General features: G+C 67.7%; 54 protein-coding genes. 47 read left to right on the top strand and 7 right to left on the bottom strand.

The window, feature by feature from the left end:
* The 6 genes from AB2385_RS09555 to AB2385_RS09530 all read left to right on the top strand — a co-directional run.
* On the top strand, nt 1–676 hold a 676-nt coding region (locus AB2385_RS09555), incomplete at its 5' end, for an SPFH domain-containing protein (RefSeq protein WP_367654746.1).
* Nucleotides 677–793: 117 nt separating this feature from the next.
* Nucleotides 794–1,144 carry a hypothetical protein gene (locus AB2385_RS09550; RefSeq protein ID WP_367654745.1) on the top strand — a complete coding sequence of 117 codons (351 nt, stop codon included), beginning with the start codon at nt 794–796 and terminating at the stop codon, nt 1,142–1,144.
* 81 nt (nt 1,145–1,225) lie between these two features.
* Nucleotides 1,226–1,501, top strand: a complete 276-nt coding sequence (locus AB2385_RS09545) for a hypothetical protein (protein WP_367654744.1) — start codon at nt 1,226–1,228, stop codon at nt 1,499–1,501.
* A gap of 111 nt (nt 1,502–1,612) precedes the next feature.
* Nucleotides 1,613–1,882 carry a hypothetical protein gene (locus tag AB2385_RS09540; RefSeq protein WP_367654743.1) on the top strand — a complete coding sequence of 90 codons (270 nt, stop codon included), beginning with the start codon at nt 1,613–1,615 and terminating at the stop codon, nt 1,880–1,882.
* A gap of 12 nt (nt 1,883–1,894) precedes the next feature.
* Nucleotides 1,895–2,320 carry a spore coat protein gene (locus AB2385_RS09535; RefSeq protein ID WP_367654742.1) on the top strand — a complete coding sequence of 142 codons (426 nt, stop codon included), beginning with the start codon at nt 1,895–1,897 and terminating at the stop codon, nt 2,318–2,320.
* A 72-nt stretch (nt 2,321–2,392) separates the two neighbouring features.
* The gene (locus tag AB2385_RS09530) at nt 2,393–3,319 is read left to right on the top strand and encodes a Gfo/Idh/MocA family protein (RefSeq protein WP_367654741.1); all 927 of its coding nucleotides are present in this window, start codon (nt 2,393–2,395) and stop codon (nt 3,317–3,319) included.
* Between the two features lie 31 nt (nt 3,320–3,350).
* On the opposite strand, the gene AB2385_RS09525 is transcribed toward AB2385_RS09530, so the two are convergent.
* Nucleotides 3,351–4,559, bottom strand: a complete 1,209-nt coding sequence (locus tag AB2385_RS09525) for an MFS transporter (protein WP_367654740.1) — start codon at nt 4,557–4,559, stop codon at nt 3,351–3,353.
* 128 nt (nt 4,560–4,687) lie between these two features.
* Between AB2385_RS09525 and AB2385_RS09520 the strand changes: the two genes are divergently transcribed.
* The 4 genes from AB2385_RS09520 to AB2385_RS09505 all read left to right on the top strand — a co-directional run bounded on the left by AB2385_RS09520 (nt 4,688) and on the right by AB2385_RS09505 (nt 7,742).
* A complete protein-coding gene (locus AB2385_RS09520; protein ID WP_367654739.1) occupies nt 4,688–5,533 on the top strand; it encodes a lysophospholipase in 846 nt (281 codons plus the stop codon).
* 43 nt (nt 5,534–5,576) lie between these two features.
* A complete protein-coding gene (locus tag AB2385_RS09515) occupies nt 5,577–5,954 on the top strand; it encodes a MazG nucleotide pyrophosphohydrolase domain-containing protein (RefSeq protein ID WP_367654738.1) in 378 nt (125 codons plus the stop codon).
* Between the two features lie 167 nt (nt 5,955–6,121).
* On the top strand, nt 6,122–7,042 hold the full coding sequence (gene sppA, locus AB2385_RS09510; protein ID WP_367654737.1) for a signal peptide peptidase SppA: 921 nt from the start codon (nt 6,122–6,124) through the stop codon (nt 7,040–7,042).
* Between the two features lie 16 nt (nt 7,043–7,058).
* On the top strand, nt 7,059–7,742 hold the full coding sequence (locus AB2385_RS09505) for a Yip1 family protein (RefSeq protein WP_367654736.1): 684 nt from the start codon (nt 7,059–7,061) through the stop codon (nt 7,740–7,742).
* Here the strand turns inward: AB2385_RS09505 and AB2385_RS09500 are convergent.
* On the bottom strand, nt 7,739–9,067 hold the full coding sequence (locus AB2385_RS09500; RefSeq protein WP_367654735.1) for a glutamate-1-semialdehyde 2,1-aminomutase: 1,329 nt from the start codon (nt 9,065–9,067) through the stop codon (nt 7,739–7,741). The two genes, AB2385_RS09505 and AB2385_RS09500, sit on opposite strands and share 4 nt — an antisense overlap.
* 75 nt (nt 9,068–9,142) lie before the next feature.
* Nucleotides 9,143–9,868, bottom strand: a complete 726-nt coding sequence (locus tag AB2385_RS09495) for a HEAT repeat domain-containing protein (RefSeq protein WP_367654734.1) — start codon at nt 9,866–9,868, stop codon at nt 9,143–9,145.
* Between the two features lie 95 nt (nt 9,869–9,963).
* Here AB2385_RS09495 and nth point away from each other — a divergent pair, with 95 nt between their 5' ends.
* From nth to AB2385_RS09460, 7 genes are all read left to right on the top strand, one after another.
* Nucleotides 9,964–10,710, top strand: coding sequence for an endonuclease III (nth, locus tag AB2385_RS09490; RefSeq protein WP_367654733.1), 747 nt, complete (start codon nt 9,964–9,966; stop codon nt 10,708–10,710).
* 129 nt (nt 10,711–10,839) lie between these two features.
* Entirely contained in the window at nt 10,840–11,892 is a 1,053-nt protein-coding gene (locus AB2385_RS09485) for an alpha/beta fold hydrolase (protein ID WP_367654732.1), read from the top strand.
* Between the two features lie 72 nt (nt 11,893–11,964).
* Entirely contained in the window at nt 11,965–12,402 is a 438-nt protein-coding gene (locus AB2385_RS09480) for a peroxiredoxin family protein (protein WP_367654730.1), read from the top strand.
* 13 nt (nt 12,403–12,415) lie between these two features.
* Nucleotides 12,416–12,865: a YaaR family protein gene (locus AB2385_RS09475; RefSeq protein ID WP_367654729.1), complete on the top strand. Its 450-nt coding sequence runs from the start codon at nt 12,416–12,418 to the stop codon at nt 12,863–12,865.
* Between the two features lie 140 nt (nt 12,866–13,005).
* Nucleotides 13,006–14,286: a homocysteine synthase gene (locus AB2385_RS09470; RefSeq protein ID WP_367654728.1), complete on the top strand. Its 1,281-nt coding sequence runs from the start codon at nt 13,006–13,008 to the stop codon at nt 14,284–14,286.
* A 185-nt stretch (nt 14,287–14,471) separates the two neighbouring features.
* On the top strand, nt 14,472–15,530 hold the full coding sequence (locus AB2385_RS09465) for a 6-phosphofructokinase (protein WP_367654727.1): 1,059 nt from the start codon (nt 14,472–14,474) through the stop codon (nt 15,528–15,530).
* A 212-nt stretch (nt 15,531–15,742) separates the two neighbouring features.
* The gene (locus tag AB2385_RS09460) at nt 15,743–16,423 is read left to right on the top strand and encodes a helix-turn-helix domain-containing protein (protein WP_367654726.1); all 681 of its coding nucleotides are present in this window, start codon (nt 15,743–15,745) and stop codon (nt 16,421–16,423) included.
* Between the two features lie 314 nt (nt 16,424–16,737).
* Here the strand turns inward: AB2385_RS09460 and AB2385_RS09455 are convergent, their stop codons facing one another.
* Nucleotides 16,738–17,625 carry a hypothetical protein gene (locus AB2385_RS09455; protein ID WP_367654725.1) on the bottom strand — a complete coding sequence of 296 codons (888 nt, stop codon included), beginning with the start codon at nt 17,623–17,625 and terminating at the stop codon, nt 16,738–16,740.
* 212 nt (nt 17,626–17,837) lie between these two features.
* Between AB2385_RS09455 and AB2385_RS09450 the strand changes: the two genes are divergently transcribed.
* The 12 genes from AB2385_RS09450 to AB2385_RS09395 all read left to right on the top strand — a co-directional run bounded on the left by AB2385_RS09450 (nt 17,838) and on the right by AB2385_RS09395 (nt 29,623).
* Complete coding sequence (locus AB2385_RS09450) at nt 17,838–18,548, top strand: HAD family hydrolase (protein ID WP_367654724.1); 711 nt, start codon at nt 17,838–17,840, stop codon at nt 18,546–18,548.
* A 308-nt stretch (nt 18,549–18,856) separates the two neighbouring features.
* The gene (locus tag AB2385_RS09445) at nt 18,857–19,408 is read left to right on the top strand and encodes an NADH-quinone oxidoreductase subunit B (RefSeq protein WP_367654723.1); all 552 of its coding nucleotides are present in this window, start codon (nt 18,857–18,859) and stop codon (nt 19,406–19,408) included.
* A gap of 65 nt (nt 19,409–19,473) precedes the next feature.
* Nucleotides 19,474–19,833, top strand: coding sequence for an NADH-quinone oxidoreductase subunit A (locus AB2385_RS09440; RefSeq protein WP_367654722.1), 360 nt, complete (start codon nt 19,474–19,476; stop codon nt 19,831–19,833).
* A 65-nt stretch (nt 19,834–19,898) separates the two neighbouring features.
* Complete coding sequence (locus AB2385_RS09435) at nt 19,899–20,369, top strand: NADH-quinone oxidoreductase subunit C (RefSeq protein WP_367654721.1); 471 nt, start codon at nt 19,899–19,901, stop codon at nt 20,367–20,369.
* Between the two features lie 14 nt (nt 20,370–20,383).
* Nucleotides 20,384–21,535, top strand: a complete 1,152-nt coding sequence (locus tag AB2385_RS09430; RefSeq protein WP_367654720.1) for an NADH-quinone oxidoreductase subunit D — start codon at nt 20,384–20,386, stop codon at nt 21,533–21,535.
* Between the two features lies 1 nt (nt 21,536).
* Nucleotides 21,537–22,718, top strand: coding sequence for an NADH-quinone oxidoreductase subunit NuoH (gene nuoH / locus AB2385_RS09425; protein ID WP_367654719.1), 1,182 nt, complete (start codon nt 21,537–21,539; stop codon nt 22,716–22,718).
* A 17-nt stretch (nt 22,719–22,735) separates the two neighbouring features.
* Nucleotides 22,736–23,638 carry an NADH-quinone oxidoreductase subunit I gene (locus tag AB2385_RS09420; RefSeq protein WP_367654718.1) on the top strand — a complete coding sequence of 301 codons (903 nt, stop codon included), beginning with the start codon at nt 22,736–22,738 and terminating at the stop codon, nt 23,636–23,638.
* Nucleotides 23,635–24,171: an NADH-quinone oxidoreductase subunit J gene (locus tag AB2385_RS09415; RefSeq protein WP_367654717.1), complete on the top strand. Its 537-nt coding sequence runs from the start codon at nt 23,635–23,637 to the stop codon at nt 24,169–24,171. Before AB2385_RS09420 ends, AB2385_RS09415 begins: the two co-directional genes overlap by 4 nt.
* The gene (nuoK, locus tag AB2385_RS09410) at nt 24,171–24,494 is read left to right on the top strand and encodes an NADH-quinone oxidoreductase subunit NuoK (RefSeq protein ID WP_367654716.1); all 324 of its coding nucleotides are present in this window, start codon (nt 24,171–24,173) and stop codon (nt 24,492–24,494) included. Before AB2385_RS09415 ends, nuoK begins: the two co-directional genes overlap by 1 nt.
* A 12-nt stretch (nt 24,495–24,506) precedes the next feature.
* Nucleotides 24,507–26,558: an NADH-quinone oxidoreductase subunit L gene (gene nuoL, locus AB2385_RS09405; RefSeq protein WP_367654715.1), complete on the top strand. Its 2,052-nt coding sequence runs from the start codon at nt 24,507–24,509 to the stop codon at nt 26,556–26,558.
* A gap of 13 nt (nt 26,559–26,571) precedes the next feature.
* Complete coding sequence (locus tag AB2385_RS09400) at nt 26,572–28,095, top strand: NuoM family protein (protein ID WP_367654714.1); 1,524 nt, start codon at nt 26,572–26,574, stop codon at nt 28,093–28,095.
* Nucleotide 28,096: 1 nt separating this feature from the next.
* Nucleotides 28,097–29,623, top strand: a complete 1,527-nt coding sequence (locus AB2385_RS09395; protein ID WP_367654713.1) for an NADH-quinone oxidoreductase subunit N — start codon at nt 28,097–28,099, stop codon at nt 29,621–29,623.
* Nucleotides 29,624–29,710: 87 nt separating this feature from the next.
* On the opposite strand, the gene AB2385_RS09390 is transcribed toward AB2385_RS09395, so the two are convergent.
* Nucleotides 29,711–30,913 carry a DHHA1 domain-containing protein gene (locus AB2385_RS09390; RefSeq protein WP_367654712.1) on the bottom strand — a complete coding sequence of 401 codons (1,203 nt, stop codon included), beginning with the start codon at nt 30,911–30,913 and terminating at the stop codon, nt 29,711–29,713.
* Nucleotides 30,914–31,073: 160 nt separating this feature from the next.
* On the opposite strand from AB2385_RS09390, the gene AB2385_RS09385 reads away from it, so the two are divergent.
* Both AB2385_RS09385 and AB2385_RS09380 read left to right on the top strand, forming a co-directional pair.
* Entirely contained in the window at nt 31,074–32,309 is a 1,236-nt protein-coding gene (locus tag AB2385_RS09385) for a methyl-accepting chemotaxis protein (protein WP_367654711.1), read from the top strand.
* Between the two features lie 58 nt (nt 32,310–32,367).
* Complete coding sequence (locus tag AB2385_RS09380) at nt 32,368–32,661, top strand: hypothetical protein (RefSeq protein WP_367654710.1); 294 nt, start codon at nt 32,368–32,370, stop codon at nt 32,659–32,661.
* 45 nt (nt 32,662–32,706) lie between these two features.
* Here the strand turns inward: AB2385_RS09380 and AB2385_RS09375 are convergent, their stop codons facing one another.
* A complete protein-coding gene (locus tag AB2385_RS09375; RefSeq protein ID WP_367654709.1) occupies nt 32,707–32,994 on the bottom strand; it encodes a hypothetical protein in 288 nt (95 codons plus the stop codon).
* 283 nt (nt 32,995–33,277) lie between these two features.
* Here AB2385_RS09375 and AB2385_RS09370 point away from each other — a divergent pair, with 283 nt between their 5' ends.
* From AB2385_RS09370 to AB2385_RS09350, 5 genes are all read left to right on the top strand, one after another.
* Nucleotides 33,278–34,303, top strand: a complete 1,026-nt coding sequence (locus tag AB2385_RS09370) for a type IV pilus twitching motility protein PilT (RefSeq protein WP_367654708.1) — start codon at nt 33,278–33,280, stop codon at nt 34,301–34,303.
* A gap of 104 nt (nt 34,304–34,407) precedes the next feature.
* Nucleotides 34,408–34,860: a hypothetical protein gene (locus tag AB2385_RS09365; RefSeq protein ID WP_367654707.1), complete on the top strand. Its 453-nt coding sequence runs from the start codon at nt 34,408–34,410 to the stop codon at nt 34,858–34,860.
* 87 nt (nt 34,861–34,947) lie between these two features.
* Nucleotides 34,948–35,754 carry an NAD-dependent deacetylase gene (locus AB2385_RS09360; protein WP_367654706.1) on the top strand — a complete coding sequence of 269 codons (807 nt, stop codon included), beginning with the start codon at nt 34,948–34,950 and terminating at the stop codon, nt 35,752–35,754.
* Nucleotides 35,755–35,843: 89 nt separating this feature from the next.
* Entirely contained in the window at nt 35,844–36,296 is a 453-nt protein-coding gene (gene nrdR / locus AB2385_RS09355) for a transcriptional regulator NrdR (protein ID WP_367654705.1), read from the top strand.
* Between the two features lie 58 nt (nt 36,297–36,354).
* Complete coding sequence (locus AB2385_RS09350) at nt 36,355–38,691, top strand: vitamin B12-dependent ribonucleotide reductase (protein WP_367654704.1); 2,337 nt, start codon at nt 36,355–36,357, stop codon at nt 38,689–38,691.
* Nucleotides 38,692–38,831: 140 nt separating this feature from the next.
* Here the strand turns inward: AB2385_RS09350 and AB2385_RS09345 are convergent, their stop codons facing one another.
* Nucleotides 38,832–39,254, bottom strand: a complete 423-nt coding sequence (locus AB2385_RS09345) for a GNAT family N-acetyltransferase (RefSeq protein ID WP_367654703.1) — start codon at nt 39,252–39,254, stop codon at nt 38,832–38,834.
* Between the two features lie 319 nt (nt 39,255–39,573).
* On the opposite strand from AB2385_RS09345, the gene AB2385_RS09340 reads away from it, so the two are divergent.
* The 11 genes from AB2385_RS09340 (at nt 39,574) to AB2385_RS09290 (ending at nt 52,237) form a co-directional block, all read left to right on the top strand.
* Nucleotides 39,574–39,849, top strand: a complete 276-nt coding sequence (locus tag AB2385_RS09340; protein WP_367654702.1) for a hypothetical protein — start codon at nt 39,574–39,576, stop codon at nt 39,847–39,849.
* A 114-nt stretch (nt 39,850–39,963) separates the two neighbouring features.
* Nucleotides 39,964–40,245, top strand: a complete 282-nt coding sequence (locus tag AB2385_RS09335) for a hypothetical protein (RefSeq protein ID WP_367654701.1) — start codon at nt 39,964–39,966, stop codon at nt 40,243–40,245.
* A gap of 258 nt (nt 40,246–40,503) precedes the next feature.
* The gene (locus AB2385_RS09330; RefSeq protein WP_367654700.1) at nt 40,504–41,292 is read left to right on the top strand and encodes a DUF2797 domain-containing protein; all 789 of its coding nucleotides are present in this window, start codon (nt 40,504–40,506) and stop codon (nt 41,290–41,292) included.
* A gap of 274 nt (nt 41,293–41,566) precedes the next feature.
* Nucleotides 41,567–42,268, top strand: coding sequence for a 2Fe-2S iron-sulfur cluster-binding protein (locus AB2385_RS09325; RefSeq protein WP_367654699.1), 702 nt, complete (start codon nt 41,567–41,569; stop codon nt 42,266–42,268).
* Nucleotides 42,269–42,468: 200 nt separating this feature from the next.
* Entirely contained in the window at nt 42,469–43,941 is a 1,473-nt protein-coding gene (locus AB2385_RS09320) for a PLP-dependent aminotransferase family protein (protein ID WP_367654698.1), read from the top strand.
* Nucleotides 43,942–44,347: 406 nt separating this feature from the next.
* Complete coding sequence (locus tag AB2385_RS09315) at nt 44,348–45,562, top strand: ROK family transcriptional regulator (RefSeq protein ID WP_367654697.1); 1,215 nt, start codon at nt 44,348–44,350, stop codon at nt 45,560–45,562.
* Nucleotides 45,544–46,659, top strand: a complete 1,116-nt coding sequence (locus AB2385_RS09310) for an ABC transporter ATP-binding protein (RefSeq protein ID WP_367654696.1) — start codon at nt 45,544–45,546, stop codon at nt 46,657–46,659. The genes AB2385_RS09315 and AB2385_RS09310 overlap by 19 nt, the downstream gene beginning before the upstream one ends.
* A 2-nt stretch (nt 46,660–46,661) precedes the next feature.
* The gene (locus tag AB2385_RS09305) at nt 46,662–48,368 is read left to right on the top strand and encodes an ABC transporter permease (protein WP_367654695.1); all 1,707 of its coding nucleotides are present in this window, start codon (nt 46,662–46,664) and stop codon (nt 48,366–48,368) included.
* Between the two features lie 13 nt (nt 48,369–48,381).
* Nucleotides 48,382–49,965 (top strand): argininosuccinate lyase, encoded by a 1,584-nt coding sequence (gene argH / locus AB2385_RS09300; protein WP_367654694.1) that lies wholly within the window; start codon nt 48,382–48,384, stop codon nt 49,963–49,965.
* Nucleotides 49,962–50,948 (top strand): BadF/BadG/BcrA/BcrD ATPase family protein, encoded by a 987-nt coding sequence (locus tag AB2385_RS09295; protein WP_367654693.1) that lies wholly within the window; start codon nt 49,962–49,964, stop codon nt 50,946–50,948. The genes argH and AB2385_RS09295 overlap by 4 nt, the downstream gene beginning before the upstream one ends.
* A gap of 155 nt (nt 50,949–51,103) precedes the next feature.
* A complete protein-coding gene (locus tag AB2385_RS09290) occupies nt 51,104–52,237 on the top strand; it encodes an extracellular solute-binding protein (RefSeq protein WP_367654692.1) in 1,134 nt (377 codons plus the stop codon).
* Nucleotides 52,238–52,316 lie beyond the last annotated feature (79 nt).

Raw genomic sequence — 52,316 nt, 5'->3', positions numbered from 1 at the left:
GCCCAACCAGGCCGAGGTACTGATCCTCTTCGGCCGGTACATGGGCTCGGTGAAGTCTGACGGGTGGTACTTCGTCAACCCGCTGGTGAGCAAGCGGAAGGTCAGCCTGCGGGTGCGCAACTTCACCTCGCCGCAGCTCAAGGTGAACGACGCCGACGGCAACCCCATCGAGATTGCCGCAGTGGTGGTCTGGCGGGTGGTGGACACGGCCCGGGCGCTCTTCAGTGTGGAGGACTACAACGCCTTCGTGGAGGTGCAGTCCGAGACGGCCATCCGGCATCTCGCCAGCCAGTACCCCTACGACGACGGCTACAATGAGGGCAGGCCGTCGCTCCGGGGTTCCGCGGAGGAGGTGGCCCTGGCCCTCCAGCAAGAGCTGCAGGAGCGGCTCGAGATGGCGGGCATCGCGGTGATCGAGGCGCGCATCTCGCACCTGGCGTACAGCCCCGAGATTGCGGGAGCCATGCTGCAGCGGCAGCAGGCCGCGGCCATCATCGCGGCGCGGCAGAAGATCGTGGAGGGCGCCGTCTCCATGGTGGAGATGGCTCTCGACATGCTGGACGAACAGCGCAAGGTGGAGCTCTCGCCCGAGCGCAAGGCCGACCTGGTCACCAACCTGCTGGTGGTGCTCACCGGCGACCGGGCCGCGCAGCCCACGGTTCCGGTGGGCCGCTAGCCGAGCAACGGGCGAGGCACGCCGGGCACGGCCGGCGTGCCGGCCCAGGCCGGGGCGGGGGCGAGCGCCTGCAGGGAACGCCCCAACCGGGTCACACTAGGGGCGAGGTGAGCTTGCGTGAACGACCGGCCCCTGGTCGAACTGTGCTACGACCACCTGGGCGGGCGGCTGGCCGAGCGGCTGGCGGACCGTCTGGTGGAACTGGGCTGGGTGACGGCCGATCCGCCCGGCGTGACGCCGCTGGGCTGGTCCGGCCTTGCGGCGCTCGGTCTGGACCTCGCCCCGCTGACGGCCAGCCGCCGCGCTCCCGTGGCCATGTGCGGCCGGCACATCGGGGCCCACCTGGGCTTCCTGCTGCAGCGTCACCTGCTGACCGCCGGATGGCTGGCGCGCACGCCTGACGGACTGGCTGTGACCCCCGCCGGTGCGGAAGGCCTGCGCCGCCTCGGCGTGCTTCTGGAGGACTGACCGCCCCCGCCGTCCGGGGCGGGCGCGGGTTCGGGCGTCAGGCGCCCCGCACAGGCCGAATGTGGACGTGGAGGACTGAGGATGAACCCGATCCTGCAGGAAACCGTGGTGATCGTATTCTGGAGCTTCGTGGGCTCTGTCAGCATCGGTGCCCTGGGGAAGCTGCTCTTCGGCTGGCCGGTTTCGGTGACGTACATGCTGAGCGTGCTCACGTTCGGGCCCACGCTGGCGATCCTGCGGGGGCGCGACCGCAGCAAGGACCGGCTGGAGATCGGCGAGCGGGCCGGCGTGGAGCTGCTGGCGCTCATCATCCTGCTGGGCCTGGGCTGGCTGGGTGCGCACTACCTGAAGCTGTAGCGGCCGCCGCACGGCCCTCTGTTCACAAAGATTGGCAGGCCGCGTGCAGCATGCCGCCCCTTCCAACCGGGAAAGCTTACGCGGGCGTTTTTCGAAGGGAGGAAGGCGGAAGTGCAGTTTCAGATTGGCGGGATGACCCCGCTGACGGACAAGGACCTGGCCTACCTGCGCGACGCGATGTCGTGGGAACTGCTGGCGTGCAAGAAGGCGTTCCACTACGCCAACGAGACCCAGGATCCCGAGTGCAAGCAGGCGATGTTTCAGATCGCCCAGCAGCACCAGCAGAACCTGGAGCGGCTTCTGACGCACCTGAGCCAGCACGTGGACCAGGCGACGCAGATCACCGTGTCGGGCGCCGACGCCCCGACCACCGTGATGTGAGGAGGGCGAGCCGTGCAGCAAGAGCAGGGGGTTCAGCCGCAGTTCACCATGCAGGGCGGGCACCTCACCATGGAGCACAAGGAGCAGACCAATCTGCCCCGGGTAAAGGACCCGTCCATGAACGACCGCGACCGCATGCAGGACCTGCTGGCGCAGGAGAAGTACGTCTCCAGCGGCTATGACATGGCCATGATCGAGGCGAGCCACGATGCCCTGTTTAACGTGTTCAAGCAGAACTTCGACTCCTGCATGCAGATGCAGCGCCAGGTCTATCACCTCATGTTCAAGAAAGGCTGGTACAAGCTGCCCGTGGCGGAGGCCCAGAGCGTGGCCCACACGTTCCAGCAGTTCCTGCAGTACAAAACCCAGTTCCCCTTCCCGCCCAGCCAGCAGATCGAGCAGATGGCGAGCCGCACCGGCGGGCAGCAGGGAAACTGACGGTGAGTCAGCGAATACGACGGCGGCGGAGGCAGGCTCCGCCGCCGTCGCTCGCTTGAGGAGGTGTTTGACATGAACGCTCCCGTGACCCTGGGCGTGGTCGGCCTCGGCAACATCGCCCGCAAGGCGCATCTGCCCGTGCTCACCCAGCACCCCGGCGTGCGCATCGTGGCCCTTTGCAGCCGCACCGGCCGGGGCGTGGACGAGTTGGCTGCCCGGTACCGGCTCGACCTGCAGGCCCGCACTTTCGAGCAGCTCCTCGCTCTGCGCCCCCGCGCCGCCTACCTGCTCAGCCCCACGGAGGTCCACGCCGAGCAGGCCGTTGCCCTGATGGAAGCCGGAATCGACGTGTTCATGGAGAAGCCCCTGGCCGAGACGCTGGACGAGGCGGAGGCGATCGCGACGGCAGCCGGCCGCACGGGCCGGCTGCTCATGGTCGGTTTCAACCGCCGCTATGCCCCTGCCTACCGCCGGGCCAGGGCCCTCTTTGCAGAGGCGGGAAAGCCGGTGGAGTACGTCCTGGTCCAGAAGCACCGGGCCGGCGGCGGCGACCGCAGGTCGCTACGCTTTTACGTCACCGACGACACCATTCACATCATCGACCTGGCCCGCTTCTTCGCCGGCGACCTGAGGGTCCGGGCGGCCCTGGCCCGGGCGGGCCTCGTCACCGCCCAGATGGAGGGCGCGACGGGAACCGTGGTGCAGCTGGCCCAGAGCTGGGGCGCCGGCGCCGTTACCGAGCGGGTCGAACTGCAGGGCGGCGGGCTGACGGTGATCGTGGAGGAACTGGAGCGGGTCGTGGTACGGGAGGGGGGCGCCGAGCGCGTGGAGCCGCTCTTCGGCTCGTGGACGCCCACCCTGGAAAAGCGGGGCATCGCCGCCGAACTGGACCACTTCCTCACCTGCCTGCGGGAGGGACGCACCCCGGAGACCTCTGCGGCCGAGGCTCTGGCCACCCAGCGCCTGGCGGAGGAGATCCTGCGCGCGGGAGCGGAGTGACGGGCCCGGGGCGGCCGATGGGGCCGGTTGCTCAGGAGGCGGACACAGGTGCGGACTCCTTCTCACCCTTCTGGACCATCAGCATGCACAGGATGGCCAGGGCCATGAAGATGATGCCCATCGGGAAGAACCAGACGTAGCCGTAGTGGTCAAAGACCCAGCCGAAGAGGGGCGGCCCGGCGATGTTGGCCAGCGAGGAGAAGAGGTAGTACATGCCGGTGTAGGCGCCGATCCGCCCTTCGGGGGCCATCTGGGTGATCATCGGGTAGGAGTTGATGTTGACCCACGCCCAGGCGAAGCCGACGAAGGCGAAGAGATACCAGACCTTCGTGAGGTCAGACTGCAGATTGAGCAGGAAGAAGGCCAGGATCATCATCAGGAGGCCGCCGATGATGGTCCGCTTACGGCCCAGCCCCTTGAACCGGCCGATGCCGTCGGCCAGGAAGCCGGAGGGGATGGCGAACAGGAGGAAGGCACCGCCGGAGAAGGTGAGCTGCTTGGCCACGTCCGCCTCGTGCAGGCCGAGATAGTCCCGGCCGTAGGTGGTCACCCAGGTCTCCAGCGAGTTGTAGGCCACGAACCAGCAGAAGATGGCCAGCAGCATGAAGATGGCGCTGCGGTCCTTGATGAAGCCGATCTGGAACCGCTCGGACTTCTCGGTGGAGTTCTCGGGCTCACGGATGAAGAAGTAGAAGATCGCCGTGACCCCCAGGAGCAGTACCGCCGAGCCCACGAAGGGCAGGCCGGGGTACATCCGGTAGAGGATCGCACCGCCGTACATCGCCACGATGTAGGCCAGGCCGCCCATGAAGTTGATGATGCCGTTGGCCTTGGAGCGGAGCGGAGGGGGCGTCACGTCGGGCATCAGCGCTACGATGGGCGAGCGCCAGCACGCCATGGAGAGGTTCATCAGGATAGCCGCCCCGAGCAGGAGCCACAGGCTGGTCTCCCAGCCCACGGGGATGAGCATGAGGAAGAGGGCGGAGAGGGGGGCGAAGACCAGCAGGTACGGGATGCGCCGGCCGAAGCGCGTGCGCGTTCTGTCGCTGAGGAAGCCGATGAGCGGGGTGAGGGTGAGGGCGAGCCAGTTGTCGATGGTCATCAGGTAGCCGATCGTCGTCTTGGATTCGATGAACTTGGAATAGAAAATAGGCATGTAAGCATTATACAGAGGCCATACAAGCCCCACGCCGAAGAACCCGAAGCCAATGATGAAGGTGTACTTCCAGTTGAGCCTCATCGCGCGCACTCGCCTCCGTTTGCGAGATGCTTAAAAGATTCGTGCTGCTGCCAGACAATCCCTCCCGACAGGAATTGCCCGACAGATACCGAAGTTGCATCCAGTATCCGCTGAACGGAGGAGGAGCCATGAAAGAGAGAAGCGGCAGCCTGACCGGTCGCGGCGGCCTGAGCCTCTACTACCGGGTCTGGGAGCCCGAGCAGGCAACGGGGAGCCTGGTGCTGGTGCACGGGGCCGGTGAGCACGTCGGGCGGTACGAGCACGTGGCCGCCTGGTTCGCGGCGCGGGGCTTCGCCGTCTGGGCCATGGACCACCGGGGCCATGGCCGCTCCGAGGGCGTCCGGATGCACGTGGACCGGTTCGACGACTACCTGGCCGACCTGCGGGGCTTCGTCAGCCTGGTGACCGAGGCCAGCGGCCGGCCGGTGATGATCGGCCACTCCATGGGCGGGCTCATCGCCTACCGCTACGCGGCCTCTTACCCCGAGACCATCTCTGCCCTCGTGCTCTCCTCGCCGTGGTTCCTGAGCCGGGCCAAGGTGAGCCGAGCGGAGCAGGCGCTGGCGCCCCTCCTGGCCGTCATCGCCCCCCGGCTGCAGGTGAAGTCCGGCATCCCCCCCGAGGCCTGCACCCGCAACGCCGAGCGCATCGCCCTCGACCAGAAGGATCCGCTGCGCTGCCAGACGGCCACGCCGCGCTGGTTCGTGGAGTGTACCCGGGCGGCGGCGGAGTGCCGCACCGCCGTCATCTTCCCCGACGGCGTGCCGGCGCTCTTCCTGGTCGCCGGAGCGGACCAGCTGGTGGACCCGGAAGTGACCCGCCAGGTCTTCGACCGGATCGGCTATGCCGACAAGCAGTTCAAGCTCTACCCCGAGAAGTACCATGAGATTTTCAACGACCCCGGGTACGAGGAGGTCTTCGCCGAGATCCTCTCCTGGCTGGAAGCGCACGGACTGGCGCCCCGGATGGAGTGAACGGGGCAGCCGGCTGACAGAACCACGGCAGAGGAGGCCCAGCATGTTCCCGAATGCGATGAAGACGATTGCCGATTTCCAGGCCTTCCACCGGTGGCTGGACGAGAAGAAGGGCTGGAGCCAGGACCTGAAGCTGAACATGATCCTGCTCACCGGCGAGGTGGGCGAGGTGGCCAACGAGGTGCGCAAGCTGCTCTGGCGCGCCCAGTTGCTCGAGCCGGAGCTGGGCAGGGAGAAGGCCTGGGAGGCGGCCGTGGCCGAGTACCGGCACGACCTGGGCTTCGAACTGGCCGACTGCCTCGCCTACATTTTCAAACTCGCCAACAACGCAGGGATTGACCTGGAAGCGGCCTACCGGGCCAAGATGGCCCGGAACGTGGAGCGCGAGTGGATCGCACCACCGCCGGGGAACCAGGAGTGATGAGTGCCGCTCCCTGCCCCTGGGGCAGCCGGAGCGGCTCTTGCGCGCTGCGCGAACCATGGATGCCCGATGTCGGGTCGCTTTTAACGGGATTATCCCTCAGCGAAAAGCATACCTGTGCAGCAAAACGCGGGTGACAAAGACGGAGCGTGAACAGGAGGGATCCTATGAAGCGTTGGGTTGCAGGAATCGCACTGATCACCGTTGTCGTGCTCTCCCTGGCGGTGGCCCTGTGGCAGGGGCCGAACGCAGGCGAGCGCACGAGCCGGGCGGCCGGTGGGGAGATCGCCCTGCTGCGGGTGGAAGGCGTGATGGAGACGGGTGAGAGCAGCGGCGGCCTTCTGGGCGGTTACGCCGGGTCGGACGACATCGTGGCGCAGCTGGACGAGGTGGCAGAGGATCCCACGCTGAAGGCCGTCGTCATGCGGGTGAACAGCCCGGGTGGCAGCCTGGTGGCCGCCTGGGAGATCAGCGAGGCCATCAAGCGCGTGCAGGCTGCAGGCAAGCCCGTGGTCGTCTCGATGGGCGAGACCGCCGCCTCGGCTGCGTACTGGATCTCGGCGGCGGCTGACTGGATCATCGCCAACCCGGCCACCCAGACCGGTTCCATCGGCGTCATCCTGCAGGTGCAGAACCTCGCGGGGATCTACGAAAAGCTCGGTTACGAACTGGAAACCTTCAAGAGCGGAACCTATAAGGATATTGGTAACCCGGCCCGGGAGATGACGGACGACGAGCGGGCCCTCCTGCAGGAACTCGTGGACGAGGCGTTCGCGGACTTCGTGCAGGCGGTGGCCGAGGGGCGCGGCATGGACCCCGAGCAGGTGCGGGCGATTGCCGACGGGCGGATCCTCACCGGGCGGAAGGCGCTGGAGCTGGGCCTGGTGGATGAGCTGGGCGATCTGAAGCGCTCGGTGGAGGTGGCCGGCGAGCTCGCAGGGATCGAGGGCGAGCCGTCGGTGCGGGAGATGAACAAGGGCAACTCGCTGTTCGGGGCCCTGCTGGGGAAGGCCCTGACGGAGGTGGTTGGCCGGAGCCCGTCTGGCGGCCTCTGGGCCCTGGAGACGAAGCCGGCAATTCTGCAGTAGCGAAAGAGGGTTGCGCATGATGATGGAATCATACGAGCGGAACGAGCCGAAGAACCGGTCCTCGGTCTGGGATTTGATCCTGGACGTGATCACGGCTCCGAAGGACGCGATGGCCCGCATCGCTTCCGAACGGCCCGTGAAGGCGGCCGCCCTGCTGGTGATCGGCATCGCCCTCTTCACCGCCGTCCTCGGGTTCGCGGGAACCAGGGACGCGATGGTGGCCCAGCTCGACAGGACGCTGGCCGGTCTGCCCGGTGAAGCGCAACCGGTCATGGAGGCCTTCCTGGGCCAGATGGCGGCCTGGAGCGTGGTGTTGGGTGCGGTCGGCACCGTACTCTGGTGGTTCCTGCGGGCGGCCGTCTACGGGCTCATCGGCGAGATGATGGGCGGGGCCCGCGACGGCCGGGCCATGCTCGCCACGCTGGGCTTCGCACTGACGCCGGCCTGGCTGCAGGCCCCGCTCAACCTGATGCTGGGCAGGCTCGGCCTTACCTGGCTGGCCATTCTCCTGGGGCTGGGGTTCTGGATCTGGACGCTGGTCCTCACGGTGATGGCCATCCGGGCGGCCCTGGGCGTGGATACGGGGAAGGCCGTGGTGGTCTTCCTCATCCCGGTGGGCGTCGGAATCGCCCTGGCGACCCTGGTTATCGTGCTCTTTGTGGCGGCCATGGTCAGCGCCGCCGTCCACGTGTCGATCTAGGCGTCTGCGTCGCCCGCGGTCGGGCGCTGCGCCGCCATCTGCCTGAAGACCTCGTCGGCGATCTGCAGCGTCTCCTCGAGGTCGGCCCGGCTGTGCTGCACCGAGAGCATCCAGGCCTCGAACCGGCTCGGCGCCAGCAGGATCCCGCGGTCCAGGAGGCCGCGGAACATGGCGGCGAACTGCCGGGGATCGGAGCGCTCCGCCCCCTTGTAGTTGGTGACGGGTTCGTCGCAGAAAAAGAGGGTGAACATCGAGCCGGCGCGGCCCAGCTGCACCGTGAGGCCGTGGCGCCGGGCGCTGGCCACGAGGCCGTCGGCCAGGTAGGCGGAGTCGGCCTCCAGACGCTCGTAGACCCCGGGACGCCCCAGGATCTCCAGCGCGGCCAGGGCCACCTGCATCGAGAGCGGGTTGCCCGCCAGCGTGCCCGCCTGGTAGGCCGGACCGAGCGGTGCCACCCAGTCCATGATCTCCGCCCGGCCGCCGTAGGCGCCCAGGGGCACTCCGCCGCCGATGGCCTTGCCCAGCGCCGTGAGGTCGGGCTCCACCCCGAGCAGGGTCTGGGCGCCGCCGTAGGCCACGCGGAAGGCCGTGATCACCTCGTCGAAGATGAGCAGGGCGCCGTGCTGGTGGGCCAGCCGCTTCACTCCTTCCAGGTAGCCCGGGGCGGGGTTCACCACGCCGAAGTTTCCCACGATCGGCTCGATGATGACCGCGGCCACCTCGCGTCCCCACACGTCCAGCGCCTCGGCCAGGCTGTCCAGGTCGTTGTAGGGCACGGTGATCACGTCGCGCGCGACCCCCTCGGTGACCCCGGCGGAGTCAGGCGTGCCCAGCTGCGACGGGCCGGAGCCGGCCGCAATCAGGGCGAAGTCGGAGTGGCCGTGGTAGCAGCCTTCCATCTTGATCAGCTTCGGCCTGCCGGTGAAGGCCCGGGCCACCCGCACCGCCGACATCACGGCCTCGGTGCCGGTGGAGACGAAGCGCACCCGCTCCAGGGAGGGAATGGCGGCGTGGAGCCGTTCGGCCAGCTCCACCTCCCAGGGGGTCGGGGTGCCGTAGAGGGTGCCCCCCTCCGCCGCCCGGGCGATGGCGGCGACGATCTCGGGGTGGGCATGGCCGAGGATGCCCGGTCCGTAGGCCCCCAGGTAATCGATGTACCGGTTTCCGTCCACGTCGAAGAGGTAGGGCCCCTGGCCCCGCTGCATGAAGACCGGCGCGCCGCCGCCCACCGCCTTGAAGGAGCGGGCGGGCGAGTTGACGCCGCCGACGATGCGGGCCAGGGCCCGTTCGTAGTAAGCTTCGGAGCGCTGGTATCTGGTTGCCATCGGTTGTCCTCCTGCTGTGGCGAGTTCTGCCGGCGCACCGCTTGCGGACGCGCCGGCGACTTAAGGAATGAGGTCTTACAGCCCCCAGCGCCTGGCGACGGCGTCCGCCGCCCGGCGCACGAACTGGTCGGGGTCCTGCCGCAGGGAGACCACCTGCCGCTGCACGTCTGCCGGCACCCGGGGCAGCCGGTTCAGGGCCAGGACCGCGGCACGGCGGACGTCCCGGTCGGGGTCCGCCAGCCGCCCCGCCAGTGCCCCGGCCACGTCGGCGTACGCGCCCATGGCGCCCAGGCAGTAGGCGGCCATCTTCCGGGCGGCGGGCACGGGCGACTGCAGGGTCTCTTTCACCATCTCCACACATTCCGGGTGCGCCCGGCCGAGGGCGACCGCGAGGTCGGCGGCGGCCCAGCGGATGTCCCGGTCGGGGGCGCCCATCGCGGCGGCCAGGGCCCGGCCCACGCCTGCTGACCAGAAGCCGAGCCGGCCGGCCACGAAGGCGGCGCCCCAGGCTCGCCGTTCATCCGGGGGCGTCAGCGCCTCCCGGAGTGCCGGCAGCACGGCCCCGGAGTGGGGCGCCAGCAGCTGCAGGCAGTTGGCGCAGTGGACCTGGACCCCCTTCTCGGTGTCGCCCAGCCCCTTCACGAGTGCGGGAAGGAGGCGCTCCGCCAGCGGCGCTCCGCCGGTGGCGCCGGCCGCCAGCAGGGCGGTCAGGTGCGCTTCCAGGTCCCGGGCCGCTGCCACCCGCTCGCCCGGGTCAGCCGATGCCAGCCTCCGGGTGGCCCGTTCCAGTTCCGCCGTCATGGTACCGATCCCCCTTCCGCGACGGATGACGCCTTTTTGACGCTGCGCGGCGCCCGGGCGGGACGCCGGCAGAGGATTGGAATAGGAGTGACGGTATGGCAGCCAGCCGTTCGGAGACCCAGGCCATCCTTGAAACACTCGCACAGATGTACCCGGACGCCAGGTGCGCCCTCCACCACAGCACCCCTTTCGAGCTGCTGGTCGCCACCGTGCTTTCGGCGCAGTGCACCGACGCCCGGGTGAACATTGTCACGGCTCGCATCTTCCCGCGGTACAACCGGCCCGAGCACTTCGCGGCGCTCACCGTGGACGAGATCGGTGAGATGATCCGCGACTGCGGGCTCTGGCACAGCAAGGCCAAGAACATCCAGGCGCTCAGCCGGCTGCTGCTCGAGCGGTACGGCGGCGAGGTGCCCGCCACCCGGGAGGAGCTGATGGCGCTTCCCGGCGTGGGCCGCAAGACGGCCAACGTGGTGCTCTCCAACGCCTTCGGGGTGCCTGCCATTGCCGTGGACACCCACGTCTTCCGCGTGGCCAACCGGCTGGGTCTGGCCACGGCCAAGACGCCCGAGGAGACCGAGCAGCAGCTGATGCGGCGCATCCCCAGGGAGTACTGGTCGCAGGCGCACCACTGGCTCATCTACCACGGCCGGCAGGTCTGTCACGCCCGGAACCCGCGCTGCAGCGAGTGCCCGTTGCTTCCCTACTGCCGCTTCGGCCGCGCGGAGCAGAAGAAGGCGGGGAAGCCGGCCCGCACCGGAGAGAAGGTTGGTGCGGGGAAGGCCGCCGGCCGGACGAGGCGCCCCGCACGGGCCCGGGCGCAGGCGGCGGAAGAGGTGTGAACCGCTGGATGCCAGCAATCCCCGCCCTTCCGGCAGAGGAGAATGCCGGGCGGTTCGCCAACTCCTGAGTACTGGCGCAGAAGGACAGGACTGTGCGTCCGTCTGCGCGCTCAGGAGGCGACAATGCGCGTGAGCAGACCAGTGCACCGCTTCACCACCGACGGCCTGAAGCTCGAGGTGGGGGAGACGATTTCGGCCACCGTCAGCTACGAGACGTACGGCAGTCTCAGCCCGCAGCGGGACAACGCCGTGTTGCTGTGCCATCCCTTCCTCGGTCACCGGCATGCGGCCAGCAGCGCGGCAGACCCCCGCCCCGGCTGGTGGGAGCCGCTGGTGGGCCCCGGGCGCGCGTTTGACACCGACCGCTATTTCGTCGTGGCGGTGGACACGCTCTATAACCCGCACCGCGCCGATTCGGCCGCCGCCGGCGCGGGCGAGCCGGAAGCGGATCGGCTTCCCCAGGTGACGGTGCGGGATAACGTGCGGCTGCAGCGGCAGCTGCTGTCGTCGCTGGGCATCGAGCGGCTGGCCTGCGTGGCGGGCCCCTCCACCGGCGGCTTTCAGGCGCTGGAATGGGCCGTGACGTACCCCGACCGGGTACGGCAGGTGATCGCCGCAGCCAGCGGCCCCCAGGCGACGCCGCTCTTCTCCCTGGCGGTCTGTCAGGCGGCCATTGACGCCATCGCATCCTCCCCCCGGGACGGGCTGCTCCATGCGGTGCGGCTCTACCTCACGCTCTCCTCCTCTAACGACTGGCTGGACGCGGTCTGGGGGCGACGCACGGCGACGGCCTCGCCCCACCCCTGGGCCGGGCCCGACGGCCGCTACGCCTTCCAGGCCGAGCTGGATGCCGAGGCTGAACGCCTGGCCCGCGTGCTGGGTCCGGCCTACGTCGCCGCCACCGCCCGGATGGCGCTCCTCCACAACGTGGCCTGCGGCAACCGCGACCTGGAGGTGGCGGCGCAGAAGATCACCGCCGAGGTCCTGCTCATGCCCGTCTCCTCCGACATCCTCTTCCCCCCGGCCGTCAGCCAGGATTTCGCAGGCCTGATCCGCACCTACGGCGGGCGCGCCGAGGTCTGGACCCTTGACTCGCTGGCCGGCCACCGGGCCGCACTCCTGGAGGCCCACCGCCTGACCGAGCCCATCGCGTCTTTCCTCGGCCATCCCGTCCGGCACTGAACCCTGTCTGGCAGGAGTTGGGCGTCGCGCGGCGAATAGGCGCGGAGACGAGCAAGGGAAGGGGTGGCGCTCATGCTGCAGCCTGGCCAGGTGGCCCCCGACTTCACCCTGGAGTCCACCGAGGGCACGTTTACTCTCTCGGCGCTCCGGGGCCAAAAGCGCGTGCTCCTGATTTTCTACCCCAGGGACAACACACCCGGATGAAACCGGCAACTTGCCGCTGCGCGTGACGCAGCGTTCCTGTACGAGGCCCGCGGGGTGCAGGTGGTGGCCGTCAACCCCGGCAGCCTCGCCTCGCACAAGCGCTGGGCCGAGAAGCAGGGTTTCCGCTTCCCGCTCTGCGCGGATGAGGGGAAGGCCGTGGCCGCCGCCTACGGCGTGCTGAACGCCCTGGGCCTCATCCAGCGGACGGTTTTCCTGATCGACCGGCAGGGGGTGATCCGGTGGACGCAGCCGGGCATGCCGTCCACCACGGAGATCCTGGCCGCCATTGACGCCCTGCAGGACTGAAGGAGGAATGGCCATGGACCGGGTGCGCCTGATGACCGGCCTGACCCGGGTGGCGACCACGGGGAACGGCGAAAGGGCGACCGGTGCCGCCCGCGTGCCCTTCCGCGAGCATCTGGCGCGCACCCACGCCATGCATTTCAATGAGCGCATCGACCGGGCCTTGCAGGAGATCGACGAGCTGGGACGGCGGCTGACCGAGTCGCTGACCCAGGAAGACCTGCACCGCTACCGGGAGGCGATCGGACGCCTCTTCCGGGACATCACGCGGCACATGGCGGAGGTGCGGCAGGAGCTGGACTGGGATACCGGGGCCTGGGAGCAGCGGACCCTGATCACCATCCAGCGGGTGGACGAGCGGCTGGAGGAACTCTCCCGCCTGGTGCTGGAGCAGGAGCGGGACCGGCTGGCTATCCTGGCTGCCGTGGACGAGATCCGGGGGCTGCTCCTGGACGTGAAGATGTAGAGGAAGATGTGCGCCGTATGGCCGCGACGCCTGCCGTCGCGGCCATGACTGTTTCCACTATAGAGAACAGTCTCTTGCCGCTTCCCGCCTCCCGTGGTAGCATGCAGCCACGGTCAGTCTGAGAGTGGGGAGTGGTTGCGTTGACGGATCGGCGGTACCGGTTGGAGACGCTGGCGATTCACGCCGGCCATGAGGTGGATGCCACGGGGGCGCGGGCGGTGCCGCTCTACATGACCACCTCCTACGTGTTCCGGGACGCGGAGCATGCGGCACGGCTCTTCAGCCTGCAGGAACCCGGCAACATCTACACCCGCATCATGAACCCGACCACGGACGTGTTTGAGAAGCGCGTGGCTGCCCTGGAGGGGGGCGTGGGGGCGCTGGCCGTGGCCTCGGGGCAGAACGCGGAGCTCTACGCCATCCTCAACCTGGCCCGGGCGGGTGACGAGATCGTCGCGGCCTCCAGCCTCTACGGCGGCACGTACGCCCTGTTCGCCCACAACCTGCCCCGCCTGGGCATCACGGTGAAGTTCGTCGACCCGTCGGATCCCGAGAACTTCCGGTCGGCGATCACCGACCGCACGCGGGCGCTTTACATCGAGACCATCGGGAATCCCAAGTGCGACGTGCCGGACATCGCGGCGATTGCCGACGTCGCCCACCAGAGCGGGCTGCCCCTCATCGTCGACAACACCTTCGCGTCGCCCTACCTCTGCCGGCCCATCGAGCACGGCGCCGACATCGTCATCCACTCCGCCACCAAGTTCATCGGCGGCCACGGCACGGCCATCGGCGGGGTGATCGTCGACAGCGGTCGCTTCGACTGGGCGGCGGGCAGGCACCCGCTCTTCACCGAGCCCGACGCGGCGTACCACGGCCTCCGGTACGCCGACCTCGGTGAGCAGGCGTACATTCTGCGGGCCCGGGTGAGCCTGCTCCGGGACCTGGGCGGCGCCCTCTCGCCCTTCAACGCCTTCCTGTTCCTCCAGGGTCTGGAGACGCTCCACCTGCGGATGGAGCGCCACTCGGCCAACGCCCTGGCCGTCGCCCGGTACCTGGAGCTACACCCGCAGGTGGAGTGGGTGGCCTACCCGGGGCTGGAGTCCAGCCCGTACTACCCCCTTGCCCGCAAGTACCTGCCCCGGGGGCAGGGGGCAATTCTCGCCTTCGGCATCCGCGGTGGGCAGGCGGCCGGTCGGCGGTTCATCGAGTCCCTGCGCCTCTTCTCGCACCTGGCCAACGTGGGCGACTCGAAGTCGCTGGCCATCCACCCCGCTTCCACGACGCACGAGCAGCTCTCCCCCGAGGAGCAGCGCGCGGCGGGGGTCACGCCCGAGATGGTGCGCCTCTCGGTAGGCACGGAACACATCGACGACATCCTCGAAGACCTGGAGCAGGCGTTGCACACCGCAACGCACTAGCAGAACCGGCCCCGGCCGGGGCGAACGCCCCCGGTGCGGGGCCGGTCTCGCGCCGGGGGCCGGAACGCAGGCACGCCAGTGCGGCGATCGTTATAAGGCATGATTGAAGGAGCATTCTAGCGTGTGTTATCTTAAGTTAAAGCCCTATTATGCACTATTTGTACCATTCTTGGGAGGTGCAGCACATGCGGCGCGTCGGTGTACTCACAGGCGGAGGAGACGCCCCGGGCCTCAACGCTGTGATCCGCGCACTGGTGAAGCGGCTGCAGGCCGAGAACATCGAGGTGATCGGCTTCCGGAACGGGTACAAGGGGCTCGTGCAGGGCGAGTTCCAGGTGCTGCACAGTCAGGCGATCTCCGGCATTCTGCCGCGGGGCGGCACCATCCTCGGCACTTCCAACCGGGACAATCCCTTCAATTTCCATGGTGAAGACCGATTCGAGGACTGTGTGCGGCACGTGAAGGCACTGGGGCTGGAGTGCATCGTGGTCATCGGCGGCGAGGGCTCGCTGGCGGTGGGCGCCATCTGCTGGCAGCGCGGCCTGCCGGTGATCGGCGTGCCGAAGACCATCGACAACGACCTGTACGCCACCGACCAGACTTTCGGTTACGATACCGCCGTCAGCATCGCCACCGAGGCGCTGGACCGGCTGCATACCACCGCGGAGTCGCACCACCGGATCATGGTGCTGGAGGTGATGGGCCGCTACGCCGGCTGGATCGCCGTGGCGTCGGGCCTGGCCGGCGGCGCGGACGCGATCCTCATCCCCGAAATCCCTTTCACGTTGGAGGCGGTGGCGGCGAAGGTCAACCAGCGCCGGGAGATGGGCAAGCCGTTCTCCATCATCGTGGTGGCGGAGGGGGCCAGGACCCCCGAGGGGGAACTGCTCGTGCGGCAGACGGTGCCCGGCAGCCACGATCCCAAGCGGCTGGGCGGCATCGGCCAGTACGTGGCCGGTCGGCTCGAGGCCATGACCGGACTGGAGTCGCGCGTGACGGTGCTGGGCCACCTCCAGCGGGGCGGCAGCCCGACCGCCTTCGACCGCATCCTGGCCAGCCGGTACGGCGTCGCCGCGGCGGAGCTGGCCATCGACAAGGTCTACGGTCAGGTCGTGGTGCTCCAGAACGGCATCATCACCCACGTGCCGATCGAAGAGGTGGGCGGCAAGGTGCGGCCGGTGCCGGTGGACCACCCGATGATCCAGGCGGCCCGCGCTCTGGGCATCAGCTTCGGCGACCGGTGACCGGGGTTGCGCGGTGCAGCAGCAGGGCGCCCTGCGCGGGATGGGGCGCCCTGCGCGTTCGTGCAGGATCCGGGGCGTAATCTCATTTCGCTCAATCGAAGAAACGCAAAATAATCTGTAAATGGTTGACCGCGTTCGGCCCCCCTTGTTAGAATGAGACTGAGTCCCATCTTCAGGAGCCGGCTCACGCGGTTGGCAAGGGGGGAGTCACGGTGCACAGTACCATGGGGGAAAGGCTCGCCTGGGCCCGGAATCAGCAGGGGATGATTCTGCAGCAGGTGAGCGAGAAGAGCGGCCTGGCGGTAGGGTACATCTCGCAACTGGAGAAGGGTGCCAAGGTCAACCCGACGATCGACGCCCTCGGGCGCCTGGCCAGGGCCCTGGGGGTGAGCGTTGCGTTCCTGCTCGGGGAGGTGCACGCGCCGCCGTACGACGACCGGGCCGCGTTGCTGGTCGGTGGACAGGCGTGGACGGTGGGGCAGCGGTTCGCGCGCCACTACGAGGGGCTCTCTCCCCAGGAGCGGGAAAGGATCGCGCTGGAGACGGTGGAGCAGCGGTTCGCACGGGTGGTCGATTTCCTGTGCGAGGAGTTCCCGACGATCTTCACCCGGCCGGTGGTCGCCTACCAGCTGGGGCTGTCCGTGCGTGCGCTCAACGACATCCTTTCCGGCTACTGCGAGGTCGGCCCGATGGTGCTGGCGCAGATGGTCTCCATCACGGGCATTCCGCTTTCCTTCTTTGCCCGGGGCAAGCTGGAGAGCGCGCCGGTGGACGTGTCGCCGGCGCAGATGATTCAGTATGCCGAGGCGATCTCGATGGCGGCGGAGAAGCAGATCAGCCCGGAGAAGCTGGTCTGCATGATCCGCGAGATCGCGGCGAGCCAGAAGGAATGAGGCCCGTCCCGCATCTGCGGAGACAGGCCCCACCGTGCGTTGCCCAGTGCTACCAGATAACCGGACCGGCGGTCCGCGGCTCGGCCAGCGCCGTTGCCGCGACGGCCAGCAGGCTGGCCATAACGAACAGGGTGATCAGGACGCGACGCATGTGTACCTCCCCTTTCTGTGGAAATCCAGTGAGTTCACTCGGGCGCAGGTACATCCGTACCGGGTCTCTTTTTGTGGTTACGCCCGAACCTGTATCGCAAGTTGCGCAGCCGGCGAAGGATTGTCCCGCTGCGTGATGGCCCGGAAGCCCTCTGGCACCCGGGTTAGAGTGACACGAAGCCCAGGTCGTACAGCTTGCGCCGGAGGGCCGTGGCCCGGTTCATCAGCGCCGGCTGGCGCGCATTCAGCGCGTAGTGCTCCGCCAGGTTGGCGAAGACGCGCGCTTCCTCATATCGCTCCAGGAGCAGGGCGTTTTCGCCGGAAATGACCGTGGCCGACGCGAGCACGTGGTCGTCAACGCCGGGGCTGCCCGGGGTCAGTGCTGCCGCACAGTAGTCCATGGACCGCTTCAGGTCGCCGGTCTGCTGATGATAATACGCCCAGTCCGTCAGGAGACTGGCGGCGACCCGGTCGTTCGGGTGCTCCTGCAGGAGCCGTTCCAGGTTCTGGAGGTAGGTCAGCGCTTCCTCCGGTTCTGTGCGGGCCAGGTGGCAGTAGACGATTCCCCGCAGCCCTTCCATGAGGAGGGGCCAGTTGCCGCACTGCCGGAACAGATCCACGGAGAGGTGGTGCGAGCCGAGCGCGTCATCGTACTGGCGCCGCTGCCGGAAGATCAGCGCTAAGTTGTGGTGTGTCCGGGCCTCGAGGTCGACCAGCCACGGGGTCTGGTGCAGGTCGCGAAGGCAGGTGAACAAGTGGTCATAGGCAGTGGGATAGTCGCCCAACACCAGATAGTACTCGCCCAAATTGTAGCGGCACTTGTTGATCAGTTCGTGATCGTCCGAGCGTTCAGCGGCGGCGAGAGCATACTCGCCCAGTTTGATCGCGCGGAACACGTTTCCCTGGTAGTAGCTGGCGATGGCTGTTGCCTTGTAAGCCCTGGCCAGTTCCCCTGCGGTGAGCTGCCCCTGCCGAATCAGGCGTTCTCCTTCCGCTTGGGCTTCACGGTACTGCTGTAACTCCAGCAGGCGCCTCAGGCGCGACAGCGGCAAGCATGATCCCTCCCGCGGTATTCACAGAAAGATCAGGCCATTCGGTCCACTTCCCATGATATCCGTACGGGCCCCGCAACGCAAGTCTGGAAGTGAGAGATTCGTTCGACATATCTCGACAACCCGCTTGCCACGACGAAGCGGGTCGGCAGGGAGCGGCGTTTGCGATGCCCAATCATTCATGCTACACGTTAGACGAAGAGGTGAACCGTGTGATCCGAACCATTCTGTTCGACCTCGATGGCACCCTCCTGCCCATCGACACCGACGCTTTCGCCCGCGAGTACATGCGGGCGCTCGGCGAGTACGCCGGGCACCTGATCCCCTCCGACGTGCTGGTGCGGCAGGTCTGGGCCGCCACGATGGAGATGATTCGGAACACGGACCCGGCACTGACCAACGCCCGGGTCTTCGCCGACGCCTTCTTCCGCGCGGTCGGCCTGGCCGAGGAGGCGCTCATGCCAGTGTTCGAGGCCTTCTACCGGGAGCGGTTCCCCGCCCTGCGTTCGGCCTGCTCCGGCCTGCCCGGCATTGCCCGCTCGGTGCTGGAGACTGCCCTCGACAGGGGGTACGAGATCGTCCTGGCGACGAACCCGCTGTTTCCGCGCGTCGCCATCGAGGAGCGCATGCGCTGGATCGAGGTGGACGACCTGCCCTGGCGGCTGATCACCGTCTACGAGGAGATGCACGCCTGCAAGCCGCAGCTGCAGTACTACCAGGAGGTGCTGGAGAGGATCGGCAGGCGCCCCGAGGAGTGCCTGATGGTCGGCAACGACGTGCAGGAAGACGGGGCAGCGGCCCGCCTTGGCATCGACGTCTTCTTTGTCACCGACTACCTGATCGACCGGGAGGGAGTCGCCCTGCCGCCGGAGCGCTCCGGCACCCTGGCGGCGTTCCGGGACCGCCTGGCCGCGGGCCTGTAGGTGGCATTCGCCCCCACAAAGTGGCCAGGCCGGGCGTGTACCGACTTGCCATCAGACCGCGCCGTCAGAATAAACCCACCGGTGTGCGACCGCCGGCGCTTTCGTGCCGGCGGTCGCCGCGCGGAATATGCATGCAAAGCATGCACCGGATAACTCTTTTTCATCCTGTACGTCCGTTGCGTGACGCCCTTTGCAGGCTATCCTCGTTGACTCCTAAAGAAACTAGACCGTATAATGGGCATTGGCCTGTGACGGATGGTTCATGCGGTAGTGCGAATAGCCTATTCCTCCGGTGAGGGGGTGACGGAATGAGCCAGACCAAAGTGAGGGAGCTGGAGTGGCTGAATGATCCCGTCGTCCTTTCCGAGGTCGACGTGGTCAACCAGAACGTCATCGCGGGCAAGCTGCCCGACGTGATCAAGAAGGTGCTGGGCTGGGGTTATGGCAACTCCACCTGGCCGCTGGGCTTTGGCATCGCCTGCTGCGCAATCGAGATGATGGCGGCCTGCGCCTCGAAATATGATATCGCCCGCTTCGGCTCGGAGGCGATGCGCATGTCGCCTCGGCAGGCCGACGTGATGATCGTCGCGGGCACCGTGAACGAGAAGATGGCGGTGGTCGTCCGCCGGCTCTACGACCAGATGGCCGAGCCGAAGTTCGTCATCGCCATGGGCGCCTGCGCGTCCAACGGCGGTCCGTACTGGGATACGTACAACGTGGTCGACGGCGTGCACAAGGTGGTGCCGGTCGACGTCTATGTGCCGGGGTGCCCGCCCCGGCCGGAGGCGTTGCTGCAGGGGCTCATGGAGATCCAGGAGATGATCAAGACCGGAAAGCGCGGCCTGATCACCAAGGGCTAGCGCAGAGAGGGCAGGGCCGTTTGCCCTGCCTTTTGGCCGGAGGTCGGTGAAAGGGGAACTGCCCGGTGAGCTACTCGTATGTTGACCTGGTGACGGTCATCATCGTCGCCATCGGTTTCACCCTGATGAACTACGGGCTCGTGCGTCTTTTCGCGCCCCGGAACCCCTTCCAGGGCGAGAAGTTGGAGACCTACGAATGCGGTGAGCTGCCCTTCGACGACGCCCTCGTGAACTTCAACATCCGCTATTATGTGTTTGCTCTTACTTTCTTCGTGTTCGATATGGAAGCGATCTTCCTGTACCCCTGGGCGGTCGTCTTCGACGTCCTCGGGGCCGGCGCCCTGATCGAGATGTTCCTCTTCCTCGCCATTCTGGCGATCGGGCTGTTCTATGCCTACAAGAAGGGCGTCCTCCACTGGGTGTGACGCCCCGGGCGCCCTGGCCTATACCCGGCATCTGCTGTCATCAGTGTTCCAGGGGGTGAGTCCGCTTGGACTTTCTGAAGGAGCGGTTTCCTGACGCCCCGATGACGACCCACGTAAACGGTGATACGGAGATCCTCGTGCCGAAGGAGCGGTACGAGGAGGCTGTTCGAGCCTGCTACGACGCGGGCTATAAGTATTGCAGCGTCGTGACGGCCATCGACTGGCAGGACCGCCTGACCCTCGTGGCCAGCCTCTGCCGCATCGACCCGAACGAGGTGGGCGCCCGCAACATCCACATCAAGGTCGACCTGCCGCGCGAGGGCGCGCACATCCCGTCGATCAGCAAGCTTTACCCGGGCGCCAACTGGCACGAGCGGGAGACGTACGACATGTACGGCATCCGCTTTGACGGCCATCCCAACCACCGCCGGATCCTCCTGCCCGACAACTGGCAGGGCGGCCATCCGCTGTTGAAGGACTTCGTCGACCGGCGACCCAAGCGCCCGCGGCTCGTGCGGCACCGCTTCGCCGAGTAGCCCGGTGCGGAGGTGTGAACGTGGAACGGACGAGAGAGCTACTGGTCAACATGGGCCCGCAGCACCCCTCGACGCACGGCGTGCTTCGGCTCATGATCAAGCTCGACGGCGAGCAGGTGACGTGGTGCGAGCCCGACATCGGCTATCTCCACCGGTGCTTCGAGAAGCTCTCCGAGCAGAAGACCTACCCGCAGGTGATCCCTTACACCGACCGGACGGACTACCTGGCGGCGATGCTGAACGAGCAGTGCTACGTGGAGGCGGTGGAGAAGCTCTTCGGCGACGCGATCCAGGTGCCGGAGCGGGCGCAGTACATCCGGGTGATGATGGCGGAGCTGCAGCGCATCACCTCGCACCTGCTGGCGCTGGGCTCCATGGCCATGGACCTGGGCGCGACGACGCCCTTCCTCTATTGCTGGCGCGACCGCGAGAAGCTGTATTCCCTCTTCGAGCGCATCACCGGCGGGCGGATGCTCTACAACTACTTCCGCATCGGCGGCGTGCGCAACGACCTGCCGGAGGGCATCATCGGTACCCCGCAGGACGGCGAGGACAAGTCTGATAAGACCATCTGGGGATTCATCAATTACTTCGATTCCTATGTGTACCCGGAGTGGGACGCCCTGGTGACGGGCAACCGCATCTTCCAGTATCGCACGAAGGGCATCGGGGTGCTCACGCCGGAGCAGGCCATCGCCTACTCGGCGTCCGGCGCCGTGCTCAGGGGCTCGGGCGTGAAGTGGGACCTGCGCAAGAACCTGCCCTATGCCGTCTACGACCGGCTGGAGTTCGACATTCCCGTGGGCAGCAACGGCGACTGCTTCGACCGCTGGTGGGTGCGGCAGGAGGAGATGAAGCAGTCCTCCCGGATCGTGAAGCAGTGCCTGGAGTGGCTGGCCGAGAACCCGGGACCGGTGATGGCGAAGGTGCCGCGCGTGCTGAAGCCCCCGAAGGGCGAGGTCTACCACCGCATCGAGGGTGCCCGGGGCGAGGTGGCGTGCTACGTGGTCTCCGACGGCGGCCCGAACCCGTACAAGGTCAAGTGGCGCTCGCCGGCCTTCACCCACCTGCAGCTCATGCCGCTCCTGGTGCCCGGCCACAAGATCGCCGACATCATCGCGATCCTGGGCTCCATCGACGTCGTGCTCGGGGAGGTGGACCGGTAGCATGGAGTGGTGGTACAGCCTGCCCCCCACCGCACAGGTCTGGATCGGCGGCTTCCTGAAGGGTACCCTGATCCTGATCTGGGGGCTCCTGAACTTCTTCGTCTGCCTCATGCTGGAGCGCAAGCTCTCGGCGTGGATGCAGAACCGCGTCGGCCCCTGGCGCGTGGGTCTGTGGGGCTGGATCCAGCCCGTGGCCGACCTGCTCAAGCTGTGGGTGAAGGAGTACATCCAGCCCAACAACGTTGACCGGTGGCTCTACCTCATCGCCCCCTTCATCGGTTTCACCACCGCCAACCTCGTGTGGCTCATTGTGCCCTTCGGCGACAAGCTGATCGCAACGGATCTGGAGATCGGCATCATCTTCATCGCCGCCGTCACCGGCTACGACGTGATCGCCACGTTCATGGCCGGGTGGGGCTCCAACAACAAGTACTCGATGCTCGGCGCCATGCGCGGCGCTGCGCAGCTGATCTCCTACGAGGTCACGATGGTCATGTCGGTCATCGGCGTGGTGATGATGGCCGGCTCGCTCAGGCTGTCGGACATCGTGCTGGCCCAGCAGGAGCGGGGCCTCTTCGGCTGGTTCCTCTTCCCGCAGATCATCGGCTTCATCGTCTACCTGATCGCATCGCTGGCCGAGCTGAACCGCGCGCCGTTCGACCTGGCCGAGGCCGAACAGGAGCTCGTCGCCGGTCACCACACCGAGTATTCCGGCATGCGGTGGGCCATGTTTATGCTCGCTGAGTATATCCACCTGGCCGCCTGGTCGACCATCGCCGCCTCGCTCTTCCTGGGCGGCTGGAACGGCCCCACGCTGGGGCAGGTGGCCGCCGGCCTCGGCAACGTGCTGAACGGCTTCGGCGCCTTCGTCAACCCGGTGGGCACGGCCGTGGCCGACTGGGGCCTGTCCATCATGAACAGCACCGTCCTCAACTGGATCGCGGGCGTCTTCTGGCTGGTTCTGAAGACCTACTTCTTCGTGTTCCTGGCGATGTGGATCCGCTGGACTCTGCCGCGGGTGCGCATTGACCAGCTGATGGACCTGGGCTGGAAGTTCCTGCTCCCGGTCTCGCTGTTCAACATCTTCCTGACGGGCACGCTCCGGTACGTCGCCGTCACCTTCGACGGCCTGCCGGTTACGATCGGCTCCTTCACCCTGCGACTCCTGGGATGGTGGCTTTAGTAGGGAGGTGAGCCCGCATGCGTGTGACCAGCTTCGTCGGGGAGGCGTGGCGCACAGGGAAATCCATCGCGACGGGACTGCAGATCACGTTCCGTGAGATGATGTTCCGGCCCGCGATCACCGTGTTCTACCCCGAGCAGAAGGACAACATTCCCCCGTGGTTCCGGGGGATTCCGGTACAGAAGACCGACCTCCGGACGGGCGAGTACAAGTGCACCTCATGCGGACAGTGCGCCGACGCCTGCCCGGTGGGTGTGATCACGATCGAGTGGCACCAGGATCCGGAGACCAAGAAGAAGGTTTCCGACCGGTTCGCCATCGACATGTCCCGCTGCATGCTCTGCAACCTCTGCGTGGAGGCCTGCCCGTTCGACTCTCTGGTAATGGGCATGGACTACGAGCTCTGCAAGGTGAACCCCGAAAATCTGGTGTTCGAGTTCGAAGACCTGCTCCGGCTCGGGCTGAAGTACTCCCGGGCCGAGGACCCGGGCCCCAAGGCCAAGAAGTCGACCACGCCGCCCTGGGTGTTCCACGAGCTGACGGGTGCGACCGAGGACGACATCCAGGACGTGCATGGCTACCTGGGCCGTCCGCCCCTGCCGAAAGGTTACGAGCCCGAACTGAAGCCGCAGTTCCGCCAGCAGGTGGCAGAGCAGGGCGAAGCGCCTGCGGCGAAGGCGAAGCCCGCCGGTGAGGCGAAGCCTGCGGTTGGTGCGAAGCCTGCTGCGGAGGCCGGGCCGACTGGGGATGCTAAGCCCGGGGCGGCGGGGCAGCCTGCTGCGGAGGCCAAACCGGCGGGCGAAGCGAAGACCGCCGCGGAGGCCGGGCCGGCAGCCGGGGCGAAGCCCGCTGCGGAGGCCAGAGCCGCTGACGGGCCTGCGGCGGCGAGCAAGGAAGGGGAGGGGGCCGGACAACCGTGACCACAGACCTGCTCATGAGCGGCCAGTTCTGGACCTTCATCATCCTGGCCGTGGTGACCCTGGTCTCGACCTACCGGATGGTCACCGCACCCCTGATCACGCACGCCGCTCTGTTCATGGCGCTCTCCTTCACGGCCGTCGCGGGCATCTTCCTCCTGCTGCAGGCCGAGTTCGTGGCGGCGATTCAGGTGCTCGTCTACGCCGGCGCCATCACCACCATGGTCATCTTTGCCATCATGCTCTCGGGGCTGCGGGACATCAAGCAGCAACAGCAGCAGGGCGAGCGGGTGAAGCTCTGGCGCACGAACCCGGCCGTGCTGGTGGTCGGTGCGGTCTTCGCCGCCTTCATGCTGTACCTCTACTCCACCGCCAACCTGCCGGCCGGAGCCGTCGAGCGGTCGGTGGTTCCGGTGAAGACCATCGGCACTCAGCTGTTCACCACCTACGTGATCCCGTTTGAGATCGCCTCGATCTTGCTGCTGGTCGCCATGATCGGCGCCATCATCCTGACGGCGAAGGAGGCGGAGTCGTAGTGGAACTGCCGATCTACTATCCACTCGGTCTCGGCGCCCTCCTCTTCGGCCTCGGGCTGTGGGGCGCCCTCACCCGCAAGAACGCCGTCCGCATTCTGATGTTCATCGAGATCATGCTCAACGGCGTCAACCTGAACCTCATCACCTTCAGCCGCTATTACTGGCAGACCAGCCCCGAGACGGCGGCCCGGGCTCCGATTCTCACCCTGTTCGTGATGACGGTGGCGGCGGCTGAGGCGTCGGTGGGCCTGGCCATCATCCTCTCGATGGTGCGGAACCGTGACGTCGTCGAGGTCGACAAGGCCACACTGCTCAAGGGTTAGGAGGGGTACAGCGTGGACTTCTTCCTGAACAACGCGTGGGTCATCGCTGCGCTCCCCCTGGCCGTCTCGGTGGCGATCGCCATGTTCGCCGGGCTGCTGCGAGACCGCGTCTGGGTGCTAGGCACCGGCGGCATGCTGATCACCTTCCTCTGGTCGGTGTTCGTGCTGGTGGCGGTCATTTCCGGCCAGCCGGCGGCGGCCCACGGTCCCAACTACTTCACCGAGCCCGCCTGGCACGCCTCGTTTGACTGGGCGAGCCTGGGCCCGTACGTATGGCGCATGGGCTTCCAGGTCGACAACCTGACGGCCCTCATGCTGCCGATGATCACCCTGGTCTCCTTCGCCGTGCAGCTTTACTCCAGCGCCTATATGCACGGAGATAAGCGGGTTCCCCGCTTCTACAGCGCCATCAACCTGTTCACCCTGGGCATGCTGCTCCTGGTGCTGGCCGACAACCTTTTCCTGCTGCTGGTGGCCTGGGAGATCATGGGTCTCTGCTCCTACCTGCTGATCGGTCACTGGTACGAGCAGGCCTGGCCTCGTTACGGCCAGATCAAGGCTTTCCTCACCACCCGCGTCGGCGACGTGGGAATGATGATGGGCATCTTCATCATCTTCTTCGCCGCCCGGGACCTCACGTGGGCCGGCCTGGCCGAGAAGATGCCCACGCTGGTGCAGGACCCGGTGACCGCCGGGCTGCTGGCTCTCGGTGCCTTCCTGATCTTCACGGGCGCCATCGGCAAGTCGGCGCAGTTCCCGCTGCACGTCTGGTTGCCTGACGCGATGGCCGGCCCCACTCCGGGTTCCGCCATCATCCACGCGGCGACCATGGTGGCCGCCGGCGTCTACCTCATCGGCCGTGCTTTCATGATCTACGGCAACGTGGCCCCGTGGGTGCTGGCCGTGGTCACCTTCGTGGGCGCCTTCACGTCGCTCTTCGCCGCCACCATCGCCACGCTGCGGTGGGACATCAAGGAGGTTCTGGCCTACTCCACCATCTCGCAGCTGGGTTACATGATCATGGCCATCGGCCTCGGCGGCTGGACGTCGGGCAACTTCCACCTGCTCACCCACGCCTTCTTCAAGGCGCTGCTCTTCCTTGCCGCCGGCTCGGTGATTCACGCCCATCACCACAACCAGTTGCTCCACAAGATGGGCGGCCTGCGCAAGAAGATCCCGGTCACCTTCTGGACCTGGATGGTGGGCTACGCAGCGCTGGCGGGCGTACCGGGCTTCTCCGGCTTCTTCTCGAAGGACGGGTTGTTGGCTGACGCCTGGATGTGGTCCAACCCGGCGGTGCCCGGCTGGGCGCTGAAGCTGCCTTTCATCATGGCCCTGACGACCGCCTTCCTCACGGCTTACTACATGACCCGGGCCACCTACCTGGCCTTCTTCGGTGAGCCCAGGGACAAGGACCTCTACGAGCACGCGCACGAGTCGCCCCGGGCGATGACGGTGCCCCTGGTCATCCTGGCGGTGCCGGCTGCGCTCTTCGGCTGGCTGGGCACGCCGCTCTTCCACCACTTCACGCACGCCGACTGGATGATCTTCGTCCAGAACTTCCTGCACCTGCCCGGCCTCGAGCACCACATTGAGTTCAGCACCGAGCTTCTGGTGACCGGAATGGCCACCACGGCGGGCCTGCTCGGCATCTTCCTGGGCTGGTACCTGTACGCCGTGGTGAAGCCGGAGACCCGCGCCGCGTGGATTGCGAGCCTGAAGCCTGTTTACAACCTGGTCCGGAACAAGTACTATGTCGACGAGTTCTACGAACTGGCCATCATCAAGACGACCCAGGCGTTCTCCCGTGCAGTGGCCTGGTTCGACGGCGCCGTGGTCGACGGGCTTGTCAACCTGGCCGGTACCGTGGCCGTCTACGCGTCGGAGGTTGCGGGCTGGTTCGACAGGCATGTCGTGGACTTCCTGGTGACAATGTGGGCGGATATCGCCCGCGGACTGGGCGCCGCCTTCCGGAGGCTCTCCACCGGCCTCGTGCAGCAGTACATGCTCACGTTCTTTGCCATGCTGGTGGCCGGCGTGGTGCTGGTCCAGGTAATTAGATAGGAGGCTGTCGGGGATGTTGTCGCTCATCGTCTTTGTTCCCCTGGTCTTCGCCCTGGTGATGTTGTTCGTGCCGAAGACGCAGGAGAAGCTCCTGTACCTGCTCGCGGGCATCGGTACCCTGATTCCGTTCGTCCTGGCGCTCGTCCTGGCCTCCCAGTGGGCCGCCGCACCGGTCTCCACGGAGCCGTACGCCGCGGGCATGCGGTTCGTCACCCACGTACCCTGGATCGAGTCGATCGGCGTCCATTACACCCTGGGCGTCGACGGCTTCGGCTTCTCGATGCTCCTGCTCTCGACCCTGCTGTTCCCGCTGGCGGTGCTGGCTTCGTACAAGTACATCAACACGCGGGTGAAGGACTACCTGATCCTGCTGCTGATCCTGGCTACCGGCACCAACGGCGTGTTCGTTACCCTGGACTTCATCCTCTTCTACGTGTTCTGGGAGATCGTGCTGCTCCCGATGTACTTCCTCATCGGCATCTGGGGCGGCGAGCGCCGTGAGTACGCGGCGATCAAGTTCTTCCTCTACACCCTGGTCGGCTCCACCGTGATGCTGGTCGGCGCCATCTACCTGTATGTCCGGACCGGCGTCGGCACCTTCAACCTGCTGCAGATGGCTGCGGAGACGTCGCGGCTGCCGCTTGATGCGCTCACCGTCTTCGCCTTCTTCGCCCTGCTGGTGGGCTTCGCCATCAAGGTGCCGATGTTCCCGTTCCACACCTGGCTTCCCGACGCCCACGTGGAGGCTCCCACGCCCATCTCGATGCTGCTGGCCGGCATCCTGCTGAAGCTGGGCTCCTACGCCATGGTGCGCATCAGCCACCCGCTGCTGCCGCAGGTGGCCACCCGGTACGCGGATCTGGTCTTCGTCTTCGGCGTGGTCGGCATCCTGTACCCGGCTCTGGCGGCCATGGCGCAGAAGGACTTCAAGAAGCAGGTCGCCTACTCTTCGGTCAACCACATGGGCTTCTTCATCATGGCCCTGGCGGCGGCCAGCAAGCTGGCGCCCACCGACCCTGACCTGGCCCAGGTGGCCCTGCAGGGTGGTTACTTCGTCACCATCGCCCACGGCCTGATCTCGCCCCTCTTCTTCTTCGCCGTCGGCATGTTCTACGAGCGCACCCACACCCGTGACCTCACCAAGCTGGGCGGCATGTTCCTCACCGTCCCGGTGATCTCGTTCGCCACGGCGTTCATTGCCTTCGCCAACCTGGGCCTGCCGGGCCTGGCCGGCTTCATCGGCGAGTTCGTCTCCCTCACCGGGTCTTACCCGGCCTTCGGCCTCTGGGTGCTGGTGGCCGGTGTCGGCATGGTGATCACGGCCGCCTGGCACCTGCTGACCATGCGGAACGTGCTCCTGGGCGAGGCGAAGAAGGAGTACGCCGGCCTGCCCGACATCAACTGGAAGGAGAAGATCATCTTCGCACCCGTGGCCGTGCTCATCGTGCTGTTCGGCGTCTACCCCAGGCCGGTGTTCGACCTGCTCGCTGCTTCTGTGCAAACCCTGACGCAGGTGATGGGTCTGGGAGGGATGTAGCTTGCCGGGTGCAATCAGTTGGAGTGAGCTGGTGAACCCGAGTTACGTCGCCGTCCTTCCCCATCTCATCATCACCGGCACGATGCTCCTGGTCATCCTCCTGGACGCCTACTTCAAGGAGAAGCGCGGCCTCGTCTGGGTTACGCTGGCCGGCGTGCTGGTGGCGCTGTTCTCGGTTGGGTGGAGCGCCACGGACCGGCAGATTCAGGCGGCCATCGCGGCGGGCAGCCCCAGGGAGTACTGGGCCAACATGATCGTCGCCGACGGCTTCACCTACTTCATGAACGGCGTGCTGCTGGCCATCGCTGCACTGGTGATTCTGCTCTCGGCCGACTACGTGGCCAAGTTCCTGCGGGGCGCGTACATGGAGTTCTATGAGATCGTCCTGGCGGTCACGCTGGGCATGATGTTCATGGTCTCCTCCCGCGACCTGATCACCATCTACGTCGGCCTGGAGCTGTCGTCCATCTCCTCGTACATCCTCGCCGGCATCCTCCGCAAGGACCCGAAGTCCAATGAGGCGGGCCTGAAGTACTTCCTCACCGGCTCGGTCGCCTCGGCCGTGCTGCTCTTCGGCCTCTCGCTCCTCTTCGGGGCGACGGGCACCACCCGGCTGCCGGACATCGCCGCGGCACTGGCGGGCGGCAGCCCCGTGGTGGCTGCCGCGGGCAGCGCCGTGACGCCGCTCCTGGTCACGGGCATGGTCTTCCTGATGGGCGGTTTCGCCTTCAAGGTGGCGGCGGTGCCCATGCACCTCTGGGCGCCTGACGTCTACGAGGGGTCGCCCTCGCCGGTGACCGCCTTCTTCTCCGTCGGCCCCAAGGCGGCGGCCATGGCGGCCATCCTGCGGGTCTTCGTCGACGGGCTGGGCGTGGTGCCTTACGTGGAGCGGTGGACGGTGATCTGGGCCGTGATCTCGGCCGCCTCCATGACCCTGGGCAACCTGGTGGCGCTCCAGCAGAACAACATCAAGCGGATGATGGCCTACTCGTCCATCGCCCAGGCCGGGTACATCCTGGTGGGCGTGGCCGCCTCCGGCCTGCAGAGCACCCAGGGCATCTCCGCGGTGCTGTTCTACTTGATGGCCTACGCCGTCACCAACCTGGGCATCTTCGCCATCATCACCCACCTCGACCAGGAGGGGGGCTGGGTGAGCGTGGACGACTACCGGGGCCTGGCCTTCCGCCACCCGCTCTACGCGTGGGCCCTGCTGCTCTTCTTCGTCTCGCTCATCGGCATCCCGCCCACGGTGGGCTTCCTCGGGAAGGTCTTCCTCTTCGAGGCGGCCGCCGCAGCCGGCTACGTGTGGCTGGCGGTGCTGATGGCGATCAACTCGGTGATCTCGGTGGGCTACTACTACCGGGTCGTCCGGGTGATGTTCCTGGAGAAGGGCGATTACCCGGCGCTGCACCGCAGCGGCGGCATCAGCACCACGGTGGTCCTTTCGCTGGTGGGCGTGGTGCTCCTCACGATTTTCGCCAATCCGTTCGTGCAGTGGACGGCCCAGTCGGCGGCGCTGATCAAGTGATACGGCGGCATGGAGAAGGGGGCTCTCCCGCGAGTCATCTGGGATGACTCGGGGAGAGCCCCTTGCTGTTGGCCTTCTCTCCGGTTCCTACCGCCCCAGGGCCTCCGCGATGCGCGCCACGGCAGCGTCCAGCGCCTCCTCCAATCGCTCGGGCCGGCCCCCGCCCCCCTGGGCCTGGATGGGCGAGCCGCCGCCCTTGCCCTCGATCAGCGGCAGGACCTCCCGGATGATCTTGCCCACATCGAGGCGCAGGTCGACGGCGCGGTGCAAGATCAGGTGGGGGGCGCCGCTGCGGAGACCGAACACGGCGACGCACCCCGGCCGCGCCGCCACCTTGGCGGCCAGCAGGCGCAGCTCTTCCAGGGGCCGCCCGCTGAAAGTCTGCCGGACTACCAGGGCCGGGCCGACCCGCCGGGCCCCGGCGATCAGGTCGTCCGCCTCGCGGGCGACCAGCTGCTCCTGTAGGGTGCGCACCCGGTTGCGCAGGCTGGTCATCTCCTCCTGGGTGCGGTCGGCCCAGCGCGGGAGGTCGTCCACCGCAATGGTGAGGCGGCGGGCGAGATCCCGGGTCATCCGGTCGAGGGAGAGGTAGTCGTTCAGGGCGCGCTGGCCGGCGAGGAAGGTGACGCGCACCGCCCGCTTGTACCGCTCCCAGGTCTTGATTTTCAGCAGGCCCAGCTCGCCGATGCTGTGCAGGTGGGTGCCGCCGCAGGCTGCCCAGTCGTAGCCGTCGATCTCGACGACCCGGATCTCGCCCTCGACGGCGGGCGGCTTCCGCAGTGGGAACTGGTGCACGTGGGCGGAGTCGGTCATGTGGGTGCGCACGGCCAGCCCGCTGCGGATGAGCTGGTTGACCGTGCGTTCCACCTGCTCGGCCTGCTCCGGCGTGAGGCTGTCCATGTCCACGTCGATCGTCGTCGACTGTGCCCCCAGATGCCAGGCGAGCGTGTCGGCCCCGAACAGGTGGACGAAGGCGGCGGAGAGCAGGTGCTGCCCCGTGTGCTGCTCCATCAGGTCGAGCCGGCGGGTCCAGTCCACCTGACCCACGACGATGCCCTCCAGCGGGGCGTCCACCAGATGGATGATGGCGCCGTCCTCCCGCACCCGCACGTCCAGCACCGGCCTGCCGCCCAGGAGGCCGGTGTCACTGGGCTGGCCGCCCGACTCGGCAAAGAAACAGGTCTGGTCCAACTCCACCGCCCAGGCCCCTCCCTCGGGGGCACAGGCCACCACCCTGGCTTCGAACTGCGTGCGGTAAGCGTCTTCGTAGAAGAGTCTGCGCGTGGGCACCCTCCATCACCTTTCCGATCCCTTGGCGTTGCCACCATTCTACCACACGAAGGCCCCCGCCACGTACCATGGATTGGCAGGAAGCAAGACGTCTAGCGCTGAACAATAACATCCATTGAAATCGCGCGACTGCAAGTTGTGGGTGAATGGAGGGATTCCATTGTTCTGGCGCGCCTGGATCAGCAGCCTGCTCACCGGGGCGGTGGTGGCCGTATCCCTGTGGGTTCCCGGACTCCCCGGCCGCCTCGCACTCTGGGGGACCGGTCTGGTGGTCTCCCTGCTGGGCAGCCTCTGGGTGGTGCACAGCCACCGCGCCGCCCTGGCCCGTGCGGCGGCGTCCGCGGCAGGGCCGGGAGCAGAAGCCCCGTCGGGATCGGCCGCGGAGGGGGGAACGGCTGCGGCCAGGCCGAGCGTCGGTGCGCAAGCGGCGGCAGGGGAACCTGACGCCGAAGACGAAGCGGTGGCCCAGGAGGGCGCCGGGGTCGACGACGCCGCACTCGGCGAGATTGCGGCGCAGGCCGCCCGGACGCAGGAGGCGGTGCAGGAGATCCTGCGCCTCACCGGCCGGGTCAACGAGCTGCTGTCGCAGTTGCACCACGCCACCAACGACCAGCTGGAGGAGCTCGACCGCACCCGCGACCTGGCCCACCAGGTGCTGGGGGTATTCGCAGAGATGACGGAGGCCGCCCGCGCCGCCCGGGAGGAGGCCGAACGCCACCGCCGGGCCGGGGACGGCGTGCAGGCGGCGCTGGTGCAGATCGGCGAGGGCATGGCGGGCATCCGGGCCGCGGCCGATGCCTCGGCCAAGGTGATCCGCGAGCTCGACGCCCAGTCGGGCGAGATCGGGTCGATCGTGAAGCTGATCCAGTCGGTCGCGGAACAGACCAACCTGCTCTCGCTCAACGCCGCCATCGAGGCCGCCAGGGCCGGCGAGGCCGGGCGCGGCTTCGCCGTGGTGGCCCAGGAGGTGCGGGCGCTGGCCGACCGCTCCCGGGGCGCCACCAAGCAGATCCAGGAACTGGTGGCCAAGATCCAGCGCGGCACCGCCGCGGCCATGGCCGCCATGGAGGAGTCGCAGCAGGAGGTGGCCCGGGGAGCAGCCACGGTGGAGTCGACCCGCGAGGCGATCGTGCAGGTGCTGCGCGCGACCGAAGGGCTCGCCGCCACCGTAGGGGGCCTCGGCGAGCGGGCCGAGGCCACGACCGGCGAGATGAACCAGCTGGTGGAGGCGGTGGAGGGGGCCACCCGGCTTGCCAACCAGAACAACGCCACCGCGCGGGAGCTGGCCGAGGCCGACTGGTTCTCCAGGGCGATCCAGGAGGCGGGGCAGCAGGCCGAGGAACTGACGGCCCGGATCGGCGGGCTGTGCCGGTCGGCCCGCACGGCTGCGGACTAGCCACTTCAGGGATCCCGGGCATACTACCGGTGAAAGCGGCACCGGGAGGAAGAGCGGTGTGGACGTGAAGCGGCTCTACGACAGCCTGAACCGGGATCCGGACGACTACCCTCTCTTCGAGCAGATCTGGCAAGTGCTCACGTTCGCCCCCTCCTGCCGCCACGCCGACGAGGAGGAGCTGGTCAGCCTGGCGGTGGACGCGTTCGACTACCTCCAAACCGAGGGCCAGTGGCAGACCGCATCCGCCACGGGCTCGACGAAGCTCCGCTTCGACGGCCGGCGGCTGGAGGTGGAGGAGGACGACGGGCAGGACTACCATTACCAGAACGTGTTTACCATCGGAGAGACCTGACAGAGCGGAAGAGGCCCGACCCCTGGTGGGTCGGGCCTCTTCCGGTCAGGGGCGCAGGTGCGGAAACTGCTTGCGCCAGCCGAAGCGCCAGAGCAGCCACCAGGGCACCCAGCCCGCGGCCGCGGGCAGGAGCCCCCACGCTCCGGCAAGAAGTACCTGTACCATGCCCAGGGCCAGCGCGGAGGCGAGCGCCGCCAGCCCGTAGCGCAGGCGGTGGTGTGCCAGCCTCCGTTCCAGTATGCCCGGGCGCACGTCGATCGTGCGGAAGAAGGAGTCGAGCACCAGGAAGGCCAGGACCCACTGCAGCAGATGAAGCAGCAGTGCGTAAACCACGGCCCTGTCACCTCCCCGGCGCTTCTGAATCCGCCGCCGACGGCATTCCTGAACCCGCCGCGCCCGCCGACGTTCCCGAGTCCACCGCCGTCAGCCGGTGTTCCCGAACTTACCGTGTCCCGCCCGCGTTCCTGTCTTTGTCATCCCTACTGGCGCCCCTGTACCCATCGTACCCACCGTTCCTCACGCTGTCCATCCGCAGGCCAGGCGGATGTGCGGTGCAGGCCGCTGGTCGGGTCAGCCGGCAGGCGACAATCCGGGCCCGCAGAGGGGAGCGACGACGTTGAACCTGGATGAACTGCTTCGCCACGCCGTTGCCGAGGAGGCTTCGGATGTCCACCTCTCCCAGGGACAGCCGCCGGTGTTCCGCATCAACGGCACCCTCACCCGCCGGGGCGACCAGCCGCTCACGGCCGACGACATGGAGCAGGTCGTGGATCAGATCACGCCGCGCGACGCCCGCCGCAAGCTGGAGGAGATGGGAGAGGTCGATTTCTCCTTCGGAGTCGCCGGGCTCTCGCGCTTCCGCGTCAACGTTTATCGACAAAGGGGCGCCCTGGCTGTTGCCCTGCGCATCATCCCGTTTCGGATCATGTCGCTGGCGGAGCTGGGGCTTCCATCGACGCTGGAGACCTTCTGCGACCTGCGCCACGGCCTCGTCATCGTCACGGGCCCGACAGGATCCGGCAAGTCCACCACCCTGGCGGCGCTGATCGACCTGATCAACGAGCGCTACTCCCGGCACGTCATCACCATCGAGGACCCGATCGAGCACCTGCACCGGAACAAGCGGTCCATCGTCCACCAGCGGGAGGTGGGCTCCGACACCCGCACGTTCGGCAGGGCCCTGCGGGCCGCCCTGCGGCAGGATCCCGACGTGATCCTGCTGGGGGAGATACGCGACCTGGATTCGATTCGGATCGCCCTCCAGGCCGCGGAGACGGGCCACCTGGTTTTCACCACGCTGCACACCAACGACGCGCCCAGCAGTGTCGACAGGATCATCGACGTCTTTTCGCCGGAGCAGCAGCAGCAGGTGCGCGTGCAGCTGGCCGCCACGCTGCAGGGGGTGGTGGCGCAACGCCTGGTCCCCCGCATCGACAGGCCCGGGCGGGTCGTGGCGGTGGAGATCCTGCTGGTGAACGCTGCCGTGCGCAACCTCATCCGGGAAGGCAAGACGCACCAGCTGCCCTCGATCATCCAGACCAGCGGGCGCACGGGGATGCAGTCCATGGCTGCCTCGCTGCGGGAACTGGTGCGGCGGGGCGTGATCAGCCCCGAGGAGGCCGGACAGGATTCGTCACTGTGACCCGGCATTCTCGACAGTCAATTGTCGGACTTGACGAACCCTTCCCCCGTTTTCTCCGTTTAAGGGAGTGGAAGCGCGTACGGATCGGAAGGGGGAGCACGCGGGTGTTGAACAGCCGGGTGTCCGGAGGAAGTGGTCTGCGCCTGGGGCGCACCCTGGTGGACGAGAAGCTGATGGCCAAAAGCGGCCTCGACGAGGTCAACCTGCGCCGGGCGAGGAGGGCGTTCTGCGAGCGCTGGCGCCGGGCGCCGGTGTCCGTGAAGCGGGCCCTGGCCGAGGGGGCCACGGCGGACCGGTTCGCCTTCGTCGTCGCAACACTCCGGTCGGCCTGGTCGCCGGAGATCTGGCAGCTCTGGCTCCGGTACCTGGAGCACACCGACGCGGAGATCGACGAGATGATCGCCGGGGAGTACCCGGTTTCGCCTTACATGGTGCGGGTGAGCAGCGCCCTCCTGGGCGTGAAAGTCGACTTTCTCTTCGCCGGCTGCTGGCCGACGGGCGACTTCCTGGGCCCCGACATCGACGCCTGCCCGCAGCCGCACGCCAGCCATGGATGACTGGCAGCCGTCTGGCAGTTTCCGCGGCCACCGATGGAGGTGGCCTCTTTCTGTTGGCGAAATATGGAGAGAAGGGGGTGATCACTCATGGATCAGGATCAGATTCGCGACCTGGCACAGGCGGTGAAGCAGGCACGGCATTTCGTGGTGCTCACGGGAGCGGGGGCCTCCACCGAGTCGGGCCTGCCGGATTTCCGGTCGAAGACCGGCCTGTGGCGGGGCGTTGACCCCGTGTCGCTCATCTCGATGAGCGCCCTGCGGCGGCGTCCGGTGGAGTTCTACCAGTTCTACCGGATGCGGTTCTCGCACCTGTGGGGCGCCAAGCCCAACCCCGTCCACCACGTTCTGGCCTCGCTTCAGAAGGAGGGGCTCCTGAAGCGGGTGATCACCCAGAACGTCGACGGCCTGCACCAGGCGGCCGGATCCGAGGGCGTCATCGAACTGCACGGCTCGCTGCGGGAATGCCTGTGCCTGGACTGCGGCCGCAGCTTTCCCGCCAGGCTGATCGACGTCGACGTGCAGAGCGCCGCCGACATCCCCCGCTGTCCGGAGTGCGGCGGTATGCTCAAGCCCGGCGTTGTGCTCTTTGAGGAGCCCCTGCCCGCAGACGCCATCGAGGCGGCCATCGACGAGGCGACGCAGTCCGACCTCTTCCTGGTGGTCGGTTCCTCGCTGGAGGTCGGACCCGCCAACCAGCTGCCGGTCCTGGCGGTGCAGAGCGGGGCGCAGCTGGGCGTGCTCAACCTGACCCCCACCTTCGTGGACCACCGGGCCCGCTGGGTGATCCGGGAGAAAGCCGGGCAGGTGCTGACCGCTCTCGCGGCAGAGCTGGGCATTCCGGCCAGGGTCGAAAATCGAAGCACGGGAGACCTAGGCGAAGCCACACCCGGCTGATGCCGGATAAACCCAGTCCAGGAAGCTTGTCTACCCCCAGATCTAGTGGTATTTTAGGAGTCACGGACACTAGATCTGGGGGTAGCAGAATGAAGTGCCCGTTTTGCGGTGCAGAGTCCCGGGTGATCGAGTCGCGCCCCGCCCCCGACGAGGAGGCGATACGCCGGCGCCGGGAGTGCACCTCCTGTGGCCGTCGCTTCACCACCATGGAGCGGGTGGAGGTGCCGCCGCTCATCGTCGTCAAGAAGGACGGCCGGCGCGAGCAGTTCAGCCGTGACAAGCTGCTGACCGGCATGCTGAAGGCCTGCGAGAAGCGGCCGGTTCCGCTGGAGGTCATCGAGAAACTCGCCGACGACATCGAGCGCGACCTGCGCGCCTCCCTGGACCGGGAGGTGCCGTCGGTGGAGATCGGCGAGCGTGTAATGGAAGGATTGCGCCGCATCGATGGCGTGGCCTACGTGCGGTTCGCATCGGTCTACCGCGAGTTCAAAGACGTGAACGAGTTCAGGGAGCAACTGGAGCAACTGCTGAAGAACCACTGAGGCGCGTCTTTCGCCGGTGCGCGCTGTTCCACGCCAATCTACGTAGGGGGGGCCCGTCTTGGAACTGACCCATATTGCGAAGACCGTTCTCGAAAAGCGGTACCTGAGGATGAAGGAGGACGGCACGAGGGAGACGCCCGCCGAGATGCTGCGCCGGGTGGCGCGCGTCATCGCCGCGGTCGAGGCGCAGTATGGCGCCAGCAAGAAGGAGATCCAGGCGGTCGAGGAGACCTTCTACAACCTGATGGACCGCCAGGACTTCATGCCCAACAGCCCGACCTTCACCGGCGCCGGTACGGCACTGGGGCAGCTGTCGGCCTGCTTCGTACTGCCGGTGGGGGACTCCCTGTTGGAGATTTACGAGACGATGAAGCATGCGGCCCTGATTCACCAGACCGGCGGAGGAACCGGCTTCGCCTTCTCCCGCCTGCGCCCGGCCGGCGACAAGGTGCGCTCGAGCCAGGGCGTGGCCTCGGGCCCGGTCTCGTTCCTGCGGGTCTACAACGCCTCCACGGAGGCGATCAAGCAGGGTGGCACCCGCCGCGGCGCCAACATGGGCATCCTGCGGGTGGACCACCCCGACATCCTGGACTTCATCGAGGCCAAGGCCGACACGACGCAGATCACCAACTTCAATATCTCGGTGGCCATCACCGACGCCTTCATGAAGGCGTTGGAGCAGGGCGGGGAGTACGAGCTGATCAACCCGCGCAACGGCGAGGTCACGGGCAAGCTGTCGGCCAGGCTGGTCTGGGACAAGCTGGTGGAGAACGCCTGGAAGACGGGCGAGCCGGGCGTCATCTTCATCGATCGGATGAACAGACGTAATCCTAATAACCACGTGGAAGTTATAGAAGCTACTAATCCATGTGGTGAACAACCCCTTCCGCCCTACGGCTCCTGCAACCTCGGCCACGTGAACCTGGCCAACTTCGTGAAGAACCCGTACACCGACAAGGCCGAGGTCGACTGGGAGCGACTCGGCGAGGTCGTCCGCACGGCCGCCCATTTCCTGGACAACGTGATCGACGCCAACAAGTACCCCCTGCCCCAGATCGCCGAGAAGGCCCGGCGCGACCGGCGGATCGGCCTTGGCGTCATGGGCTGGGCGGAGATGCTGGTGCAGATGGGCCTCCCCTACGACTCCGAAGAGGCGGTGGCCCTGGGTCGCCAGGTGATGACCTTCGTGAAGCAGAAGGCCCTCGAGGAGTCGATGGCCCTGGCCGAGGCGCGGGGTGCCTACCCCGAGTGGGAGGGCAGCCAGTGGCACAAGGCGGGGCTGAAGGTGCGCAACGCCACCCTGACCACGGTGGCGCCCACCGGCACCACCTCGCTCATGGCCGCCCGGCCGGACATGCCCTGCTCCGGCGGCATCGAGCCCAAGTACGCGCTCGTTTTCACCCGGAACCAGGCCGGCGCCGTGATGCTGGACGTGGACGGCCAGTTCGCCACCATTGCGAAGCGGGAGGGCTGGTACACCGACGAGCTCATGCACAAGGTGGCAGAGTGCGGCACGGCCCGGGGTGTTGACGGTGTGCCCGAGAAGTGGCAGCGGATCTTCGCCACCGCCCACGACATCGCCCCGGAGTGGCACGTGCGGATGCAGGCGGCGTTCCAGGGCGGGGACGACCTGCCGGTGGACCTGCAGCCGGTGGACGCCGCCGTCTCCAAGACCATCAACTTCCCCAACCACGCCACGGTGGAGGATGTGGCCAAGTCCTACGCGCTGGCCTGGCAGCTGGGGCTGAAGGGCATCACGGTCTACCGCGACGGCTCCCGGGCCTCCCAGGTGCTCACCACGGGCGACAAGACGAAGGAGAAGAAGGAGTCCGCCGCGCAGCCGGCGCCCGCCCCGCAGGGTCCCACGCTGCGGCCGCGGCCCACGGAGGCGGTGGGCAAGATGTTCGTGGTGCCCACGCACTTCGGCAAGATGACGCTGGACGTGCACATGGACGACGAGGGGGAGCCCTTCGAGATCATCGTGAACGTGGGCGCCGTGGGCTCCGACCTGATGGCCGACGCCGTGGGCATGGGCATGCTGGTCTCCAAGATGCTCCGCCTCCGGTCGGACGTGCCGGTGCGGGAGCGCATCGAGATCGTCATTGACACGCTGAAGAACATCGGCGGTTCGAGCTCCTACGGCTTCGGCCCGAACCGCATCACCTCGCTGGCCTCCGCCATCGCCAAGGGGCTGCAGCGGTTCCTGGCGTGGAAGGACGCCAACGGCAAGCTCTGCCAGGAGACCGCCGTGACGGCGGAGACGCCGCAGCCGCAGATCAGCGGCGCCGAGGCGGACCGCCCGGTGGACCCGTGCCCCGAGTGCGGCGCCTTCACCCTGGTGATCGGCGAGGGCTGCGCCACCTGCCACAACTGCGGCTACTCGAAGTGCAGCTAGCGTCCGGTCGAGGGGGTGGTGCCCCGGAGGCAGGGCGTCCTGCGAATGGAAGGGGCTGTCCGGCAGTGCGGGTTGCCTGCCGGACAGCCCCGTCTTGTCACCGTGGCACAGCGCCGGCCCGCACGACCGGTGCAGCCCACCTACAGTTCCTTCCGGAAGAATACCTCGCCGATGCCGCCGTCGTTGATTCCTGCAATAATCCCGCACTCGCGGAAGCCCACCGCGCGATGCCACGCCTGGGGCTCGGGTTCGTTCACCTGCGACGAGGAGAGCAGGAAGCGGCAGCCCCGCTCCCGGAGGTAGTTCTCCAGAAACCGCAGCACCGCCGTGCCGATGCCCCGCCCCCGGTGGGCCGGCTTGAGCCAGATCAGCCCGATGTAGGGGATCTTCCCCCAGATGTACTCGAGCCGGAGGTAGCCGATGGTCTCCTCCGCCAGCTCGGCCAGGATCAGCTCCTGCGCCGCGATCTTGGGTGCCAACGCGGCGTCGGGCAGATAGGGGTCCATCCGCCTGCAGGTGGACTCATCCGCCGCTGTCGCAAACCGAATCCGTACCTGATCCAAGTGTCGGACCTCCCCGGTCAGAGCCTCACGCCTGGACCGACATCGCACGCCCCAGGCTTCAGGGGGCTGAGCACCGCCCGCCCGCAGGTGTTCAGCCCCTTTCGCGTTGAAAGCTCAACTAATGAGATATGTTAAATCAAACCATGCGGCCCTACAATCTCTCGCGCAGTGCGGGGGATCCTGAGCCAGAATCGTCCGGTAACGCCGAGTCTGGTACGAGCGTCAAACGCGATGGCATGAATGATTGGCCCCAGGCGCGCCGGAGGTGGCCCGGGGCCATGAGGGCGTGGAATGAGGCGACGCGAGAGGAGGTTTTCCCGTGAAGACGCTGCGAGTCCGGCGCACGTTGCTGCGGATTCTCCTGATCGCCCTGGTCGTCGTGATCGGCCTCGCCCTGGCGGGCCCGCGGAACGCAGTCTCGGGGAACCTGGCGCCCGGGCCGCAAGCCGGGGACGGCGGCAACCCGCCGTCGGCGGTCGGCGAGGACGGCGATTCCCGTCTCGCGTCCGGCCGGGTGGTGGAGATCAGGGACGACGGCATCGTCCTGGAGTCCGACACCGCCGTGCGCACCGTGCGCTTCGAGCCTGACGTTTAGGTCTGGAAGGAGTTCTACTCATCGCCCGCGGTCATCGAGGTCGGCGACTGGGTCACCGCGCAGGGCACGCCCCAGCCCGACGGCAGCCTGCTCGTCCGGGACCAGTCGGCCTGGGTGAACATCGGGCGCATGGACGGCGTGCTGGAGGAGGTCTCGCCGAACGGGGCCGTGGTGACGACGGCCGCGGGCAGGCGAACGGTGGAGTTCTCCCCGGCCCTGGAGGTGGTGCGGCTTTCCGGTGCGCGGCTGGGCGATGGCGGGCCGTCCGGTCTCCGCCCTGGCATGAACGTGGGCATGGTGGGCCTGCAGCTGCCTGAGGGTGGCTTCCGGGCGACCCGGCTGTGGGTGTACGACGAGGGTGAGTCCCGCGCACCGGCGCAGGAAGCGCAGCCTTGACGCCTCCGCTGACGCCACGTGGGAGGCTCCGGCAACGGCTGCACCGGAGCCCTGGGCGGTCGCAGGGGCAAACAGACACGACCCAGTCGAAGCCGCATCGGGGCGGCACGGGGGTGACGAAGGCGGCGAGCATTCTGTCCGCCCAGGCAGCAGCAGGGAGGAGAACCATGCGCCCGTCCCGAAACGGAACCCGGTGGTTTCTGAACCCCCGCGGCGGCTCGGGGTTGGGAACAGGTCACCACAGAGAGGAGAACGGCCATGTACACGGGAATGATTCGCGACCTGCTGGCCCGCCTGGGCGACGGGACGGTGACCTACAGCCTGCTGCTGGACGAGCAGGAGATCCCCCTCAACCCCCTGATCGGGCGGCGCATTTGCCTGCACTTCACCGGCGAGCGCCGCTGCATCTACTGCGGCCGCAAGGCGAGCAAGCTCTTCAACCACGGCTCCTGCTGGCCGTGCTTTCAGCGGCTGGCCATCAACGACATCTGCCAGGTGAAGCCCTCGCTCTGCCACTACGAGACCTGCCGGGAGCCCGAGTGGGGCGACGCCAACTGCATGATCCCCACCTACGTCTACCTGGCCAAGTCCAGCGACATCAAGGTGGGCATCACCCGCAGCCTGCCCGGCCGCTGGCTGGACCAGGGCGCCGTTGAGGCCGTGCCCATCGCCCGGGTGCCCAACCGGAAGATGGCGGGCGATCTGGAACTCTACCTCATGCAGTACCTCCCGGACAAGACCAACTGGCGCAAGATGCTGAAGGGCGACGTGACCCAGGACGACCTGCGTGAGGTGCGCCGCCGCGTGCTGGACCTGATCCCGGACGAGTTTCATCCATATGTGCTCCCCGACGAGGAGGTCCGCCACTTCACCTATCCCCTGGAGCAGCCGCCGGCCAGGATCACGAGCCACGACCTGGAGAAGGGCGATGCCGAGGGCGTGCTGCTGGGCATCAAGGGCAGCTACCTGGTGCTGGACAGCGGCGTGCTCAACGTGCCCAAGTTCGCCGGTTACCTGGTGGCCCTCGACGAAGGGGAGGCCGGGTAAAGCGGGCCGGCACAGGGCGGCGAGGCCGTGGGGGCGCGGCGACGGGGACAGCGTAAGGGCGGCGAAATATGAAACCGTCGCGTTACGTATGTGTCACAGAACTGTAACGCGAGTGGGGTATGATAAAGCTGTGTTGACCCCCTCTGTGTGTGTTCCGGGCTTTGGCGGCTCTGCTCGAGCCGCCCTCTTTTTTTGATTGAGGCAGAACCGAAACTTCAGTATAATAAGTACGCTGCGTCAAGTTCGAGCTTCCGCACAAGGGGAGGGTCCGGCAGTGCCAGAGACCAAATATGGATCGCGCATCTACCTGGGGGTACGGACCGAGGCCGACCAGGCCGGCCAGGCGGCCACCCGGGTGTACCAGGAATTCGTGGGCCGCTTGCGCCGGGTGGCCCCGACGGTACGGGAGCTGCGGCTGGAACTGGAGGAGCCGGCGCCGCGCAAGGAGGACGCCGGCGTGTTCGAATGCTGGGCCACCCTCAAGGCGGTGGTGCCCCATGACCTGAGCCGTCCGGGTGCAGCCAACCACCGGGACGCCTGGCGGGCGATCGTGCGGGAGGAGTTTCAGACGGCCTGCATGCTGAACCACGCCGTGGTGCACCACACGTCCAGCCGGGTGGAGATCACGCGCGAGATCTTCCCCCACGAGGAGGTGCCGCAGGCTCCGAAGGCCCCGGTGGAGGAGAAGCCCAAGGAGATGATCCAGGTGCGGGTGCTCCTGGGAGGGCAGGAGTACAACGTGGAAATCCCCAAGGGCGAGAACTTGCTGGACGGCGTGAACGACAAGGGCGTGGCCGTGAAGTGGGACTGCAAGAACGGCGTCTGCGACACCTGCCAGATTCGCGTGCTCAAGGGCGCCGAGAACCTGAGCCCGGTGAACGACGCCGAGCGGGAAATGCTGGGCGACAAGGTAAACCAGGGGTACCGGCTCTGCTGCCAGGTGACCGCCTACGGCCCGTGCGAGATCCAGCAGTAATCAGGCGCCGGCCCCGTTGCGCATGGGGCGGCGCCTTTGCGCGCACGTGTGGCAACCGTGTGCCCTTGCCGGCTGTGCCGCCCGCGGGCCCTGGGGTCCGCCACTCAACGGCCCCATGGTCGGGGCCGGAAGGTGGGTGCCTCTGTCCGATGTGCTACAATCAGCTATGAATCCACCGCAGCCTGTCGGGGGTGAAGCGCATGAAGTTCGAACTCGATCGGAACAGCCCCACGCCGCTCTATCAGCAGCTGCGCAACCAGGTGCGGGAACGCATCCTCTCCGGCGCCCTGCCCCCCGGCACGCGCCTGCCCCCGGAACGCACGCTGGCCCGCCGCCTCGGGGTCAACCGGACCACGGTGGTCAGCGCCTACCGGGAGCTGGCCGCCGAGGGCCTGGTGGAAGGGCGCGTCGGCCACGGCACCGTGGTGCTGCGGCCGCCCGAGGCCGCGCAGAGCGGAGTGGTCCGCCCCATGCGCTGGGCCGGTCCTACCGAGGCGGAGGAGCCGCTGGTGGCCGACCTGAACGCCATTCTCCGGCGCCCCGGTGCGGTCTCTTTCGCCCATGGCGAAATGTCACCCGAGCTCTATCCCGTCGCCCCCCTGGCGACCCTGGCCCACCGCGTTCTGCAGGATGGCTCCGCCCTGGGCTACGGCCCCATCGCCGGGTACGGGCCGCTCCGGGAGGCGATTGCCGCCGCCATGGGCGTCACGGCGGACGAGGTGCTGATCCTGGCCGGGTCGCAGATCGCACTCTACCTCATCAGCCGGGTGCTGCTGCAGCCCGGGGACACCGTGCTGGTGGAGTCGCCCTCGTACATCAACAGCCTGGGTATCTTCGACTCTGCCGGCGTGCGGGTCGTGCCGGTGCCGGTGGACCGGCACGGCCTGGTGGTGGAAGGACTCGAGGAGCTCGTGCTGCGCTACCAGCCGAAGCTGCTCTTTACGCTGCCCAACTTCCACAACCCGCTCGGCGTTACCCTTGCTCCCGAGCGGCGCAGGCAGCTGATTCAGCTGGCCGCCCGCCACCAGCTGGGCATCGTGGAGGACGACCCCTACGGCCAGCTCTACTTCACGCCGGAGCCGGTGCCCACGCTCAAGTCGATGGACCCGGGCGGCTACGTGATTTACATCAGCAGCTTCAGCAAGACGGTGAGCCCGGCCCTGCGGCTGGCCTGGATCGTGGCCGCGCCGCCGGTGGTGGAGCGCATCGCCCGCGCCCGGGGCAACCTGGATTTCCGGGCCGCACTCCTGAACCAGCGCGTGATGGAGGCCTTTCTGCGGGAAGGCCACCTGGACCGGCACCTGGCCGCCGTCCGGTCCACGCTGAAGGTGCGGCGGGATGCGCTGATGGAGGCGCTGGAAGCCCACATGCCGCCAGGGGTCACGTGGTACGTCCCCGAGGGCGGTTACCACGTGTGGTGCAGCCTGCCCCGGCCGCTCACGGCCAGGCGGCTCCTGACCGAGGCCGGCCGGGACGGCGTCGCCTTCATGCCCGGCGATTTCTACGGTGCCGGGCAGCTGGCCCGGCGGGGTCTCCGGCTCAACTTCTCCTACCCGCGGCTGGAGGAGATCGGGCCCGGGATTCAGAGGCTCGCCCGGGCGGTGGAGCGGCTGCTGAAGGAGGAGGCGTCTGCGGGCGGCGAGCCCGGGGCGTTCAGCGGTCCCGTGGTGTGAACCCTGGTCGCTCGTCTTGAGCCTCCCCATCCTCTTGCGCTGGCCTACGGGGTCAGCGCTTCTCTGTATGAACGACCTGAGGCCTCGGACCAGGCTTCCACCGGCCCCCGCCCCTGTCTGCTGACGCTGCCCCGCAACTGCATGGTCCGAAGCCATCGGCGTGCACGACGTTCAGCCGGGTGAGCCCTGAACTCGCGTCATCCTGCAGGAGGAGAACAGCCGGCGCAACGTCCGACTGGAGGACCAGGACTCCCCCGACTAAAGGCGGGTCTCTAATCACGATCTCGAATTAGTACGGCAGGAGGATTTTGAACCCGTCCCACGGAAGTCTAGACATACTTTCTTCACCTAATTTAGTAAGCCCCTTTGCAGAAGTTACGGCGCCGCCGCAGGAAGGGGACTGCCCATGCCCGCCAACGCACGCCTGATGAAGCAGCTCAACCGCAAGGCCGTCCTGACCGCCGTCCGGGAGCGGGGCCCCATCTCGCGCGCCGAACTGGCGGCCCTGACCGGCCTTTCCCAGCCGGCGGTGACGGCCATCGTCCGCGACCTCCTGCGGCTGGGGCTGGTGGAGGAGAAGGGGCTCGGGCAGTCGTCCGGCGGCCGGCCGCCGATCATGCTGCTCTTCAACCCCGCCGCCCGCTTCATCCTCGCCGCCTGTCTGGAGGGCGAGCGCCTCTGGGGCGGGCTGGCCGACCTGAACGGGGTGCTGCACCTGGAAGGGGAGGTGACGCTGCCCCCGCAGCAGGTGGGCGACAGGGCGCAGGCCCTGGGCGACTTTCTGACCGACCTCATCGCCCGCAGCGGAATGCCGCCGGAGCGCCTCGCCGCCATCGCCGTGGGGGTGCCGGGCATCGCCAGCCGGCGGGGCACCGTCAGCCACGCACCTGCCCTCGGCTGGTGGCAGGAGGTGCCGCTCCGTGACCTTCTGCGTGAGCGGTTCGCGGTGCCCGTGCTGGTGGAGAACGACGTGAACCTCATGGCCCTGGGCGAGTACTTCCAGGGCGCCGGTCAGGGTGTGCAGAACCTGGCGCTGATGCATGTCAGCGAGGGCATCGGTGCTGGCATCCTAATCGAAGGCGCCCTCTTCCGGGGCCCGGCAGACGCCGCCGGCGAGGTGGGCTACCTGCCCCTGGGCCCCGTGGGACCCCGCCGGCCCGACGACTTCGGCCTGTTCGAGCAGCACTACTCCGCCAGGTCCCTGTACCGGCGGCTTCTGGCCAGCGTTTCGGTGGGGCAGGGGCTGGACGAGCGGCGCCCGGTTCGCTGCCTCCGGGAGCTGGCTGTCCGCGGCGTTCCCGAGGCCCGAGCCTTGTTGGACGACGCCCTGCGCCACTGGTCGTACGCCCTGGCCTCCATCACCTGCATCCTCAACCCCGAACTGGTTCTGCTGGCCGGCGAGGCGGTGGACTGCGGGGAGGAAGGGCTGGCGGAAATCCGACGGCAGGTGGCGGACCTGGTACCCGTGGTACCCGAGATTCGCTTCGCACAGCTGGGCAGCCGCGCCGCTCTCGTGGGGGCGGTGGCCGGCGCCCTGAGCCTGGCAGACGAACACGCATACGGCATCGAAGCAGACCAGTACTCAGGGAAGGGGAGTCAGAGATGGGCGGACTCCGGATGAGCGACCAGCAGACCAGCGCGCAGTCCGTCACGCTTGAGCACGTCTCCAAGAGCTTTGGGAACAGCGCGCCCACCGTGCGTGACGTCAACCTCACCATCCAGGGCGGCGAGTTCTTCACCCTGCTGGGTCCGTCGGGGTGCGGCAAGACCACGACCCTGAGGATGATCGCAGGCTTCTACTACCCCACGACGGGCCGCATCCTCTTCGGCGACCGCGACGTGACCTACATGCCGCCCAACGACCGGAACATCGGCATGGTCTTCCAGAACTACGCGCTGTTCCCGCACATGACCGTGTTTGAGAACGTGGCCTTCGGCCTCCGGGTGCGCAAGGTGCCCCGCGACGAGATGAAGCGGCGGGTGAGCGAGGCCCTGAAACTGGTGCGGCTGGAGGGCATGGAGCACCGGCGCATCGACCAGCTCTCCGGCGGTCAGCAGCAGCGTGTCGCCCTGGCGCGCGCCCTGGTCATCCGCCCGGCCCTGCTCCTCCTGGACGAACCCCTCTCCAACCTTGACGCCAAACTCAGGGACGAGACCCGCACCGAGATCCGCCGCATCCAGACGGAGTCCAGCATCACCGCCGTCTACGTCACCCACGACCAGGCCGAGGCGATGGCCATCTCCGACCGCATCGCCGTCATGGAAGGCGGCGTGGTCCACCAGGTGGGCACGCCTCAGGAAATCTACCACCGGCCGGCCACCCGGTTCGTGGCGACCTTCATCGGTAAGTCTAACCTGCTGGAGGGGAAACTGACCGAAGTGGACGGCGCCGCGGGTCTGGTGGAGCTGGCCGGCACCGGCCACATCCGGGTGGACCTGGGGCGGCGGAACCCGCAAGTTCCGACGGCCGTGGGCAGCCGGGTGGTCCTGACGGTCCGGCCCGAGGGAATCCAGGTAGTGGCACAGCCCGATGGCCCCAACGTCCTGACCGGGCGGGTCGTGGCGGCCGAGTTCACCGGCGCCTACACCGAGTACCTGGTCCAGGCGGGCGAGACCACGTTCGTGGCCTCGTCGGCCGACCGGTACGGCGAGGTACGGCGGCCTGGCGATCCCATCCACCTGCACATCCCGCCTGAACGAGTCTATCTGGTGGAGTGATCATGGTGGCAGCCAAGTGGAATGACAGGTGGCAGCGGATCACCGCGTCGCCCTACTTCGTGTACGTGATCGTCGCCCCCCTGGCCCTGGTGCTGTGGGGCTACGTGGTACAGCCCATGCTGGCCACCTTCCTCGCCAGCGTCCAGGATGCCTCCGGCTTCACCCTGAAGTACTACAAGGGCTTCTTTAACCTGAGCAGCACCCAGATGGAGGCGCTGCTCACCACGGTCGGCATCTCGGTGGCCAGCGTGATCACCTGTGCCATCGTGGGCGTGAGCATGGCCGTCCTGCTCAACCGGTTCGAGTTCCCCGGCCGCCGGCTGCTGGAGAGCCTGATCCTGGTGCCCATGGCGCTGCCGCCCCTGATCGGCATCTACGCCTTCCAGTTCCTCTACTCGTCCAGCGGCATCGTCCCCCGGGCGATCAAGCTGTTGTTCGACCTTCCCCAGGTTCCCTTCGCCCTCAAGGGGCTGACCGGGGTGCTGGTGGTCCACACCTTTACCATGTACCCCTACTTCTACACCTCCGCGGCCGCGGCGCTGGCCGGCTTCGACCCCTCGCTGGAGGAGGCGGCGTACAACCTGGGCGCCCGGCGCTGGCAGGTCTGGACCCGGGTGCTGCTGCCGATGCTGACCCCGGCCCTGGTGGCGGGCTCGTTGCTGACGTTCATGGTCTCCATGGCTTCGTACACGGCGCCGCTGATCTTCGGCGTCGACCGGATCATGACGATGCAGATCGCCATCGCCCGCACCAACGGCGACCTGGCGCTGGCCTCGGCGGAGGCGACGGTGCTCTCGGTGGTCTCCATTGCCTTCCTGATCCTCATGCGCTGGTACCAGAACCGGCGCACCTACCGCTCCCTCTCCAAGGGCGTCTCGGTGCACCGCACCGAGGTCAAGAGCCCGGCGGGCAAGATCCTGGCCATGGTGGCGTCCCTCATCGGCACGCTGATCCTGATCCTGCCCGTCCTGGTCCTGGTCCTGGTTTCGTTCTCCAAGGACGGCACCTGGACCGTGCAGGTGCTGCCGCCCAAGTACACCCTGGACAACTACGTCACCCTCTTCACCAGCTCCCGGGCATGGCGGCCCATCCGCAACAGCCTGGCGATGAGCGCCCTCGCGACCGTGGCCTCCATCCTGCTCGGCGTGGCCGCCGCCTACGCCCTGAATCGCTTCAAGTTCAAGGGCAAGTCCCTGTTGGACATCGCCGTGATGATCCCCTGGGCTCTGCCCGGCACGGTGGTCGCGATCAACCTGATCGCCGCCTTCAACCAGCCGTCGGTCTTTACCCTCGGCAAGGTGGTCGTGGGCACGTTCTGGATCCTGCCCCTGGCTTACTTCGTCCGCTTCTCGCCGCTGGTCTTCCGCTCGACCAACGCCACGCTGGCGCAGATGGACCCGTCGGTGGAGGAGGCGGCCCGCAGCCTCGGGGCCACCTGGTGGTACTCGTTCCGCCGGGTCACGTTCCCGCTCATGTTCCGCGGCGTCCTGGCCGGCGCCCTGATGGCCTTTGTGCAGGGCGTGGGCGAGTTCGTGGCGTCGGTGCTCATCTACACGGCCCGCAACCAGCCGATCTCGGTGGAGATCAACAACCTCATGTACTCGTTCAAGTTCGGCACCGCGGCCGCTTACGGCGTGCTGCAGATGCTGCTGATCCTGATCGCCATCTACGTCTCCAACCGCCTGGAACAGAGGCAGAACTTCGCCTAAGGAAGTGATCGCGTTGACCCGCAATCCGAACCCGGATGGGGCCGCGTCCACCCACGCCCCGAGCCGCGCCGAGATTGCCGCGCAGGACGGCGTCCGCTTTCCCGGCCGCAGCTACGTCGACGCCGTGCTGAGTCCCATCTACGAAAGCGCCAAGCACGAGCTGCTCGACCCCATGATGGCCGTCCACCGTGCCCATCTGGTTATGCTAGTGGAGCGGGGGCTGGTGGCGCCGGACTCCGCCCGGAAGATCCTGGCCGCGCTGGACGGCATCGACCTCGCGGCGGTGGCGGCATCCAGTTACAACGGCCGCTACGAGGACCTGTTCTTCTACGTGGAAGACCTCACGCTGCAGGCCGCCGGCGAGGAGGCCGGCAATCTGCACATCGCCCGCAGCCGCAATGACATGGGCGTCACCATGTACCGCATGGTGCTGCGCAAGTACCTGCTGGACGCCATCGAGGCCGCCCTCCTGCTGCACGGGGTGCTCCTGCGCCTGGCCGCGGAGGAGGCCGACACGGTGATGCTTGCGCACACGCACACCCAGCCCGCCCAGCCCACCACGCTGGGCCACTGGCTCACCGCCGCGGCCGACGTGCTGGCGCGGGACATCGCCCGCCTGCAGGCCGCCTACGAGCGGGCCAACCGGTCGCCCATGGGTGCGGCGGCGCTCTCCACTTCCGGCTTCCCCATCTCCCGGGAGCGGGTGGCGGAACTCCTGGGCTTCGACGGCCTGGTGGAGAACAGCTACGACGCCATCGCCGGCGCCGACTACGTGAGCGAGGCCGCAGCGGCAGCGGAGCTCGCCGCCCTGCACACGGGCCGCACCGTGCAGGACCTGCTCACCTGGTGCACCCAGGAGTACGGCGTACTGCGGGTGGCCGATCCGTACGTGCAGACCAGCTCCATCATGCCCCAGAAGCGGAACCCCGTTTCGCTGGAGCACTCCCGCGCCCTGCTCAGCTACGCCGCCGGCCGGGCGCACACGGTGCTGCAGATGCTGCACAACACCCCGTTCGGCGACATCGTCGACACCGAAGACGAGATGCAGCCCAACCTGTGGGCGGCGCTGGGCACCCTGCGCCAGGTCTTCCGGCTCATGGCCAACGTGCTCGGCACCGTCCAGGTGAACCGGGACCTGCTGCTGGAGCGGGCCCGGGCCAGCTTCGCCAACGTGACGGAGCTGGCCGACCTGCTGGTGCGCGAGGCAGGCCTGCCCTTCCGGACGGCCCACACCGTGGTTGCCACCATGGTGAAGCTGGCCGAAGCCCGGGGCCTCCGCGACGTGCGGCAGGTGGAACCCGCCCTGGTGGAGGAAGCGGCCCTGCAGGTGCTGGGCCGGCCGCTGGGCGTGCCGGCCGAGAAGCTGCGGCTGGCCCTGGATCCCGTGCACTTTGTCGCCGTCCGCACCGTGCGGGGCGGCGTGGCCTCGCAGGAGGTGCGCCGGATGGTCACCGAGCGCGAGGCGCACCACGCAGAACTGGCCGCCTGGCTGGGCGCCGCGCGGGCGCGGCTGGACGGCGCCGCGGGCCGGTTGGACGAGGCCTGCCGGAAGCTGGCGGCCGCCTCCGGCGGTGAAGGGGAGGCTGGGTGCGGATGAGTTTAGTCCTGGCCGTGGACGGCGGCGGCACGAAGAGCCTCGCCGTGCTGGTTGACGAGGAGCGGGGCGTGATCGGCAGCGGCCGGGCGGGCGGCTGCAACCCGCAGTCGGTGGGCGCAGAGCAGGCCGAGCAGGCCCTGGCGCAGGCCATCGCCGCCGCCTGCCAGGGGCTGCCGCCCGGCGCGGAGGTTCGCACCGCCGCCTTCGGCCTGGCCGGGGTGGACACGCCCCGGAGCGAGGAGGAGGGCCGGCTCCTGGCGCTGCGGGCGCTCTCCGCAGCCGGGGTGACCGCGGCCCAGGTGCTGGTGGAGAACGACGGCCTCATCGCCCTTCGGGGCGCCGCCGCGGGCGGCCGGGGCCTGCTGGTGGCCGCCGGCACCGGCTCGGTGGTCTACGCCGGTGACGGCGAGCGCTACGTGCGGGCCGGCGGCTGGGGCCACCGGGTGATCGACCTGGGCAGCGCCCACCACATCGCCTCCATGGCGCTGGCGGCCGTCTACCGGTCGCTGGATGCCGGCCACCCCGATACGCCGCTCGCCCGTGCGCTCTGCGCCCACGCCGGCGTGGAAGACCTGTACGCCCTCCTCGACTGGCTCTACCTGCCCGAGACGGGCGTGGACGCGGTGGCCGCCCTGGCCCGGGCGGTGGGAGCGGCGGCCGAGTCCGGCGACCCGGAGGCGAGCGCCCTCCTGCAGTCCGCCGGGCGGGAACTGGCCGACCAGGCGCTGGTGGCGGCCGGCCGGGTGGGCCTGCTGGACGGCAGTCCGTTCCCCGTCTTCCTGCTGGGCGGCGTGCTGCAGTCCTCTCCGCTGGTGCGCAACGCCCTGCTGGAGCGGCTGCGGGAGAGCGCGCCGGGGGCCGAGGCCGAGGTGCCGCGGTACGCCCCCATCTACGGGGCCGTGATCCGGGCCCTGGGCGGGCCGGGGGCCCTCAGCGAGCGGCTGCGGGAACGGCTGCTCTCGGCGGCGGTGCTCATGGCGTGATTGATCCTTCAGGCGCCCCGCGCCTGATTCTCCCTTGGACTGGAGCCGTGGATCCGGAAGGAGGTGGATTGGCTCCCGCTGCACACAGAACCTGCTCCGGAACAACTCCCGCACACTTTGATCGGTTCGATCACATCGAAGGGGGATTCTGACCGATGGGTACGAAGTGGTCTAGCAGGCTCGTAGGTCTCCTGCTCGTCGTCGGCCTGATCGCAGCAGGGTGCGGCGGTTCCCAGCAGCCCCAGGGGAACCAGGGGGGCGGGACCCAGACGCCGTCCCAGAACCAGCAGCAGGAGCAGCCGCAGACGCAGGAGCCGCAGGAGGAGACGCGGCTGGTCATCTACACGGCACGTGACCAGTCCATCATCGACCTGATGGTCGCCAAGTTTGAGGAGAAATACCCCGAGTACAAGGGCAACGTTGAGGTCCTGCCGATGGGCGCCCAGGAGATCATGGAGCGCGTCCGGGCCGAGAAGAGCAACCCGCAGGGCGACATCTGGTGGGGCGGCACCCAGCAGGCCCTGTCCCTGGCGGTGAAGGAGGGCCTCCTGGCGAAGATCGAGCCCGAGTTCGCCGGCAAGATCCCCGAGGGCTACAAGGATCCTGAGGGTCACTGGTTTGGCGAGATGCTCCTCCCCGAGGTCATCATGTACAACAAGAAGATGATCTCGGAGGACCAGCTGCCCAAGGACTGGGACGACCTGATCGACTCCAAGTGGAAGGACCAGATCATCATCCGTGCGGTGCCCGCTTCCGGCACGATGCGCACGATCTACGCTGCGATGATCGACCGCTTCTACAAGGAGGACGGCAAGCCTGACCGGGGCTACGAGTGGCTGCTGAAGCTCGATGCCAACACCAAGGAGTACGCGGCCAACCCGACCGACCTGTATCTCAAGATCACCCGGCAGGAGGGGAGCCTGAGCCTCTGGAACCTGCAGGACGTCCTGATCCAGGCGGAGCAGGAGGGCATGCCCTTCGGGTACATCATCCCCGAGAGCGGCGTGCCAATCCTGGTGGACGGCGTGGGCATGATCGCCGGCGCCAAGCACCCGCAGGCCGCCGAGAAGTTCCTGAACCTGCTCTTCAGCGACGAGATCCAGGCCGAGCTGTCGGCCACCCGGTTCCAGATCCCGTCCATCAACCTGCCCGAGTCCATGCAGCCTGAGTGGCTGAAGGAGCTCACGCCGAAGCTGAAGGCCATGGACCTTGAGTGGGACGTGATGGCCGAGAAGGAAGCCGAGTGGATCGGTTACTGGGACGAGAACATCAAGGGCAAGGGCCAGTAGCGCAGACGGTCCTGGTGGGGGCGGCCCAACGCCGCCCCCCCCCGGGGCCATTACCGAAACCTACCACCCGGCCTAACCC

Origin of the sequence: Symbiobacterium sp., from assembly GCF_040797425.1 — a bacterium.
In the GTDB taxonomy this organism is placed as follows: Bacteria; Bacillota; Sulfobacillia; order Symbiobacteriales; family Symbiobacteriaceae; genus Symbiobacterium.
Note: the sequence above shows the minus strand (reverse complement) of the source record. Positions and strands in the feature narration are given on the sequence as shown.

What these genes read in the sequence shown, in the direction of transcription:
- AB2385_RS09500 (WP_367654735.1), bottom strand. Translation starts at nt 9,067, where the DNA reads ATGGCAACCAGATACCAGCGCTCCGAAGCTTACTACGAACGGGCCCTG.
- AB2385_RS09295 (WP_367654693.1), top strand. Translation starts at nt 49,962, where the DNA reads ATGAGTTTAGTCCTGGCCGTGGACGGCGGCGGCACGAAGAGCCTCGCC.
- AB2385_RS09315 (WP_367654697.1), top strand. Translation starts at nt 44,348, where the DNA reads ATGCCCGCCAACGCACGCCTGATGAAGCAGCTCAACCGCAAGGCCGTC.
- AB2385_RS09420 (WP_367654718.1), top strand. Translation starts at nt 22,736, where the DNA reads ATGCGTGTGACCAGCTTCGTCGGGGAGGCGTGGCGCACAGGGAAATCC.
- AB2385_RS09525 (WP_367654740.1), bottom strand. Translation starts at nt 4,559, where the DNA reads ATGAGGCTCAACTGGAAGTACACCTTCATCATTGGCTTCGGGTTCTTC.
- AB2385_RS09290 (WP_367654692.1), top strand. Translation starts at nt 51,104, where the DNA reads ATGGGTACGAAGTGGTCTAGCAGGCTCGTAGGTCTCCTGCTCGTCGTC.
- AB2385_RS09360 (WP_367654706.1), top strand. Translation starts at nt 34,948, where the DNA reads ATGGATCAGGATCAGATTCGCGACCTGGCACAGGCGGTGAAGCAGGCA.
- AB2385_RS09465 (WP_367654727.1), top strand. Translation starts at nt 14,472, where the DNA reads ATGCGGCGCGTCGGTGTACTCACAGGCGGAGGAGACGCCCCGGGCCTC.
- AB2385_RS09330 (WP_367654700.1), top strand. Translation starts at nt 40,504, where the DNA reads ATGTACACGGGAATGATTCGCGACCTGCTGGCCCGCCTGGGCGACGGG.
- AB2385_RS09515 (WP_367654738.1), top strand. Translation starts at nt 5,577, where the DNA reads ATGTTCCCGAATGCGATGAAGACGATTGCCGATTTCCAGGCCTTCCAC.
- AB2385_RS09520 (WP_367654739.1), top strand. Translation starts at nt 4,688, where the DNA reads ATGAAAGAGAGAAGCGGCAGCCTGACCGGTCGCGGCGGCCTGAGCCTC.
- nuoH (WP_367654719.1), top strand. Translation starts at nt 21,537, where the DNA reads ATGGAGTGGTGGTACAGCCTGCCCCCCACCGCACAGGTCTGGATCGGC.
- sppA (WP_367654737.1), top strand. Translation starts at nt 6,122, where the DNA reads ATGAAGCGTTGGGTTGCAGGAATCGCACTGATCACCGTTGTCGTGCTC.
- AB2385_RS09320 (WP_367654698.1), top strand. Translation starts at nt 42,469, where the DNA reads ATGAAGTTCGAACTCGATCGGAACAGCCCCACGCCGCTCTATCAGCAG.
- nrdR (WP_367654705.1), top strand. Translation starts at nt 35,844, where the DNA reads ATGAAGTGCCCGTTTTGCGGTGCAGAGTCCCGGGTGATCGAGTCGCGC.
- AB2385_RS09505 (WP_367654736.1), top strand. Translation starts at nt 7,059, where the DNA reads ATGATGATGGAATCATACGAGCGGAACGAGCCGAAGAACCGGTCCTCG.
- nth (WP_367654733.1), top strand. Translation starts at nt 9,964, where the DNA reads ATGGCAGCCAGCCGTTCGGAGACCCAGGCCATCCTTGAAACACTCGCA.
- AB2385_RS09445 (WP_367654723.1), top strand. Translation starts at nt 18,857, where the DNA reads ATGAGCCAGACCAAAGTGAGGGAGCTGGAGTGGCTGAATGATCCCGTC.
- AB2385_RS09545 (WP_367654744.1), top strand. Translation starts at nt 1,226, where the DNA reads ATGAACCCGATCCTGCAGGAAACCGTGGTGATCGTATTCTGGAGCTTC.
- AB2385_RS09530 (WP_367654741.1), top strand. Translation starts at nt 2,393, where the DNA reads ATGAACGCTCCCGTGACCCTGGGCGTGGTCGGCCTCGGCAACATCGCC.
- AB2385_RS09475 (WP_367654729.1), top strand. Translation starts at nt 12,416, where the DNA reads ATGGACCGGGTGCGCCTGATGACCGGCCTGACCCGGGTGGCGACCACG.
- AB2385_RS09310 (WP_367654696.1), top strand. Translation starts at nt 45,544, where the DNA reads ATGGGCGGACTCCGGATGAGCGACCAGCAGACCAGCGCGCAGTCCGTC.
- AB2385_RS09400 (WP_367654714.1), top strand. Translation starts at nt 26,572, where the DNA reads ATGTTGTCGCTCATCGTCTTTGTTCCCCTGGTCTTCGCCCTGGTGATG.
- AB2385_RS09495 (WP_367654734.1), bottom strand. Translation starts at nt 9,868, where the DNA reads ATGACGGCGGAACTGGAACGGGCCACCCGGAGGCTGGCATCGGCTGAC.
- AB2385_RS09305 (WP_367654695.1), top strand. Translation starts at nt 46,662, where the DNA reads ATGGTGGCAGCCAAGTGGAATGACAGGTGGCAGCGGATCACCGCGTCG.